Origin of the sequence: Psychromonas aquimarina ATCC BAA-1526 (assembly GCF_000428725.1) — a bacterium.
In the GTDB taxonomy this organism is placed as follows: domain Bacteria; phylum Pseudomonadota; class Gammaproteobacteria; order Enterobacterales; family Psychromonadaceae; genus Psychromonas; species Psychromonas aquimarina.
Window position 1 is genome coordinate 1 of record NZ_AUAM01000038.1, and the last position, 44,353, is coordinate 44,353.

Below are 44,353 nucleotides of genomic sequence, written 5' to 3' on the forward strand. Positions count from 1 at the left end.
ACTTGCATGTGTTAAGCCTGCCGCCAGCGTTCAATCTGAGCCATGATCAAACTCTTCAATTTAAAGTTTAATACGCTTTCTTTTTCGTGAGAAAAAGAGAAGCAAGCTCAATATTACTGACTAAAACTAATCACCGAAGTGATTGGTTATTCTGAATTAATGAATTAATTCGTGTGTCACTAAATATTGATGTTGCCTTACAAGTAAGGTCTTTGATTTTTTTTGAAATCACATCAACAATAAGTGTCCACACAGATTGTTTGATTAAATTGTTAAAGAGCGTGCCTTTCGGCGAGGTGCGTATATTACGTCACCAGCGAACATAGTCAAGGCTTATTATTTAATATTTTGTAAAGATAATTAATCTTTCTAAAATATGAAATTCAATGTTTTCAAACAACGTTTAACGTTTTTAAAAACTAACCTCTTTTGTTCTCAGTCACTTGGCAACTTGCGTTGTACCCCGTGTCTGTGGGGTCGCATTATAGGGATTAGAGGAACATTGGCAAGTGTTTATTTATGTTTTTTTCAATAAATTATCTGAACGAATATTTTTCACACAATCTGCTGTTTTGTTCGGCAATTTCAGCACCATTCACTATTATTAGGTTACATAAATTCATTAATTGTATTTTCCCTTATATAGTAGAAGTACATTTTATGGAGAAGACCAATGAGCAATATACAAATATTAGTAGGCAGTACACTAGGCGGCGCTGAATATGTAGCGGAAGCTATACAGCCTTTGTTAGAAGAAGCTGGTTTTGACAGCGAACTGCATTTTGATCCGGATTTAAATAATTTATCTTTACAAGAAGATCAAATATGGCTGATTTGTGTTTCTACTCATGGTGCCGGTGATTATCCGGAAAATTTCAAACCTTTTGTCGAGCAGCTGCAGCAGGTTAATGCTCCTTTAAATGAAGTTCGTTACGGCATAGTCGGTATTGGAGATTCAAATTACGATACTTATTGTGAAGCTTCTAAGAATATAGATTTTTTATTAGAAGATATGGGAGCAGTCCGTTTAGGAGAACGTTTTGAAATTGATGTTGCAGAATATCCAATCCCGGAAGATCATGTTTTAGAATGGATCCCTATGTGGATTGAAGATCTAAACGATATTATTGAAGATTAATAATATATTTACCCACAGGCTGTTGTGCATAAAGTCTTTATAAGTATTTAATTAGTTTTGTTTAAACTTTGCATAAAGTTGTGGGTAATTCCCCCTGTGTATAACCCGCTAAAATATCCCAAGATTAATCCCGCTTAGATCTATTTTTGATCACACTTTAGGATCCAATCTAAGATCCTGATCTTTAAATTAAAAAACAGTTTTTACACAGAAACTCAATTACTTAATAAGTATAGTAATAAAAGATCTTTAAAGATCTATATATAATACTAATACTATTGATTTGATCTTATGTGTGTCTTCTTAGCTAGGAAAAAGGTAAAATCCTTTTTTAAATTTTTAACTCAAGTTTTGGAAGACGAATGAATTACCACGAACATTTTGATGTAATTGTTATTGGCGGTGGCCATGCAGGTACTGAAGCAGCCGCTTCATCCGCACGTATGGGTATGAGCACTCTGTTATTAACCCACAATATTGAAACATTAGGTCAAATGTCATGTAACCCTGCTATTGGCGGTATCGGTAAAGGACACTTGGTTAAAGAAGTTGATGCTTTAGGCGGTTTGATGGCAAATGCTATCGATAAGGGTGGTATTCAATTCAGAACACTTAACTCAAGTAAAGGACCTGCTGTACGTGCAACCAGAGCACAAGCAGATCGTCTTTTATATAAAACAGCTATCCGAGAAAAACTTGAGAATCAGGAAAATTTAAAAATTTTTCAGCAGGAAGTTGAAGATCTTATTGTTGAAAATGATCAGGTGACTGGTGTTGTCACTAAAATGGGTGTTAAATTTTCAGCTAAAACCGTTGTATTAACTGTAGGTACATTCTTAAACGGTTTAATTCATATCGGTTTAAAAAATTACAGCGGCGGTCGAGCAGGTGATCCAGCTTCAATCGGCCTGGCTGAAAGATTAAAAGATCTTCCTCTGCGTATGGATCGTTTAAAAACCGGTACGCCTGCACGTATTGATGCACGCTCTATTGATTTTTCTGTTTTAGAAACTCAACATGGTGATAATCCTACTCCGGTTTTTTCATTTTTAGGAAACCGTAACGATCATCCTAAACAGATCCCGTGTTTTATTACCCATACTAATGAAAAAACTCACGATATTATTCGTAACAATTTACACCGAAGCCCAATGTATTCTGGTGTAATTGAAGGAATAGGACCGCGTTACTGTCCATCCATTGAAGATAAAATCATGCGTTTTGCTGACAAAAATTCACATCAGATATTTGTTGAACCGGAAGGGTTAACAACACATGAAGTTTATCCTAACGGGATATCTACGAGTTTACCTTTTGATGTTCAGGTTGATTTTATTCGTTCCATGAAGGGGTTTGAAAACGCATTTATTACTCGTCCTGGTTATGCTATTGAATATGACTATTTTGACCCGCGGGACCTTAAATCTACTTTAGAGAGTAAATATATCAACGGGTTGTTTTTTGCCGGCCAGATTAACGGTACAACTGGTTATGAAGAAGCTGCCGCCCAAGGTTTATTAGCCGGCATGAACGCCGGTTTAATGGCGCAGAATAAAGAAGGCTGGTGCCCAAGACGTGACGAAGCATATATTGGTGTACTGGTTGATGATCTTTCAACTCTTGGAACAAAAGAACCATACCGTATGTTTACCAGCAGAGCCGAATACCGTTTACTGCTTCGTGAAGATAATGCCGATGCACGTTTAACTGAAAAAGGCCGTGAACTAGGTCTGGTTGATGATATTCGCTGGAAAGCTTTTAGTGAGAAACAAGAAGCAATTGAAATTGAACTGCAGCGCTTGAAAAGTCAATGGGTTAACCCAACTTCAGTTAATGCTGAGCAGATTAATGCTTTATTGAAAAATCCGATGCAGAGAGAAAGTACGCTTGAAGCTATGATTCGCCGTCCTGAAGTCACTTATGATGGGTTAATGTCTGTAGACGGATTAGGACCGGCAATTGAAAATGTACAGGCGGCTGAGCAGGTTGAAATTAAAATCAAATATCAAGGTTATATTGATCGTCAGTTAGATGAGATCGAAAAACTAAAACGTCATGAAGATACTCTGCTGCCGAACGATCTTGATTATACCGATATTAAAGGTTTATCAAATGAAGTTACTGCCAAACTGAATGACATAAAACCTGAAAATATTGGACAAGCTTCAAGAATATCCGGTATAACTCCAGCAGCTATATCTATACTGTTGATTTATTTGAAGAAAAATGGTTTAAGACGTAAGGTTTTATAAAATGAGTCTGTTACAGCAATTACAAGATATGCTTGAAAAAACTGATCTTGAAGTCTCTGAATTACAACAAAATCAGTTAATACAATTAGTAGAATTATTGAATAAATGGAATAAAGCGTACAATCTCACTTCTGTAAGAGATCCTAAGCAAATGCTTGTCAAACATATAATGGACAGTATAGTTGTATCTCCGTACCTGCAGGGGGAGCGCTTTATTGATGTGGGTACAGGCCCCGGTTTACCTGGGCTGCCTCTGGCAATTTTAAATCCTGATAAGCAGTTTGTCTTACTAGACAGCTTAGGAAAACGCCTGCGCTTTATTCGTCAGGTTCTCCTTGAGCTTGGTTTAAAAAATGTAACTGCGGTACAGAGCCGAGTTGAAGAGTATCAGCCGGAACAGAAGTTTGATGTTGTTCTCAGTCGAGCATTTGCTTCACTTCAAGACATGCTTTTCTGGTGTAAACATCTGCCTAATGAAAACGGTCACTTTTTAGCACTGAAGGGGCAGTTTCCTGAGCAGGAAGTTGCTAATTTAGATAATGATTTTAAATTCATTGAATCTATCTCTTTAAATGTGCCGGATCTTGAAGGTGAACGTTGTTTAGTTAAAGTGAAGCGTATTTAACATTGGTATTAATAACTTAATTTATAAGTAGGTTTTTGTGGGTAAAATAATTGCAATCGCGAACCAGAAAGGCGGAGTTGGTAAAACAACTACCTGTGTTAATTTAGCTGCTTCTATGGCGGCAACAAAGCGCAAAGTACTGGTGATTGATTTAGATCCGCAAGGTAATGCAACTATGGGCAGCGGTGTTGATAAGTATGACGTTGCCCATACCGCTTACGATCTGCTTATTGAAGAACTGCCGTTAGATAAAGTTGTCGAAACTGAAACTTCCGGCGGTTATGAACTAGTGGCAGCTAATAGTGATGTTACGGCTGCTGAAGTTAAATTAATGACGTTTTTCTCACGCGAAACACGCTTACGCAGCGCTCTAATCGATTATAAAGATAAATACGATTATATTTTTATAGACTGCCCGCCTTCATTAAATATGTTAACTGTAAATGCAATGACAGCTTCTGATTCTGTATTAGTACCAATGCAGTGTGAATATTATGCATTGGAAGGTTTAACTGCGCTGATCGATACCATCAGTAAACTTGCTTCTGTGGTGAATTCAGATCTTAAGATCGAAGGTATTTTACGTACTATGTACGATCCGCGTAACCGCCTGTCTACAGATGTCTCTGATCAACTCAAAAAACACTTTGGTGAAAAGGTCTATAGAACTATTATTCCACGTAATATCCGCCTTGCTGAAGCACCTAGCTTCAGTACCCCTGTTATGTATTACGATAAATCATCAACCGGCGCTAAAGCATATTTAGCATTAGCGGGGGAGATCTTACGTCGTGAAGAACAGCTCGAACAAAACAGCCTGGAAACAGTTTAAATAGGAATTCTCATGTTAGGGAAAAAAAGAGGTTTAGGTAAAGGGCTTGATTCTTTACTTAGCAGCAGCACCGACAGCCGTAAAAAACAGGTGTCTCATGATTTTAATGCTGAAAAAACCCAACAATTAGTTGATGATATTAAAGGTGCACTGACGGATCTTGATATTGAGTGTCTACACGGCGGTAAATACCAGCCTCGCCGTGATATGTCTCCGCAGGCGCTTGACGAATTAGCCAATTCTATCCGTGCCCAGGGGATTATTCAGCCGGTGGTAGTTAGAGAAACCGGTCATCAAAAATATGAAATTATTGCCGGTGAAAGACGCTGGCGCGCTGCGAAAATTGTCGGCCTTAAAAATGTCCCCTGTTTAATAAAAAATGTTGAAGATGATGCTGCTATTGCCATTGCGTTAATAGAAAACATTCAGCGGGAAAATTTAAACGCGATGGAGGAAGCCATTGCATTAAAACGGCTTTTAGAAGAGTTTGAGCTAACCCATAGTGAAGTTGCAAAAGCAGTTGGTAAATCACGAACAACGGTCAGTAATCTGCTGCGTTTAAATAACTTAAATGATGACGTAAAAGTCCTGCTGGAGCATGGTGATATTGAGATGGGACATGCCAGAGCACTGCTGGCCTGCGAAGGACCGCTGCAGTCTGAACTGGCAAAGATCGTTGCCGCCAAGTCATTAACGGTTCGTGAAACTGAGCGCCTAGTTAAAAATGCATTAAACCCCAAACCAGTTAAAGAGCCTCCTCAGCCTGGTGCGAAAGAGGTTCAGATTATTAATACGTTACAGGATAAATTCGGGTTAGCGGTAACCTCTAAACCGGGTAAAAAAGGTGCCGGTAAACTGGTTATTGATTATAAATCTCTGGCTGATTTAGATGCATTAATTTCGATTATTGAACAAAACTGAGCGATAAGTTTAAACTCCTGCTCACACCCTGTAAGACTCTGCTTAAAATCAGAGATAAAAATCTCTTATTTAAGGGGAATTTAGAATATTCCCCTGTTCCAAAACAACATATTTTGTTAACGATTTTTTTCTCGATACCTGTGATTATTATTCTATTGCTCTAGCTCACATTTTTTATGACGCTTAATAAATAAACTCCTTTGAATTATTACCCTGGTGTCTGTAAAGACCCTTGCTGTAAAAGAGCTGACAGTTTATTCTGCAGAATAATTGGCGTGATAATCATTAAGCCGTTAATCTGCAAAATAAGCTCTGCTTTTCAGCTGCAGGGAAGCTGCTTAGTAAATATAATGACCTTTCCATTGCCGATGCTGGGTGTAATAAACACCCGGTAAAATTGGAAATTAATTACATGTAGCTTGTGGCTTTGCTAGTGGTAATTAACCTAGATCAATAAAACCCCCTGCTTTTCTTGTGGTTTTATTACGCGAGGTGTAATTTATTTTCATTATTGCTCAATAACAAATTAACCTTTCATAAAAACGTTATTTTGTTAACACTATAACTAACTTATCCGGTCATTGCGTATGCTCTATATTGCATTGATAGGCTTTGTCGGTATACTTTGCGCAATATTTTTAATCTGTGTCATAGAAGTTGTTAATAAAAAACACCTTATTGTGCTGCAGGCTGAAAAATAAAAGGAAATCATAATGGTCGATAAACTAGCAGTTAAAAGTCAGAGAGCCGGGCTGAAGTTAGTGCGCTTTCAATTTTTGCTGGTGCTTCTTCTTGCACTGATTTCAACAGTCATTTTTTCTGCTAAGCCTGGTTATTCAGCTTTAGCTGGAGGAATGACTTATGTGCTCCCTAATGTAATCTTTGTTTTAATGACTTTTGCACATGTAGGTGCTAGTAAATCAAATATGATCGTTAAGGGGTTTTTCGCAGGAGAGGCAATAAAGCTTTGTTTAACTGTGGTTCTCTTTGTTGCATTTCTGTATTTCACAACTTTATCTTTAAGTTCGTTTTATGCCGCATTTGCAATATTAGTGGCCTCACAGTGGTTAGCGCCTTTCTTTTTTCAACAACAACAACGGGATGACAAATGACTGCTGCTGTAACTCCAACCGGTTATATCCAACATCATCTTACCAATGCACAGATGTGTACTGTTGATGGTGGAATAGCATTTAATCATGCTTGTGCTGATGCTGGATTTTGGACATGGCACATTGATTCATTACTGTTTTCTGTTGGCTTAGGTGCGCTTTTCTTAGCTCTTTTTTACAGGGTCGGAAAAAAAGCAACTACAGGTGTTCCTGGAAAATTTCAATGCTTAGTTGAAATGGTTATTGAACTTATTGATAGTTCTGTAAAGGGATCATTCCACGGTCGAAGCAGCGTAGCTGTTGCGCCGTTAGCCCTGACGCTGTTTGTCTGGATTATCCTGATGAATACGATGGACTTAATACCTGTTGATTTTGTACCTGAAGCCGCCAGTCGCATATTAGGTGTGCCTTATCTTAAAATTGTACCAACAACTGATCTGAATATAACTTTCGGCCTGTCTTTAAGTGTATTTGCATTGATTGTTTATTACAGCATTAAGATTAAAGGTTTATCTGGGTTCGTAAAAGAACTTACTATGCAGCCCTTCAATCATTGGATAATGATTCCTTTTAACTTTGTTCTGGAATTTGTTACTTTGATTGCGAAGCCTATTTCGTTAGCGCTTCGTTTGTTTGGTAATATGTACGCAGGTGAGTTGATATTTATCCTGATAGCATTAGTCCCTTGGTGGGCTCAATCCGCACTTTACGTGCCGTGGGCGATATTCCACATTTTGATTGTATTGCTGCAGGCCTTTATTTTCATGATGCTGACTGTTGTTTATCTCAGCATGGCGCATGAAGATCACTAATTTTTTATACTATTTAATTTTTAAATAACTTAACTATCTCGGAGAAAAAAAATGGAAACTGTTATCGGATTTACTACGCTGGCTGTTGCTTTCATGATCGGTGCCGCTGCATTTGGTACGGCAATTGGTTTTGCACTTTTAGGCGGTAAATTTTTAGAAGCTTCTGCTCGTCAACCTGAAATGGCTCCTGCTCTTCAAGTTAAAATGTTCATCGTAGCTGGTCTACTAGATGCTATCTCTATGATCGCGGTTGGTGTTGCACTTTTCTTTGTATTTGCAAACCCGTTTGTAGGCTTACTAGCAGCATAACTAACAGTTCCTAATTAACTATATTATTGAGGATCGGTTATGAATATAAATGCCACTCTAATAGGCCAAGCAATAGCATTTGCTTTGTTTGTTTTGTTCTGCATGAAGTACGTGTGGCCGCCATTGATTGCTGCTATTGAAGAGCGACAAAAGAAAATTTCTGACGGTTTAACGCAAGCTGAACGTGCCGGAAAAGATCTTGAGTTAGCTCAGGCTAAATCAATTGAACGATTAAAAGAAGCAAAATCTCAAGCTGCTGAAATCGTTGAACAAGCAAACAAACGTCGTGCTCAAATCGTTGAAGAAGCGAAAATGGAAGGTGAAACTGAGCGATTGAAGATCGTTGCCCAGGGCGAAGCTGAAGTTGAAAGTGAACGTAGCCGTGCTCGTGAAGAGTTACGTCAACAAGTATCTGCTCTTGCGATTGCCGGTGCCGAGAAAATTATTAAACGTTCTATTGATAAAGAAGCGAACAGCGACATTATTGATAAATTGGTTGCTGAACTATAAGGAACGAGCTTATGTCTGAATTGACTACCGTAGCTCGCCCTTACGCAAGAGCTGCTTTTGAACTTGCTGTTGAAAATAACAATATTAAAGCCTGGTCTGAAATGTTGTCCTTTGCTGCTGAAGTTGTTACTAATCCAACAGTTGAAGTTATATTAAGCAGCACGAAAACAGCGCAAGAGCTAGCCGATTTATTGATTAATATCTGTGATGACAAGCTTGATAAAAGAGGTCAGAACTTAATTAATCTAATGGCTGAAAATGGACGTTTGAGTGTTTTACCTCGCGTAGTTGAACTCTATGCCGACTTAGTTACTGAACATAATCAAGAGATTGACGTTATCGTCGTTTCTGCTTATGCATTAGCTAAAAAGCAAAAAGAAGAGTTAAGCAGATCGTTAGAAAAACGTCTCGCACGAAAAGTAAATCTTAATTGTAGTATTGATAAATCCCTGATTTCCGGAATGGTAATTACTGCGGGTGATTTAGTGATTGATAGCACTGCTAGCGGTCAGCTGAATCGTTTATCTGATACTTTACAATCTTAATGGGAAATTGGCATGCAACTGAATTCCACTGAAATTAGCGACCTTATCAAGCAGCGAATTGAAAAATTCGAAGCGGTAAGTGAAGCGCGTAATGAAGGTACAATCGTTTCTGTAAGCGATGGTATTATTCGCATCAACGGCCTTGCTGAATGTATGCAGGGTGAGATGATCGAATTACCAAACGGCAGCTTTGCTATGGCACTTAACCTTGAGCGTGACTCGGTAGGTGCGGTAGTAATGGGACCTTACCGTGATCTTAAAGAAGGCGAAAAAGTTAAATCAACTGGTCGTATTCTTGAAGTACCTGTAGGTAAAGGTCTTTTAGGTCGTGTTGTAAACACTCTTGGTGAGCCGATTGACGGTAAGGGCCCGATTGATAATGACGGTTACTCTCCAATCGAAGTAATTGCTCCGGGTGTAATCGACCGTAAATCAGTTGATCAGCCTGTTCAAACGGGCTGGAAATCAATCGATTCAATGATTCCAATCGGTCGTGGTCAACGTGAATTAATCATCGGTGACCGTCAGGTAGGTAAAACTGCTATCGCGATTGATGCAATCATTAACCAAAAATCAACAGGTTTATACTCTATCTATGTTGCAATCGGCCAGAAAGCCTCAACTATTGCTAACGTAGTACGTAAACTTGAAGAACACGGTGCATTAGAAAATACAATCGTTGTTGTTGCATCTGCTTCTGAAGCTGCTGCACTGCAGTACCTGGCGCCTTATGCCGGTTGTTCAATGGGTGAATACTTCCGCGACCGCGGTGAAGATGCACTGATTGTATATGATGATCTTTCTAAACAGGCTGTTGCCTACCGTCAGATTTCACTACTGCTTAAACGTCCTCCTGGCCGTGAAGCATACCCTGGTGACGTTTTCTATCTTCATTCTCGTCTTCTTGAACGTGCATCTCGTGTAAGCGAAGTTTACGTTGAACAATTCACTAAGGGTGAAGTGAAAGGTAAAACCGGTTCATTAACGGCATTACCAATCATCGAAACGCAGGCGGGCGATGTATCTGCATTCGTACCTACTAACGTAATCTCTATTACCGATGGTCAGATCTTCTTAACGACTGAACTGTTTAATAGTGGTGTTCGTCCTGCGGTTGATCCGGGTATTTCTGTATCACGAGTTGGTGGTGCGGCACAGTGTAAAGTAATTAAAAAACTGTCTGGTGGTATCCGTACTGCACTAGCTCAGTACCGTGAATTAGCGGCCTTTGCACAGTTTGCATCGGATCTTGATGATGCAACGCGCAAGCAGCTTGATCATGGTAAAAAAGTAACTGAATTAATGAAGCAGAAACAATATGCTCCAATGTCAGTTGTTGAACAGGCGTTATCACTATTCGCTGCAGAGAAAGGATATCTTAACGATGTCGATGTAGAAAAAGTTTTAGACTTTGAAGCATCACTTATCTCTTATGCTAAAAATGAGCATGCTGAGTTCTATGCTCAAATTAATGAAACTGGTGATTACAGCAAAGATATTGAAGGACAGTTCAAGGCTATCTTGGAATCTTTCAAAGCGACGCAAACCTGGTAATTAGTTAACGGCTCAGGTCGTTAATTAAGCATTAATTAGGAGCTAGAAATGGCCGGCGATAAAGAAATTAGAAATAAGATCGCGAGTGTAAAAAACACTCAGAAGATCACTGGCGCCATGGAAATGGTTGCTGCATCAAAGATGCGGCGTGCGCAGCAGCGTATGTCTAGCACTCATGCTTATGCTGAAACTATGCGTAAAGTGATTGGTCATATCGCACTTGGTAAACTTGAATACAAGCACCCTTATGTCGAAGAAAGAGAGATAAAGCGTGTTGGTTATATTGTCATTTCAAGTGATCGTGGTTTATGTGGCGGTTTAAATATTAACTTGTTTAAACCTGTTATTGCAGCAATGCAGGAACACTCGGAAGCGGGTGTTGAAGTTGATTTAGCCGTTATCGGTTCTAAAGCAACCACATTCTTCAATGGCTTAGGCGCTAATGTAGTCGCTCAAACTTCTGGTTTGGGTGATGCACCAACCGTTAATGATTTAATCGGTTCGGTGAAAATTATGCTAGATGCTTATGATGAAGGCAAAATCGATCGCTTATATATAGTGAACAATAAATTCATTAGTACCATGGTACAAGAACCGTCAGTTAACCAGTTGTTACCTCTGCCGAAAGCAGAAGACGACGAAGAGGTGTCTAAACACCTATGGGATTATATTTACGAAGGTGATGCAAAGGTTATCCTTGATGCATTATTAATTCGTTATGTTGAATCTCAGGTTTATCAAGGTGTTGTAGAAAATTTAGCATGTGAGCAGGTGTCTCGAATGGTTGCAATGAAAGCTGCAACTGATAATGCTAATACCTTAATTGACGAGTTACAGCTTGTTGCCAATAAAGCACGTCAAGCGGCGATTACTCAGGAACTTTCTGAGATTTGCGGCGGTGCGGCTGCGGTATAAGCAAATTAACAAATTTATGATTTTAGAGGATCAGAGATGAGTACAGGTAAAATCGTTCAGATTATCGGTGCCGTTGTGGATGTTGAATTCCCACAAGATGCTGTACCGAATATTTACAGTGCGTTGATCGTGACTGAAAAGAATCTAACAATGGAAGTACAGCAGCAGATCGGCGGCGGTGTTGTTCGTTGTATCGCAATGGGTGCTTCTGAAGGTTTGAGTCGCGGCCTAGAAGTTACTGATACCAATCAAGCAATCACAGTACCTGTTGGTACGGCTACATTAGGCCGTATTATGAATGTACTGGGTGAGCCGATTGATGAGTGTGGTGATATCGGTGCTGATGAGCATTACGAAATTCACCGTGCTGCGCCTTCTTATGAAGAGCAGTCGTCTTCTATCGACACGTTAGAAGTTGGTATCAAAGTTATCGACTTAATCTGCCCGTTCGCAAAAGGTGGTAAAATCGGCCTGTTCGGCGGTGCTGGTGTTGGTAAAACAGTAAACATGATGGAGCTTATCAATAACATCGCATTAAAACATTCAGGTCTGTCTGTTTTTGCCGGTGTTGGTGAGCGTACTCGTGAAGGTAACGATTTCTACTTTGAGATGCAGGAAGCCGGCGTTGTTAACGTTGAAAAGCCTGAAGAATCAAAAGTAGCAATGGTTTACGGTCAGATGAACGAGCCGCCAGGAAACCGTTTACGTGTTGCCCTGACTGGTTTAACAATGGCTGAGCGTTTCCGTGATGAAGGTAAAGACGTTTTACTATTTATTGATAACATCTACCGCTACACACTAGCCGGAACTGAAGTATCAGCTCTGCTGGGCCGTATGCCTTCTGCCGTTGGTTACCAGCCGACACTTGCAGAAGAGATGGGGGTTCTTCAGGAACGTATTACATCGACTAAAACAGGTTCTATTACATCTATCCAGGCGGTATATGTACCTGCCGATGATTTAACGGATCCGTCTCCAGCAACAACCTTTGCTCACTTAGACGCAACAGTTGTATTATCTCGTAATATCGCATCGCTAGGTTTATACCCGGCAATCGATCCGCTTGATTCTACTTCTCGTCAGCTTGACCCGCTGGTAGTTGGTCAGGAGCATTATGATGTTGCCCGTGGTGTTCAAGGTATCCTGCAGCGTTATAAAGAGCTGAAAGATATCATTGCAATCCTAGGTATGGATGAGCTTTCTGAAGAAGATAAGCTGGCTGTAGCACGTGCTCGTAAGATTGAGAAATTCTTAACTCAGCCTTACCACGTTGCTGAAGTATTCACTGGCGACCCGGGGATTTACGTACCGCTTAAAGACACATTAGCTGGCTTTAAAGGTCTAATTGCCGGTGATTATGATGATGTACCTGAGCAGGCTTTCCTATACGTAGGTACTGTTGAAGAAGCAGTAGAAAAAGCAAAAGGCTTATAATAACCGGAGGTTACTATGACTAAAGCGATGACCACACATTTAGATGTTGTAAGTGCGGAAAAGTCTCTGTTTTCAGGACGAGTTTCACACCTGTCAGTATCTGGTCAAGAAGGTGAATTAGGCATTATGCCTGGTCACACGCCTTTATTGACGCCGATTAAACCAGGAATGGTTAAATTGGTTAAACAACATGGTGCTGAAGAAGTCATTTACATTTCTGGTGGTTTTCTTGAGGTTCAGCCGGGCGGTGTAACCGTGCTTGCTGATACTGCTATTCGAGGTGAAGACCTGGATCTGGCAAAAGCCGAAGAAGCGAAACGGGCAGCTGAAGAGCAGATTTCAAATCCTGGCCAGGATGTGGATTATGCACTTGTTACTGCTCAGCTTGCACAAGCTGTTGCACAACTGCGTGTTATCAAGTTAATCAGAAAGTGATTATTTAACTTTTTGCAGAAAGGCGGCCTAAGGGCCGCTTTTTTTTTGTCTGTTTATTTATACCAATCTAGATAAATACCTGATCAATCTTGCTGGATAAAATTCACGATAACTTCGTTGTTTTCAATCCCAATAGCCAGCTATTGTTCAATCAAGCGCCTTGCTCTCATTAATTTTTCCTACGCAATTTTAGACCATTTACTTATCCAGATCGGTATTATGCAGTTTTTAATTCCAGCAGCGTATGACCAAGACCTATATCATCGGTGCGTTTAGCTACCGTAAATCCTGCGGCTTCGACAATCTCTAAAAAGTCTTCACTACGGTAAAAACGGCTGTTGCCGTTAGCTAAGCAGGTAAAGTACAGCGAGGTTGCATTAAGGCTTAATGCGGCAGCATCGTAGCGCTGTGCATCCCAGAACAGTTCAAGAATATAGACACGGGCATTACTGTGCATCGCTTTGCGTACCCGCTGCAAAATGCTTAATATCTCCATTGGCGAGAAGCAGTCTAAGAACTGACTCATCCACCAGGCGTCGGCGCCTGTCGGTAATTCCTGAGTTTTATCCAGCATGTTGGCCGGGCAGCCTTTAATACGCTCGGCAAAGCCTTTTTCCCGGGCATTTTTCATCGCCATTTCTATCTGCTGAGGAAGATCAATAATGGTCATCTGCACATCTTTATCGTAATTAACACACTGCAGAGACCACTTGCCGGTATTACCGCCGATATCAAAAATAGACTTAGGTTTATGTTCAAATACTTTTTCTAATAAAACCGGGAATGAGCGGTCAGAATAGAAGTGATCGAAATTAAACCAGCTTTCTTTGGCTTTTTCCGGCAGTCGGGATAAACCTTCATAAATAGTCGGCCAGTCACCCAGCTCTTTAAGACCAGCTGGTGTCCCCTCTTCTATTGCTTCGGTCAGGTGCATCATAGCCGCATAACAGACATCAGCTGTAAAATCTAAATTAGCGCGGGTCATGCCGTCATGTAATAAAAAGTAACCTAATTTAGCGATTACATAATTTGGACTTTTCCAGGTAACAATATGAGCACTTAATGCCATATCTAATAATACCTTAACACCATATTCGGATACGCCGGATTTTTCACTGATCTGTACTGCATTCAGGCCTGCACTTTCTGCCTTGTCTAAAACCGCTAAAATACCTAAATCACGTAACGTCCGCGCGGTATGAAAAATAATCGGAGAAAAGGCCAGTTTCTGCGCTTCGTTTTTTGCTTCAAGAGCAGTAAACGGGTCGTTTGTATAATCTGTCATTGAGTAACCTGTTGAATCCATATGTAAGTTATTTAAATCTATGCTTTATCGGCAGTGCATTAAGAATAAAGAGAAAAACAGCATAAATTACAATGAAGGTGATGATTAATTTTTGCTTTTCTTCTGAGGGCTGTGCGTATCTGTGCTGGCTACCGAATCCTTATTTAAAGGCGCAAGATTAACATCATAAGCATAAAAAGGATATTAACGCCTGCTGTAAGGCGCTGCTGAATATATTTGTCCTATAGAAAATAATAATAAAGGCTTTGTGCTTAAAATAGCTAAACAGCACGAACAGTTTAATGTTAAAATAGCATGCGATTTCGGAGGAACTATAACTCATTGATTGTGTTATTTTTCTATTAATAAAAAATAATATAGTAAAAGCAAATGGATTTTATTAATTTTAATATCATAAACTGGTTTGCCCTCTGCCCCGGTATTGCCCTGCACAATAAATGGCATGAACAGGTTGAAAACCAGCCTTTATGTCTAGGGGTACTTAATGAAACTCCTGTAAATCTGATTCCTGCTATGATGCGCCGCCGTATGAGCTCATTAAGCAAGCTTGCTGTGCAGACTGCCATTCAGTTATCGCAGCACAATCATATCGATTATATTGTTTTCGCCAGTCGTCATGGCGAACTAACCCGCACTGTTAAATTAATCGAAGATATCCTTGCCGGTAATGACGCTTCTCCAATTATGTTTTCGCAGTCAGTGCATAATACGGCCGCCGGATTATTTACCATCTCAACTAAGCAGGCCGTGCCTGTCTGTTCTCTGGCCGGCGGTGAAAACACTCTGCATAGTGCACTTATTGAAGCCGGTTGTTATCTACAGGAACATCCGGATCATAATGTACTAGTGGTTAATTTTGATGAGCCTCTGCCTGAACCTTATCAGGCATTCGAAAAGGCTGAACATCAGGGCTTTGCTCTTGGTTTGTTATTAAGCGGTGGAGGAGAATTCAAAATTAAAGCGGTAAAACAGGAACAGCTTAGTGAAAGTTTTTATCCTCAAGCTTTCAGCTGTATTGATTATCTGTTAAACGAACAGAAAACGGTTTCTATCTGCAGTAAAAAAACTGCCTGGTATTGGGAAAAGAACTGATGAGCCTGAATGAAAAAATTAATAAAATCTGGCGGATTTTTGCAACCGGATTTTGTTTCGGCCTGTTTGGAATAGGCGGCCTGGCTTTAACTTTTATTGTTTTTCCTTTATTAACATTTTCATTAGAAAACAGTAAAAAACGAGAATTAAAAGTACAGAAGATAATTCAGCGTTCTTTTTATCTGTTCTGCGAAACAATGCGTATCAGCGGCGCGATTGATTATAAATTTGTCGGAGCTGAAAAGTTACAAAACGATCAGAATTGTTTAATCGTTGCTAACCATCCTAGTTTAATTGATTATGTATTAATTACTTCCCGTTTAGGGCAGTGTGACTGTCTGGTTAAAGAAGCGATATGGCATAATCCTTTTATGAAAGGAGTTGTGAAATCTGCTGGTTATATTCCTAATAAAGATCCTGAAAATTTACTCGATGACTGCTCTGAGCGGCTTGAAAACGGTAATGTTCTGCTGATCTTTCCAGAGGGAACAAGAACAACGCCGGGTAAAGAATCGTCATTACAGAGAGGGGCTGCACAGATAGCAGTTAAAACAGAAACCGATCTGCGTATCGTGCATATTAAAGTAAGTCCTTCATTTTTAACAAAAGAGAAAAAATGGTATCAAGTACCGGACAGCCGGCCTTTTTTTCATATTGAAGTGAAAGATAAAGTTTCGATAAAACCATTTATTGAAGAAAACCTATCCCCTTCAATAGCCGTTAGAAAATTAAACAAGCATTTATATAATGTGCTTTTAGCACCAGAACATTAAAACTGAGTAGGTATTCATGGAACAGTTACACACAGAAATAAAAAAATTAATCATTGATGCGCTTTATCTTGAAGATATGAGTGTCGATGATATTGAAACAGATGCCCCGCTGTTTGGTGAAGGTTTAGGTTTAGATTCAATTGATGCCCTAGAGCTGGGGTTAGCGATTAAGAAGCAGTACAGTGTTGTTATTGATGCCGACGATACACAGACACGAGAGCATTTTGCATCTGTTGCAAATTTAGCAAAATACATTTCAGCAAATAAGGCTTAATAATATGACTGAATTAAATAAAAATGAAATTTTCAGCCAGGTTCAGGAAGCTTTGGTTGAACTGTTTGAGCTTGATGCCGCGGATATCCAGCTTGAAACTAAACTTTATCAGGATCTTGATTTAGACAGTTTAGATGCTGTTGATTTAGTGGTTCATTTACAAAAACTTACCGGTAAAAAAATTAAACCGGAAGAGTTTAAAATGGTACGTACGGTTGATGATGTAGTTAATTCAGTTGTTGAACTGCTACAGGAAAAATAAATAATGAAATTGCTGACGATATTGTCGGCAATTGTTTTATTAGCTTATCCATTTGCTGTTTATTACGGCTTAAATCAATGGGGAGTTGGAACGGTTGCTGCGGTGCTCGGTGTATTATTTATTCTGCGTATTATCGGCGGGAATAAAACCCGTTTACGTGAATTAAAATATATAGCCTGGGTAAGTGGTGCAATGGGGCTTGTTTTAGCGCTGCTTGCAATAACTTTTAAAGATACCAGCTGGTTCACTTATTACCCTGTTATAGTCAATATGTTAATGCTTACTTTATTTGCCTGCAGTTTATGGCAGAAAGAGAGTATGGTTGAGCGTTTTGCCCGTCTGCAGGAACCTGAACTGCCTGATTATGCGGTGAGTTATACCCGCAGCGTCACTAAAGTCTGGTGCCTGTTTTTTGTTATTAATGGTTCCGTTTCTCTACTGACCAGTTTCCTGTCACTTGATATCTGGACCCTGTATAACGGTTTGATCAGTTACCTGCTGGCCGGTTCCCTGTTCGCTGCTGAATTTCTGGTTCGTATTTATGTTAAAAGAAAAAATGAATGAGTTTTAGCTCTCTAAAAAATGTACTGCTCAGTGACAGAGAAGATCAACAGCTGGTTTCCTTCTCGACAGAAGAAACGGTTTGCTGGGCGCAGTTATTATCGGACATAAAAGCATTAAGTCTTAAGCTTCGAAATTCTGATAAAAAAAACTGGGCGATCTGCTGTGAAAACAGTTATCTCTTCTGCACAGCTTTTTTTGCCGCTGTTTATGCTGATAAGAATATTGTCTTACCCGGTAATCACCAGCCGGCAATGCTGCTGTCTTTAGCGGAGCATTTTGATGCTGTTGTGCATGACGGGCTTGTTGCTGCTGATTTCAGCAAGCAGCAGCTGACACTGCCTTGTACAGACAGACATCCGGGCTGCGCTCTGCCGTTTACTGAATTAGATCTGCAGCAGGTAAATATTACTCTATTTACTTCCGGGTCAAGCGGTCTGCCGAAAGCGGTCAATAAATCATTATTAATGTTAGACAATGAGATCACCCAGCTTGAACTTGTATGGGGAGAGCTGCTTGACGGCTGCAGTATTGTCAGTACGGTCTCTCATCAGCATATATACGGCCTGCTGTTTCGCATTTTATGGCCTTTATGCGCCGGACGGGCCTTCCAGTCTAATGATCTGGTTTACCCCGAGCAGGTGTTAACCGGTGCTGATAATAACTGCTGCCTGATCAGCAGCCCGGCTTTATTAAAGCGTTTACCGCAGGATAAACAAAGCAGTGCTTATCGTGCTGTTTTTTCATCTGGCGGTCCGTTAAATAATGAAGCCGCAGAGCAGTGTAAAGCTTTGTTTGACCAGTATCCCTTTGAGGTATTCGGCAGTACTGAAACCGGTGGGATCGGTTACCGTCAACAGCAGCAGGCTGATACTGCCTGGAATTTTTTCCCGGGAATATCTGCCCGGCTTGTTGAACTGGGATGTTTAAGTCTAAAGTCGCCGTGGATTGATCCGCAAACATGGTATCAGACCAGCGATCAGTGTGAATTATTAGAGAATAATCAGTTTATTTTGAAAGGTCGAGTTGATCGAATTGTTAAAATCGAAGAAAAACGTATTTCATTAGTTGAGGTTGAACAGCGCCTTAATCAGCTGGAATGGATCGATGAAAGTGTTGTACTGGTTATTGATGATATTCACCGTCTGAGTTTAGGGGCTGTTATTAAGCTTAGCGCGCAGGGGGAACATACCATGCAGGCGCTTGGAAAAGGAAAATTCTGGATAAAACTTCGTCAGGCCTTACGTTTATGGATTGAACCCGTCGCTATTCCCAGACACTACCGTATTGCTGCTGAAATACCGGTAAATAAACAGGGAAAACGCCTGCACAGTGAAATATCACAATTATTTGAAAACGAAAAATTCAGTAAAGAAAGTGGAATAAAAAATGTCTCAACGTAAAGCGACCATTATTGATCAGCAGATTATAGAAAACAGGGCTGTTTTAACCCTGCAGATTGATGCAGGTATTACTGATTTTGAAGGTCATTTTCCAGGATACCCATTACTGCCCGGTGTCACACAGATAGACTGGGCTGTTTTTTACGGCAAGAAACTGCTTAACTGCGGCACCCGTTTTGCAGGTATGGAAGTCATTAAATTCCAGGATCCTATTCTGCCGGACAGTATTGTTTTATTAACTCTAACCTGGGATGCAGACAAACAAAAACTGCATTTTGTTTACAGCTCTGAAAACAGCCGGCATTCATCCGGTCGTATCAAATTACTTGTAAACGAGTAAGGGCCGTTATGACTGATTTTAATCCGTGCTTTTTGATCCCCTGCTATAACCACGGCCAGGCATTAACGGCTGTTGTTAAGGCTTTAGCTGCTGATTATGATTATCCGATCATTATTGTTGATGACGGTAGTGATCTTGTTACCAAAGAGGTAATCGGCCGGCTTACTGATATAGCGACTGTAGTTACCCTGATTGAAAATCAGGGGAAAGGCGGTGCTGTTATCGCCGGAATTAAAGCCGCATTTGAGCTGGGATTCAGTCATGCAGTGCAGATAGATGCCGACGGTCAGCATGATCTGACTGCGCTGCCGGTTTTACTAAAAGAATCGCAGGCACATCCGGATGCATTAATATCCGGACGCCCGGTTTATGATGAAAGTGTACCCAAGGGGCGCTTATACGGCCGTTATATTACCCATTTCTGGGTGTGGGTAGAAACCCTGTCATTTTCAGTTAAAGACAGTATGTGCGGGTTTCGTTCCTATCCCCTGACACCGTCCATGGATATTATCCGCCAGGAAAAACTCGGCTTAAGAATGGATTTTGATACCGAAATAATGGTCAGATTATTCTGGAATGATGTTGATGTGCGTTTTATAAAAACGCGGGTGATCTACCCGGAAAACGGTGTATCTCATTTTGATGCTTTCTGGGATAACGTAAAAATAAGCTGGATGCACACCTGCCTGTTTTTCGGCATGTTAAAACGTCTGCCTAAATTATTAACCCGTTCTAAACGAATGACTTTAAAGAATAAGCATTGGTCAAAGCAGGCTGAGCAGGGAACCTATTACGGAATGAAAATTCTGCTGGGCATCTATTCGCTGTTCGGCCGGACAGCATTCAGCATGCTGTTAAAAGTTGTCATGGCTTATTATATGCTGACAGCTAGAGAAACCCGGGCGGCTTCAGCATTGTATTTACAGAATGTGCGCAGCTATGCTCAGCAGACTGGACAGAGTCTGCCTGGAAAGTTAAGTGTTTATCGACATCTGAACTCTTTCGGGCAGACCATGCTGGATAAACTGGCTGCCTGGAAAGGTGATTTCTCAACAGGTAATCTGGCTGTTCATGGTCTTGAACATATTGAACCTTTGACTAAATCCGGGCGGGGCATTGTTATTATCGGTTCACATCTCGGCAATTTAGAGTTGTGTCGTGCGCTGAGTGAACAATATGTTGATTTAAAAATTAATGCTCTGGTTTTTACCGAGCATGCTCCGCGTTTTAACGCGATGATCAAAGTCGTTAATCCTAAATCAGATCTGAATATTATCCAGGTAAATAAACTCGGTCCGGAAACGGCCATTCTGCTTGATGATAAAATTGAACAGGGAGAATGGGTGGTGATTGTTGGTGACCGGACATCATCCAGTGTTGAACAGCGTTCAGTCTGGGCTGATTTTCTAGGTAAACCAGCCCCCTTTCCGCAGGGACCGTTTTTATTAGCATCAATTCTAAAAGCCCCGGTTTATTTACTTTTTGGTCTGCGTAATGAAAATAAAAAAGGGGCATTTTTTGATGTCTACTTTGAACCTTTCAGTGAGCAGATAAAATTACCAAGAGGCAGGCGCGAGCAGGCCCTGCAGGCTGTGGCTGACTTATATGCCCGGCGCCTTGAACATTACACAATGAAAGCACCGCTGCAGTGGTATAACTTTTTCAATTTTTGGCAGTTAAGCAGTAAGGCTGAAGATAAGTAACTTTTATATATAGCGGCAGATGAAAGCACATCTACTTTTACAATCCGCTATAACTTTTTAATTTTTGGCAGTTAAGCAGTAAGGCTGAAGATAAGTAACTTTTAGCTATAGCGACAGATGAAAGCATATCTACTTTTACAATCCGCTATAACTTTTTAATTTTTGGCAGCTAAGTCCAAAATCTGAAGAGAAGTAATATTTTATAAACGAGGCAGATGAAAGCCCTCTGTTTTTACAATCCGGTATAACTTTTTAATTTTGGCAGTTAAGTGGAAAGAAAAATGACAAATAAACAACAAAGCATCAAGTTTGGTGACGGACGTTTAACCATTGAAGATATTGTAAGTATCTCTGACGGCGCCGGCGCAGAAATGAATTCCAGTGCTGAATTTAACACAAAAATCGACCGCGGTGTGGCATTTTTAGAGCGTCTGTTAAAAGAAGATGGTGTTATTTATGGCGTGACAACCGGTTACGGAGACTCCTGTACCGTTGCTATTCCGACAGACTTAGTTTCTGAATTACCGCTACATTTAACCCGTTTTCACGGCTGCGGTCTGGGTGATAACTTAACCGAGAAACAGTCAAAAGCAGTTTTAGCGACTCGTTTATGTTCATTATCACAGGGTGTTTCCGGTGTTACGCATGATCTGCTTAATCAGATTATCACTTTGATTAATAATGATATTTCTCCGCGTATCCCGGAAGAAGGTTCAGTCGGGGCAAGCGGTGATTTAACACCTCTCTCTTACCTGGCAGCTGTATTAATCGGTGAGCGTGAAGTTATCTATAAAGGTCAGATTCGCCCGACAGCAGAGGTTTTTGCTGAGCTGAATATTAAACCTATCGTACTGCAGCCTAAAGAAGGCCTGGCATTAATGAACGGTACCGCGGTTATGACCGCCCTTGCCTGCTTAGCATTTAAACGCGCGGAATATCTGGCAAAAGTTGCAACAAAAGTGACTGCGATGGTTTCAGTTGCGATGCACGGCAATGATTTCCACTTTGATGAAGCACTGTTTGCTGTTAAACCGCATGCCGGACAGCAGCAGATTGCAGCCTGGTTACGCTCGGATCTGCAGGCTGAACGTCCGCCGCGCAATAGTGACCGTCTACAGGATCGTTACTCGCTTCGCTGTGCGCCGCATGTTATTGGTGTTTTACAGGATACCCTGCCGTGGCTGCGTTCAATGATTGAAAATGAATTAAACAGCGCTAATGATAATCCGATTATTGACGGTGATAATGAACGAGTATTACATGGCGGTCATTTCTACGGCGGTCATATTGCAATGGCGATGGATACCTTAAAAGTAGCTGTGGCGAATATTGCAGATCTGTTAGACCGTCAAATGGCGCAGTTAATGGATTATAAATTTAATAACGGCCTGCCGTTTAACTTAACCGGTGCTGAAGGGCCGCGTAAACCAATTAATCACGGTTTTAAAGCCGTACAGATTGGTGTTTCTGCCTGGACGGCTGAAGCATTAAAGCACACTATGCCGGCAAGTGTATTCTCTCGTTCAACTGAGTGCCATAATCAGGATAAAGTCAGCATGGGGACGATTGCTTCACGTGACTGTCTGCGGGTATTACTGCTGACTGAGCAGGTTGCTTCTGCTTCATTACTGGCTGCTACCCAGGCTCTGGTTATTCGTAAGCGTCATAATGAACTTGATGAAAGACATTTCAGCGAAGGTTTAAAAACAATGACTGAAGCGGTATTAAGCGAGTTTACCCCGGTTGATGAAGATCGTCCGTTAGAGACTGACTTACGTCATTTTATGCAGTTAATTCAAACTCAGCACTGGTCGTTATACTAATACAGATCGTTATTTTAACAGTTAGGACTTATCAATGGTCGAAAGCAATATTAACTTAAGCGCTGAAATCACTCTGATTACAGCATTTCAGGATGCGGATCCTATGGGAGTTATCTACCATGGTAACTATTTCCGCTATTTTGAGGAGGCCCGTCGTATTTTGATGCAGAAAATCAATTACAACTATCGGGAAATGGAAGCTTCTGGTTATATCTGGCCGATCATTGACAGCTATGTAAAATATGTAAAAGCGATCCCTTATAACCATGAAATACGAGTGACAGCTGTATTAAGTGAATGGGAAAATCGTCTGCGTGTTGATTATATGATTTTTGATGCGCAAACGGGACAGCGTATGACTAAGGCTTATACAAGGCAGGTTGCCGTTGAAATAGCCAGTAAAGAGATGTGCTTTGCTTCACCTAAGGTATTTATTGACAGACTGGAGCCCTATTTTGTTGATTAAAAATAGTTTTTTTGCAGCTGTGCTGATGATCTTGAGTTTTTCTGCACAGTCTGTAACGCTCGCTGATGTGCAGCAGAAACTGACTGCACACTCTCTGCTGCGCGGTCAGTTTACCCAGACAAAAACTATGCAGATGTTTAATCAGCCGCTTGTTTCAAAGGGGAAATTTCTACTGCACCAGGATCAGGGGTTGCTGTGGAAACAAGTTGATCCATTTTCAGTCTCTTTAGTTCTGGTAAAAGACAAACTTAGTCAGCAGTTTGCAGAACAGGCTCCGGAAGTGATTGCCGCAAAAGATAATCCGATGGTTTTTTATTTTACTCATCTGTTTTTATCGTTATTCAAAGGGGATGTTGATGGTTTAACGGATCAGTTTGAGATGAAGCTCAGTGAAAAAGGAGATAACTGGCTGCTGTTATTAACCCCAAGAGAGGCTCCTTTGAATAAGGTGTTTGCTAATATTTCAATTGAAGGCTCTGATTTTATTGATGTGCTTGTTTTAAGTGAATTAAGCGGTGATATTTCCGAAATAAAGTTTGCACAGCAGCAGACGACTCCTAAGACTCTAAGTGAAGAAGAACAGCGTGCCTTCCAATTCTAAACCCGCTGTTTTCTGGCTGTTTTTTATATTGCTGGCAGCGGTAGGTTTAGTGCGCCAGACAGTTCTGCAGCCGGACTTGCCCATTGAAACAAATATATTAGCCCTGTTACCTGAAAACCAGCAGGATCCCTTTGCTCAACAGGCTTTTGAGCAGGTCAGCAGTAATGTCAGCAATAAGGTGGTATTTTTACTTTCTGGCGAAGATAAACCCCAGCTTGCCGCTGCCGCATCTGCTTTTTCAGGTAAGTTATTAACCACTAACCTGTTCTCTGGTTTATCTGCGCAGTTAAGTGAACAGCAGCAGCAGGCCTGGGCTAAACTGTACTTTCCTTATCGCGGGCAGTTATTAAATGCGCAGCAGAAAGAGTCTCTGCAGCAGGCCCCTGAAGAGCAGGTTACTAAAGTACTGCAGCAGGTTTACAACCCTTTTTCCGGTGTAAGCGGCGGGGAACTTAAAAATGATCCCTTTTTGTTATTCAGAGACTATCTATCTTCACGAAATAACAGCTCAGCAAACTTTACTTTATATCAGGGGTATTTAACCACTGAGTATCAGGGTAAATACCATATTATTATTCGTGCAGATCTGGCCGGTGACCCCTACGACACACAGCTGCAAAACAGACTATCCGCTTTAGATGAACTTGAAACGACGATTAAAACAATGTTTCACGTGGAACTGGAACATACAGGTACGATATTCTATGCCGCCTACGGAACACAGAGTGCCAAAAGTGAAATCAGTACCATAGGTGTCGGCTCGCTGATTGGTGTTGTGCTTTTACTGCTGATTGTTTACCGCAGTGCCTTACCTTTAACGCTGGCATTGTTATCCATAAGCTGCGGTCTGCTGGTGGCATTTGTAGTTACTGCTGCTGTCTTCGGCAAGGTGCATCTGTTTAGTTTAGTGTTTGGTGCAAGTCTGATCGGAGTATCAATTGACTACGCTTTTCATTATCTTACCGAGCGCCTGGTGCAGAAAGATAACTGGCATTCGCAGTCGGCGCTAAAACATATTTTTAATGCCATTACCTTAGGTTTGTTAACCAGTTTAATCGGCTATTTAGGTTTGCTGATTGCGCCTTTCCCGGGTCTGCAGCAGCTGTCTCTATTTTCCGTGGTTGGTCTTTTAGGGGCTTATCTTACGGTTGTCTGCTGGTATCCGCTGTTAGCAAAATCAGCAAGTACAACAGCTGTGCCGAAATTAACTTTTATTAGTTTATGGTTAAAAGCCTGGGAAAACCCTAAATTCCGAACTCTCCTGCCGAGTTTATTACTGCTGTTTTCATTAGCTGGTGCTTTTAATGTGCATTTTGATGATGATATTCGCCAGCTGCAGGCATTACCGGCGGCATTAAAAACGCAGGAAACATATATTAAAACCGTTAGCGGTGTCGGGCAAAGCCAGCAGCTGCTGCTGGTTAAGGCCGCCAGTGATAATGATTTATTAGTTCGTCTGAGTGAAGTCGGGAAACAGTTAACTGTCTGGCAGAAACAAGGTCTGCTTCTTAACTATCAGAGTATCAGCCAGTATGTTCCGCCGCTGCTGAGTCAAAAAGAGAATTTTGAATTAGTTAAGTCTTTATATCAGTCACAAGCACAGAATCTCAGCGAAAAACTGAATTTTTCACAAGCTGTGCATTTTGATCAGCCTTTTAAGCCTTTGTTAGTGGATGACTATTTAGCGTCATCGGTTTCTGAGCCTTTAGGTTTTTTATGGCTGGATAAAATTAACGGTAAAAGCTCTGCGGTGATCCTGGTTAATGATATGAATGACAAGCAGATTTTACAGTCTTATATCAATGAACATGATGATCTCACCTCTCTGGATAAAGCCAATGAGGTTTCTGCTATTTTTGGTACGTATCGCGTTCATATCAGCAAGCTGTTAATCGGAGCATATTTGTTAATCGCTCTTTTAATGTTCTGGCGATATGGCTTAAAGCTTGGTTTTCTGGTGATAAGTCCGCCTGTTATCGCTGCCTGTGTCGGTTTAGCGGTAACCAGTGTGGCTGGTATTCCTGTCACTATTTTTAATTTATTAGCGGTGATTCTTATCTTAGGTATCGGCATCGACTACACCCTGTTTTTTGCAGAGCAAAAGCAGTTGATTGAAGCGAAGAATACTCTGCTGGCAATCACTCTTTCTGCACTCACCACGGTATTATCATTTGGTTTACTGGCGTTAAGCGAAACCCAGGCTATTCATGGTTTTGGTATCACTGTTTTAACGGGGATTATTGTTGCCTGGCTGCTCGCTCCTTTAGCAATGACCAGTCGTAAGGTTAAAAGGTAATAAGATGAAATTAAAATGTTTATATTTCCCTATACTGATAATGATGCTGAGCGCCTGCTCAATGCAGCCGCAGACTCATCCGGTTCAGGTTGAGGTAAATAAAGACGTATTTGTTACTCTGCCGAAACCTGCTGAGTTAGGTGAGAGACTTAATGTCAGTCAACTTATCACCGCGCAGTGGGGTCATGCAGAAGGTAATAAAGAGCAGAAATTACCGGTACAGCTGCAGGTCGATCAGCAAAGTGTCGTTTTAGCTGGCTTTTCTGCCTGGGGGGCGCGCATTATCAGCTTGAGCTATTCAGGTGAAGAGATTCAAACCTATGTGCTTAGCGGCTTAGCTGATACTTTACCAAAGCCGGAACAGGTATTATTTAATGTGATGATTTCAATCTGGCCTGTTGAATCATGGTCTGCCCCGCTTGCACAAATAGGCTGGTCGCTTGTTGAAAGTGATTTTGAACGTTTTTTACTTGATGAAAACGGACAGATTGTTGCATCTGTCTCTTATCAGGCACACCCTTATATTGATGGAATTATAGTGTTTAAACATTTGCAGCTTAATTACACCATCACTATCGAAACCAGCAAATCAGATACTGATAAATAGAGAATTAGATGAATACTAATCCCCCTGCTTTTCCCGTTTATATTCATGCCTGTGCGATGAACTCAGCATTAGGTGAAACACAACAGGAGAGCATAAAGCGTCTGGCCTTAGGTTTTTCACCTGATATGTGCCTGGAGTCCGGCTGGTTAAACGACGGCGGTAAAACCGTTGTCGGTAAGATAGTAAGCCCGTTACCTGAGATTGATGCGGATTTAACAGATAAAAATACCCGTAATAACCGTCTGGCATTATCAGCTCTGCTTCAGATTAAACCTCAGATAGAGCAGGCTGTCAGTTTGTACGGCGCGGATCGTATTGCGGTTATTGTCGGTACCAGTACTTCTGGTATTGCTGATGGTGAAAGTGCACTGGCTGTAAAACAGAAAACCGGTCAGCTGCCAGAAGATTATCACTACCATCAGCAGGAAGTGGGTAATCTGGGAGAGTTTGTCGCTGATTATTTTAAGATCGATGGTCCTGTTTATACGATTTCTACTGCATGTTCATCAAGCGGCCGGGTATTTTTATCGGCCAAGCGCTTATTAAAAGCAGGAATAGTTGATGCAGTCCTTGTCGGCGGCAGTGATTCTTTGTGTAAACTGACGCTGAATGGATTTCACGGTTTAGAAGCTCTCTCCAATGAACTCTGCAGCCCGTTTAGTAAAAACCGTCACGGTATTAATATTGGTGAGGCGGCCGCATTTATGCTGCTGTCCCGAGAAAAAAACTCAAGCGGCTTAGCCTTGCTTGGTGCAGGAGACAGTTCCGATGCTCACCATATTTCAGCACCTCACCCGGAAGGAAAAGGGGCTGCTGAAGCGATGCACAAAGCATTAAATGATGCGCAGCTGAGTACAGAGCAGATCGGTTATATTAATGCGCATGGCACAGCAACTAAGCTAAATGATGCAATGGAAGCAAAAGCCATTTATGCCCTCTTCTCAGACAAGGTGGCTGTGAGCTCAACGAAGCCGTTAACCGGACATGCATTAGGGGCCGCCAGTATTTTAGAAGCCGCACTCTGCTGGTTACTCTTAGATAAAAATCTGGATCTGCCCGTACAAATTAATGATGGAGTTTATGATCCGTCTCTTGCGCCGATACGTTTTGTGCAGGGTAAGGAAAAATTACAAAAGCCTGCTGTTTTAAGTAACTCATTTGCATTCGGCGGCAACAATATAAGTCTGATCTTCGGTTACGCAGATGAATAAGATTATAAGCACTGGTTCTTTTGTAAATGAGATATTTGCATTCGGCTGCTGTTTAAAGCGGACAAAGAATATAAGCCTGATTTTCGGATATGCAGATGAATAAGCGGGCTCTTTTTTAAATTTAAAAGAAATAAATATAAGCATGGTATTTGGATACACAGATGAATAATATCCCCGACGCAGCGTCTTTACTGCCGCATGAAGCCCCGATGATCCTGATCGATAAACTAATCGATGTGACTGAATTAACGGTACATTGCCAGGTTAAGATTGATTCAGACGGACTGTTCTTTGATAAAGAGAGTAATGGTGTGCCGGCATGGGTCGGCATTGAGTTTATGGCGCAAACCATCGCCGTCTGGTCTGGCTATCATGCCTGGAGACAAAATAAACCTTCACCAGTCGGTTTTTTATTAGGCAGCCGCTCTTATACAAGTGAATGTGAAATCTATAAAGAATCGCAGCTGCTTGATATCTATGCGGAACAGGTAATGGAAAGTGAAGGTATGGCGGCTTTTCTGTGCCGCATCGAATGCAAAGGTAAAGAACTTGCCGCCGGGCAGTTAAATGCCTTTGTACCTACGCCGGAAAAATTAGAAGAGATGTTAAAAGGGAAAAATAATGACTAGACAAGTATTAGTGACTGGTGCGAGTAAAGGCATCGGCCGTGCGATTGCATTAAAACTAGCACAGGACGGCTTCACTATTGCCGTGCATTATATGGGCGATAAAAATGGTGCATTACAAACAGTTGAAGAAATTAAAACATTAGGCGGCAGTGCGCGCATTTTACAGTTTGATATTAGCGATCGTGAGCAGTGCCGGACAGTACTGGAAAACGATATTGCTGAAAACGGTGCTTATTACGGTGTAGTTAGTAATGCAGGTGTTAGCAATGATACTGTTTTTCCAGCTATGACCGGTGAAGAGTGGGATGGTGTGGTACATACTAACCTTGATGGTTTTTATAATGTTTTACACCCTTGTGTTATGCCTATGGTACAGCTTCGTAAAGGCGGGCGTATTGTTACCTTAGCATCAGTTTCCGGCTTAGTAGGTAATCGCGGCCAGACAAACTACAGTGCGGCTAAAGCAGGTATTATCGGCGCGACTAAAGCGCTGGCCTTAGAAGTGGCTAAACGCAAAATCACAGTAAACTGTGTGGCACCCGGGCTGGTTGATACCGGTATGGTTAATGAACATGTTAAAGAGCATGCCCTGCCGCTTGTGCCTTTACGCCGTATGGGACAACCTGAAGAGGTTGCCGGTCTGGTAAGTTATTTAATGTCTGATGCCGCGGCTTATGTTACCCGCCAGGTTATCAGTATTAACGGAGGAATGGTTTAATGAGTATTCGTCGAGTTGTTGTTACAGGCATGTCCGGTGTTACTGCATTCGGTAATGACTGGGAAAGTGTAGAAGCTAAATTAAAAGCTTGTGAAAACGCAGTATTATATATGCAGAGTTATGAGCAGTATGACGGTTTAAATACCAAGCTGGCTGCGCCTATTGTTGATTTTGAGCTGCCGAAGCATTACACCCGTAAAAAAATTCGCGGTATGGGCAGGGTTTCAAAATTAGCGACACTTGCTTCTGAAAATGCTCTTATTCAAAGTGGTCTGCTTGGTAATGATATATTAACCAACGGCCAGACAGGTGTTGCTTACGGCTCCTCTACCGGCAGTACCGATGCGGTTGGTGCTTTTGGTGTCATGCTTAATGAAAAAAGCACTAAAGCTATCACAGCGACAACTTATGTACAGATGATGCCGCATACCAGTGCGGTTAATGTCGGCCTGTTTTTTGGCTTAAAAGGGCGTATTATTCCTACCAGCAGTGCGTGTACTTCCGGCAGCCAGGCAATCGGTTATGCTTATGAAGCAATTAAGCATGGCTATCAGACAGTAATGGTTGCTGGTGGTGCGGAGGAGTTATGTCCGACGGAATCTGCAGTATTTGATACCCTGTTTGCTACCAGCCTTAAAAATGATAATCCTAAATCAACACCCAGCCCGTACGACAAAGACCGTGACGGATTAGTTATTGGTGAAGGTGCCGGTACATTGGTATTAGAAGAATATGAACATGCTAAAGCGCGCGGCGCAAAAATATATGCGGAGTTAGTGGGATTTGCCAGTAACTGCGATGCGGCGCATGTAACACAGCCGCAGCAGGAAACCATGCAGATCTGTATGGAGATGGCGCTTAAAAATGCAGATTTAAGCGCGGATAAAATCGGTTATGTTTCTGCGCATGGTACTGCGACAGAGCGTGGTGATATCGCTGAAACTAATGCAACGCAGAATGTGGTCGGCAGTAAAACACCGATCAGCTCATTAAAGAGCTACTTCGGTCATACCTTAGGTGCATGCGGCGCAGTTGAAGCCTGGACTGCTATTGAGATGATGAACAGCGGCTGGTTTAATCCGACTTTAAATCTTAATAATATTGATCCGTTATGCGGTGATCTGGACTACATCACAGGCAGCGGCCGTGAAATCGATTGTGAATATATTATGAGTAATAACTTTGCCTTCGGCGGCATTAATACTTCATTAATATTTAAACGTATCAGAGATTAATTCTGAGCTGTAATCAGGTTGCTATTCTTTAGTAACCTGATTCATTTTTTCCCGCCACTGCGGCAGTTCGTCTGCCCCTTTTTCAGACAGCTGGTAAATACCTCGTTCCACTTTATTAAACCAGCCGTAGTAATTACTGCCTAAAAACTGTGTAGCCTGTGGCTCATCAATTGCCTTTTTTATTTCAGCCCCCTTGGCGTTAGGCTGTTTAGATAAATATTCAGCCACCCGGATGCAGCGCTGCCGGTAAGCTGTTAAACCGGCTTCTCTACGGGTTGAACCGCCCTTTTGTGTATCACCCTGACGGCTGCTGAACTCTTTTAACAAAGCTTTTTGTCTGCGCCGGTTTTTCCGCGGCGTGTAGTCTTTCGGATCGCTGACCACTTCAACATACTGCTGCTCTTTCTGCATATCTACGATAATCAGACCTAAACCTAATCGTGCGATCAGTTTTTTGACCTGTTTAGCCTGTTTTTTATAGATGGTGCACTGTTTGGGAACAGCAATATAGACGGTATCTGCCAGGGTAAACCGTTCAACAGCCTGCAGCAGCAGGGTTATATTGATACTTAATTTAAGTTCGATAATCACCATTGAGTCATCTTTTACTGCGACAATATCACAGTCTTTTATCTCGCCTTTTACTTCATAACCCAGGCTGCTTAAAAAGCCTTTAATCGGTAAATAGAGATCGTTTTCTTTAAGTTTTGTGTTCATCTGCTCTTTCTATGATTGAATATCAGAATCTATCCATTATATTAAAATTAAGGGCGAAGTAATCGCTATTTATTCGCAGACTTATCATATGGATATGCTTATGTTTAAAGGTTTTATTGTAATTTTATTTATCGTCCCGTTAACTGCCTGCATCAGTCTGCCGGATAACAACAGCTCTCCCAGCTATACTCTGGAAAAATCAACGCAGTCAAAATTAGTCAGAGAGGTGGAAAAAGCGCATAAAGGTTTAAATTTAGGGGCGGATCAGGTCTCTGTTTTGTTATTAGATGACGGCATTGATGCGTTTGTCGCCAGGCTTTCACTGATTAAGTCCGCACAGTCGAGTCTTGATCTTCAGTATTATTTATACCATTCAGATTTAAGCGGAGGTCTGCTGACCACTGCATTATGGCAGGCTGCCGAACGCGGAGTACGGGTTCGTTTACTGGTTGATGATATGGATCTTGCCGGTAAAGATCAGAATATCGCCATGTTAAGTGCACACCCTAATTTTGAAGTACGTATTTTTAATCCTTTTATTCGCGGCAAAAACCGTACCGGACAGCTTGTAACGCAGTTTGGCGCTGTTACACGTCGTATGCATAATAAATCCTTCACCGTAGATAATACGCTTTCAATATTAGGGGGACGAAACATCGGGGATGTTTATTTCGGTGCGGATCCGGATGTTGTTTTCGGTGATTTAGATGTTGCCTTTTCAGGCCCGGCTGTACAGCAGGTCTCTGCTTCATTTGATCTGTACTGGAATAATCAGCTTTCTTACCCGATTGAATTACTGAATGATTATCAGGCCACAGAAAGCACCTTGAATGAGGTATCCAGCGAGCTCAAAAAGTTTATTGCAGAAAACAAAACGAATGCCTATATCAAAGCTCTACAGCAGAATAATTTAGTTGAATTATTAAAAAACAACGAAGTAAAACAATATGCTGGAACTGCTGTTGTACTCTATGATGACCCGCTTAAAATTGTTAAAGACAGAAGTAAAAAAGAATATCACCTGGCACCGCAGTTAAGTCCCTATTTTAAGAGCCTTAAAAAAGAACTAGTCATTGTTTCTCCTTATTTTGTTCCGGGAGTTGAAGGAATGTTGTTTTTCGAAGAGCTAATCGCGAAAGGCATTGAAGTCAAAATACTAACCAACTCTTTAAAATCTAATGATGTCAGTGTCGTACATGCCGGATATTCAAAATATCGTAATAAGTTATTAAAAATGGGCGTGAAAATATATGAGATGGATAGTGGAATACTGACCGAGAAGGGCCGTATAAACAGCAAAAACAAAAAAACCTTTAACCTTTCCGGTATCTCCAAGGCAAGTCTGCATGCAAAATATTTTGTCTTAGACCGCCGTCATGCTTTTATCGGCTCACTTAATTTAGACCCTCGTTCGTTTAATGAAAATACCGAAATTGGTGTTGTTATTGACAGCAGAGAATTAGCCGATGATATAGCCGCTAATTTTGACGATAATGTTCATAAAATTGCTTTTGAGTTATCCTTGCAAGATGATCAGTTAGTCTGGATTAAGCTGCGCGGAAACAGGAAAACAAGCTATTACAATGAGCCGTACAGCAGCTGGTGGGACCGTTTTGTTATCGGATTTTTGCGTTTATTACCCGGTGAATCTCAATTATGATGTAAATGCTCACTAGCGGTTTATTTTAACTGTTTAATGATTTGAATGACTTTTTAAACTCATTAATTGTGGTACTTTTTACTTTTCCTATGTTCTGCTGAGTACGGGTTAATAATACGAAACTCCAGCGTCCGTCACTATTCATAAAATCGATATTTAGTTTTTTTATCTGCTGTGCATTTGCAGATGAACTGACCACGTGGTTTGGTAATAATGCCCAGCCGCCCTCTTTTAATAATGATAAAATAATATCCGTATTACTGATAACTGCCTGTTGTGAAGATATCTGCAGCATTTTACCTAAACCGACTTCCATATGATTTTCTGCGACATACTGTAGGTTTTGTTCTAAATCAGGCAGGCTGCAGCTGTTACTTTTTCCTAATTGAGTGTCTTTATGTGCAAAAAATGAAAAAGGTAAATAACCAAGGTTTGTGAAGGCCAGTCCTTTTTCCGGAAGCACGGCGTTAACGCCGCCTAGTACTAATGCTATATCGGCCCGCTGCTGAGCTAAAGCTTTAATTGATTCCCCTTTTCCTCTATGTATCCAGTTTAATCGGGTATTAGGAAACTGCTCCTGAACACTGTTCTGTACTTCTATGATCACTGAAATGGGCAGTGAAATATCATGATAAATAGTTAAACTTTTCTCCAGACCGCCAGCTAAGCTGTCACCACTATTCTGCAGCAGCTGTGCTTGATACAAAATATGTTTTGCCTGGGTTAACAGGCTTTCTCCCTCAAAGGTGATTTTTGGAAACTTGCCGCTGCGGTCAAATAATGTAATACCTAAATCGATCTCCAGGTTGCCGACCTGCTGATGCAGAGTGGAGCGGTCTTTATGGAGAGATTTAGCCGCTTTACTGAATGATCCCGTTTCGGCAACGGCAATAAATGCAGATAATTGTTCAAAACTAAAACGAAGCATAAAAGACCTTTCTGTTGGGGATTTTCAAACATAACCGAGATTACCTGATGTTTGTATTGATTACTATATGAGCATACAAACATAATCGAGGTGAATATCATGGCTTTATTTTTTAAAAAATCCGTAGTTAATGCTGCCCTTGCCGGTGCGCTGACGCTGTCTGCACTGTCTGCTGCTCAGGCTTGTTCCCGTGTTTTCTGGGAAACTCAAGATCATGGCGTATTTGTCGCCCGCACTATGGACTGGATGGTGGAAACGCATCCTACCATTGATATACGTACTAAGGGGATAAGCTACCGGGGAGCTGAATCAGGTGACAAAGTAGTGACCTGGACCTCTAAATATGCGTCAATTATGACCACCTTTTACGGTAAAGCAGGTATTGATGGTTTTAATGAGAAAGGCTTAGCAGTTAACGCCTTGTATCTGGGGGAAGAAAGTCCCGGTCAATATGATAAGAGTAAATTTCAGTTAGAAAATTCACGTATTGTTCCGTATTTATTAGATAATTTCAGCACGGTAAAAGAGGCGGTCGCTGCTATTAAAAATATTCAGTTACAGCAGTTTGGTCCTGAAGGTGAAAAATTAAAAGGGCACTATTCTCTTCAGGATAAAAGTGGTGACTCTGCTGTATTAGAGTTTGTGGATGGAAAATGGTTTGTTTATCACGGCGCAGAATATGACGTATTAACTAATAGCCCGGTATACAAAAAACATTTAGAAAACTGGCAGAAAGCAAAACCCCAAAATAATGAAGTGGTGGATGCTGAATTTCCTCTCGAGGGTAATGTTGCGCCGGATCAGCGCTTTATCTGGAATAAATATATGCTTGAGCAGCTGCAGGAACCAGGTAGTTATAATAACGGTCTGGCAAAAATTGACAGTGTGGCTTACAAAGTACCTTTAGATGCAGCTAATAGAATAGTTAATGGAAAAATGACTGGTTATGCTACTCAGTACACTTTGGTATATAACCTCGAGGCGTTAGAGTTAAATATACGTTATCAGTATGGAGATGTTTATACGCAGTTTAAAGTAGACTTTAATAAACTAAACGACGGTCGAAACTATACATTAAAAGCGGATCAACAGAGTAACAGCGGCGATATGACCAGCAGCTTTAAACAGGGAAATGGAGTGATGGCGCAGTACCGCACTGCTGAATAAGCATAGCCGGTTTGGGGATTTATTTACTCAATAATGCCGTTTGCTATAAATAAACGGCATTTGCTTTCTTTATATGAACTAATTTTATGAGTTTTAGATTTAGCTGACGAAATCTGAGCGGCAGCATTTTTACTGGTAAATATTTATCTGTTTGTAATTTATTCAATGATCTTTTCTACTCCCGGCCTGCTCTTCACTTCAATAGTGACCTGTGTTATTGATTGCCATTGGTATAATTGACTTCTAATGGTTATAATACCCCCCATTTTTTATAAGCAACTCGAAGCGGAAATCATGCAAAAATTCGATACAAAAACATTCCAAGGGCTAATTCTTGCACTGCAAGATTTCTGGGCTCGTCAAGGTTGTGCCATTGTTCAGCCGCTAGATATGGAAGTGGGCGCTGGTACATTCCACCCGCAGACATTCCTGCGTTCAATTGGTCCTGAGCCGATGAGCAGTGCATATGTACAGCCGTGCCGCCGTCCTACTGACGGTCGTTATGGTGAAAACCCGAACCGTCTGCAGCATTATTACCAGTTCCAGGTGGTGCTTAAGCCGTCTCCGAAAAATATTCAGGAGCTTTACCTTAAATCGCTTGAAGAGATCGGGGTTGATACTTCAGTTCATGACATACGTTTTGTAGAAGATAACTGGGAGTCCCCAACGCTGGGCGCATGGGGATTAGGCTGGGAAATCTGGTTAAACGGTATGGAAGTTTCACAATTTACCTATTTCCAGCAGGTTGGCGGTTTAGAGTGTTCTCCGGTAACCGGTGAAATAACTTACGGTCTTGAGCGTCTTGCAATGTATGTACAGGGCGTTGACAGTATTTATGATCTTGTCTGGACAGACGGCCCTATGGGACGTGTTACTTACGGTGATATTTTCCATCAGAATGAAGTTGAGCAGTCTGCTTATAACTTTGAACATGCAGATGTTGATGCATTATTCGGTCAGTTTGAGCAGTGTGAAAAAGACAGCCAGAAACTGATTGAAGCCGGTTTAGCACTTCCTGCATACGAACAGGTGATGAAAGCGTCTCATGTATTTAACCTGTTAGATGCACGCCATGCTATCTCTGTTACAGAGCGTCAGCGTTATATTCTGCGCGTTCGTACTTTATCTAAAGCAGTGGCAGAAGCTTATTATGCTAAGCGTGAAGCGCTTGGTTTCCCACTTTGCAAAAAAACTAGTTAAATAGAGGCAAGTTTCATGTCACAAGAAAATTTACTGATTGAACTGGGAACTGAAGAGTTACCACCGAAATCATTACGTAAACTTGCTGAGTCTTTTGCAAGTAACGTTGAAGCAGAATTAAATAAAGCGGAATTAGCATTTGATAATGTACGCTGGTTAGCGTCTCCACGCCGTTTAGCTTTAATTATTTCCAACCTGTCGAGTGCACAGACAGATAAAGTTGTTGAAAAACGCGGTCCTGCAGTGAATGTTGCATTTGATGCTGAAGGTCAGGCAACTAAAGCCGCACAAGGCTGGGCACGTTCCAACGGTATCACTGTTGAACAGGCTGAGCGTCTGGTTACTGATAAAGGCGAGTGGTTATTATTTAAGTCGGAAGTTAAAGGTCAGTCTGTTGCACAACTGATCCCCGGCATTGCCGCTGGTGCACTGGCTAAACTGCCGATTCCTAAACCAATGCGCTGGGGCTCTGCTGCGACACAGTTCATTCGCCCTGTTCATACTGTCACTATGTTATTTGGTGAACAGCTGATTCAAGGTGAATTATTAGGTGTTGAATCAGATCGTGTTATCCGTGGTCATCGCTTCCTGGGTGAAGCGGAGCTGGTACTAAATCATGCAGATCAGTATGAAACATTATTAGACGACAGCGGAAAAGTTATTGCTGATTATGAGCGCCGTAAAGCGATTATTCGTGATCAGGTTGAAGCACTTGCCGCTCACGAAAACGGTGTTGCTGCTATTGATGACGATCTGCTTGAAGAAGTAACTTCACTGGTTGAATGGCCTGTTACACTGATTGGCTCTTTTGAAGATAAATTCCTTGCGGTACCTTCTGAAGCGCTTATGTACACCATGAAAGACAACCAGAAGTATTTCCCGGTATTAGATAAAGCAGGAAACTTACTGCCGCGTTTTATCTTTGTTTCTAATATTGTCAGCCGTGATCCTGCCCAAGTGATCAGCGGTAATGAAAAAGTTATCCGTCCTCGTCTAGCGGACGCTGAGTTCTTTTTCGAAACAGATAAAAAGAAAACGCTGGCAAGCCGTTTAGAGTCTTTATCAAGCGTATTATTCCAGAAGCAGCTTGGCACGCTTAAAGAGAAATCTGAGCGTATTTCAAATGTTGCTGAAGATATTGCACTGCAGATTAAAGCTGATACTAAACACGCGCAACGTGCAGGTTTATTATCTAAAACTGATTTAATGACTGAAATGGTAATGGAATTCCCAGACGTTCAAGGCGTGATGGGTATGTATTACGCGAAACATGACGGTGAAGATCATGAAGTTGCTGTTGCATTAAACGAGCAGTATTTACCGCGTTTTGCTGGTGACAAACTGCCGACCTCATTGGTGGCGTGTGCTGTTTCTTTAGCTGACAAACTGGATACGCTGGTGGGTATCTTCGGTATCGGTCAGGCGCCTAAAGGTGATAAAGACCCGTTTGCCCTTCGTCGTGCGGCGATTGGTTTACTGCGTATTGTTACAGATAAAAATCTGGATTTAGATATTGTTGAATTAGCTGAAATTGTTAAAGCACAGTACGGTAGTAAATTAACCAACGACAATGTTGTTAATGATGTTGTTGATTTTCTGTTTGCCCGTTTCCGTGCAACTTACCAGGCAAATGGTTTTTCAGTTGAACTGATTCAGTCTGTATTGGATCGCCGTCCTACTAAACCTGTTGACTTTGAAAAACGTATTCAAGCTGTTGCTAAGTTCCAGGAACTGCCTGAAGCAGCGCCGATTGCAGCCGCCAACAAACGTATTAGTAATATCTTAGCGAAAGTTAAAGGTGATATTAATACAGATGTAGATGCTTCTCTGTTTGAAGAAGACGCTGAAAAGGCATTAGCTGAAATTTTAGGCTCTCTAGAAAGCAAGCTAAGCCCTTTATTTGCAGCCGGAGACTACGAGGCAGCCTTGTTCGAACTTGCCTCTCTACAAGCGCCTGTGGACGTATTCTTCGATAACGTAATGGTTATGGCTGAAAATGACGCAGTAAAACAGAACCGTTTAGCAATATTAAACCGCTTACGTAATCTGTTCCTGCAGGTTGCCGATGTATCCGTTTTATAATATGAACACTTAATTTACGGGTTACTGTAAATTTACATTGTTTTTAAAAGCTCAGTTTTTACTGAGCTTTTTTGTATGCGCTGAAATTTTATATTTTTTCGCTTTGCCTGCTATGGTATATACCCATGATACCTCAAGGTGCTTTATCAGGACTCAGCTCGGAGACCAGAATAAGGCACAGTATGAGGGTAATGGTGATCCCTTATTGAATGCTGTAACGCGATACTGGTTTTCGATCTGAGCCCCCGAAGGGCAAGCCAAATTGCACTCATCTACGTCGTTATAAAGTCTCAATGTAGAGCAACTATACTTCAATTTTATGCCTAGCATCTAAGTACAATTTGACTTGCTGATTTTGCATCTTGAAGTAACATGGGTATAACAAACTATAATTTTTACCTGTTTCATGTGAAACATACTTCTAAAGAACAGCAATATAGGAAAATAAATGCCTTACTCAATCTTCGGAAATAAATTTACCCAGCATTCAGGAATTACTGAACTAATGGATGACCTCAATGAGGGAGTTCAAGGCGGGGATGATATTTTAATGCTGGGCGGTGGTAATCCGGCATCAATACCGGAGATTCAAACTCGACTGGCGGAGTTAATGCAGGAGTTGTTAACCCAGGGAAAGCTCGTTAATACACTGGCCAACTATGACGGCCCGCAGGGCAAAAACACTTTTATCAATGCACTTGCCGAGTTGTTTAATGATCTCTACGGCTGGGATTTAAGCTCGGAAAATATCATGCTTACTAACGGCAGTCAGAATGCCTTCTTTTATCTGTTTAATTTATTAGGCGGAAATTTCAGTGCTGATAAAAAGAAAAAAATTCTATTCCCATTAGCTCCTGAGTATATCGGTTATGCTGATGCCAGTGTTTCTGAAGATGCATTTGTTGCTGTTCGTCCAAAAATAACTGAATTAGAAAACGGCTTGTTTAAGTATCATGTTGACTTTGATGCGTTAGAAATTAATAAAGATGTCGGGGCTATCTGTGTTTCTCGTCCAACTAATCCGACTGGTAATGTATTAACCGATGAAGAGATAAACCACCTGGATCAGCTAGCACGGGAAAATAATATTCCACTGATTATTGATAATGCTTACGGCACCCCTTTCCCGAATATTATTTTTGCACAGGCAACACCATTCTGGAATGCGAATACCATCTTATGCTTAAGTTTATCTAAATTTGGTTTACCAGGAGCACGCTGCGGTATCGTTATTGCTAATCCGACTATTGTTAAAGCTATGTCTAATTTATCCGGGATTATGGCACTGTCCCCTGGTGGAATAGGACCGGAAATCGCGCTGCCTTTAGTTAAAACAAAAGAGATTATTAAGCTTAGTGATGAGGTGATCAAACCCTATTATCAAAGTAAAGCTGAGAAGGCAGTGGCACTTCTACAGTCAAAAATCAGGACAAATAATTTTAAAATCCATAAAGCTGAAGGTGCTTTGTTTTTATGGTTATGGTTTAAAGACCTACCGATTTCTTCAAATGAATTGTATAAAAACCTTAAAGCAAAAGGTCTGCTGATTGTATCTGGACATTATTTTTTCCCGGGTTTAGATCAGGAATGGAAACATACCCAGGAGTGTATTCGTTTGAACTATGCACAGGAAGATGATGTAGTTGAGCGCGGTATTAGCATTTTGGCTGATACGATTAATGAGTTATACCAATAAGAAAAATGGAATCTGTTCCACGTGAAACAAATAATTTGTAAACGTGGAACAGCAATTTATTGATTGAATTTCCTAAAATTTTATCAGCGGATTTGATTAAAGCGTTTGCTTAAAATAGATGAGTATTTCCAGATATGATCGAAGACATCCATCAGATCCGGGTTGCCGTCCGATGACAGACAAACGGCATGAAATCTATTTTTATTAGCTTTTAAAACCCGTATTTCATTAGCCAGACTGCTGGGCAGTTTCTGTGCGATAAAGTCTGAAATTATCAGGGTGTCGGCATTCTTGTACTGCTGCCCTTTCATTAGTTCAATTGACTTGGTTATAACCGGTTTTAAATCAGTTCCTCCGCGAAAACTTGAAGATAAAAAGGTCAGCACAGTCGCAAGACTGGTTGTTTTAGTTATTGGAAAAGTAATGACCTCATTAGAAAACATCATAAGAAAACACTGGCGCTTCTGTTCAAAAGCTATCTGAAATAATGCGTAGCAGATAGATTTTGCCGTCAGCTCAGGAGAGCCTTTCATGGATGTGGAGCTGTCCACACAGATAATAAACGGACCGCCGTTTTCTTCATTATCATCTGCAGTATCTCTGAACTGAGTTACTTTTTTATACTGATCAACGGCACCCTGGTACTGATAAGATAATAAATGTCGTTCGATATAACGCTTATAAAAAATAATTTCCAGTTCTGGAAAGGTTAAATTAACCGCTTCGGTCTGAAGCATTCGTGATATTTCATTGCTGTAACTGACTCCCTGCATATCATCTGGAATATCGTCCTGATAACTGTTATCTAAAACCCATGTCTCGTAGCTGTTAGGAGTTTCTTTATTTTCGACATGGGCAATAGCCATTCTTCCTAACTGCGCAGCAATAGCTTTTAACTCGGGGCTTTTAGTCAGATGCCTGCTAAAGCGCTGCAGCAGGCTGATATCTATATGGGTGAGCCTGCCTTTAGACAGATCCCAAAGACGCTCTCCATTGCTTAACAGTTCGTCGTCAACAACTGCAGTTAAATTCTCTAAATTTTCATTTCTCAGCTGCAGTTCTTTTAATAACTCTTTTCTTTTTTCTTCTATTAATTCTGTCTGGTGCTGGTGAACAGCCTGTTCGATAGACTGCTGCCACTGATCAATAAAAACAGCAAAAAAGACTGTATCCGGCATGGTCTGATTCTGCTGAAGCAGAGAAATTCCCGACGGGTAGAAGTTAGAATCAGCTTGTATTTTTTCTAGAATTGAAGGGGCTTTGCTGCGTAATTTTGCCGGAGATAAAAGGCGGGACATCTCACATAGCGTTATTTCATTATTTAAAGGAGCAGGCATTGGAGCTTCAGCTAATAATGAAATCAGGCCGCTTTTCCAATTCTCAATATATTTATCCTGCACCTCATCCGTATCACGACTTTGAGTGGTAATTTCCAGCAGAGCCTGATCAATTAATGAAGTGTATATAGAAGACACTTAGGCACTTTGTCCGAAAAGTTTAGCGGTGGCAGACAAGCGTACCATGAATGCATCTTTGCGCTCTTTAATGTTATTTAACTCTAAAGTTAATGCTCCTAAACTTTTAGCCACATCTTCAATAAAATCTTTTGCAACAAAAATATTTTTGTTCATTGTGCTGAATTCCACCTGGTTTTTTAAAATACTGCTTTCTATTTTCTGTATCTCTTGATCCAGGGCCTGTAGGGGTAATAACCAGTTTTCATTAATATCTAATACAGCTTCGCTGCTTAATACCGCAACCGGAATTGCCTGATTAGAAAAGTTCTGCACATGCAGGTGGCGGTTTTCATCAACAGTAAAATTTAACCAGGTGCCTTTAATACGATCGTTAACATAACCTTTTACTACACATGAACCGGTTTTAATCTGCTTTTGGAAATCATCTAAGCCCAGGTATAACCATTGCGCTTTTTCCTGTGAGCCCTCTTCTAAAATGTCATATTCGCCGATTAAAGCAATCTTACACATATTAGGCAGGCCGTTATGAACTTGAGTGCTAACCTGCTGATCATTTAATTTATAACGTATTTTAGTGAGTCTCATATCGGAAGCTAAGCGGGTTGCAAAACGATCTGCAAATTCATTATCCAGCAATAGTATTTTTTCGTTCAGCTCTACTATTGTACTTTTTACTTCATCCTGGTCACAAAAGCGCTGTTTTGCAAAATCATGAATAACTTCTAGAATGGCATCTCTTGAAGCGAGGTCATGCCAGATACAGTCTTTTAATATAAACAGATCTGTTTCTAAAACTTCACTGCGTCCGTTAAAGTAAGCACAGGCCTGCAGCAGTTTCATGGACTTTTTCCAGCGTCGGTCCGATACATAAATCGGCTCTTTAATTTTACTGCCGCTGCTGTTTCGTTGTTCTAAAAAAAGCTTTAATTCATAAATAAGCTCAAAACAATGCTCGCTTAAATTTACTTCTGCGATCTCTTTCTGCCATAGTTCAAATTCATCATTGCTTACTTTTTTTACATTTCCTGCACTTCTGCTGAGCGGTTTCTGCACCATCATAGCTTTAAAGTTTCTTTTATCCTGAATAGGCTGTAAATATAAACGAAGCAGCATGCGGTCATATAATGCCTCTAAACCAGCATCGGCTCCAGGAAGCTCATTTGAAGCGGAAACAATCACCCGCATCGGTACATTTTCGTGCTCTACGCCGTTATGGAAAGTTCTTTCATTAATAACAGTAAGCAGAGTATTTAGAATCGCCGGTCCGGCTTTCCAGATTTCATCTAGAAAGACTACTTTTGCTTTCGGTAGATACCCTTCGGTTAAGCGGATATATTTACCTTCATCTTTTAAGGCTTTAATCGATAAAGGACCAAATATTTCTTCTGGTGTGGAGAACCTGGTCATTAAATATTCGAAATAACTTTCATCTTCAAATATTTTAATCATACGCTTGGCTATTAAGCTTTTGGCTATTCCAGGAGGGCCTAATAAAAAAACGCTTTCACCGCTAAGTGCTGCTAATAAACATAATCTAATCGCGTCTCTGCGCTCATAAATACCATAAGAGAGCTGATCAATTAATGCCTCAATACGATCCGCAATGGTGTTCTGTAAAACCGTCATTTAACTTTCCTGGAAATATAAAAATATCTGAGTGCCACATTACATGAGATACAGCCGCTATGAAAATTTATCTGTGATTTGAACTATATGCATATGATACATATCAACTAGACTGGGGGTTTTAAGTATTGTGTGGGAGCAATCCAGGAGAGTTTTTAAAGTGTAAAGACTGGTCCTTCAGTCGTTGTATACACTACAAAAAGTTAACAGGTAACAGCCTTTGCTGGAAGCGGTCGCAATAAACTGAAAACTTGTGAAAACATAACAATGGTAAAGGTGATAAACAGGTTGAAATGATCAACTTGCGGGTGATTCAGCACAACAGCAAACAGCAGGATCATTAAAGTAAACTTACAAAAATATCCAAACAGCATGAGAGAGTTAGTTAACAGCTGCTTTCCTTTTCCCATAAATAGAAAAGATAATTTAGTGAATATAAACTGCGGAACCAGAAAAATAAGCCCGCCTAACAGTGCCGATCGTGCCGAACGGTGATCAGATGTAAATTCCGTCATCAGCACCATGAACACAACGAGCAGCAGTTGCCCAAGAAGCAGCTTTAAAGCATGACTTCTTATTGCTAGTTCATAGAGAGAGTGCGCCATTATATTATTAACCTTATATGTTGTATTAAATGAAATTTACAGCGTGTGTGGACCGCTGTTTCGCGCGATAATTATACATATATTTGCGTTTTTTGTATAAATAACAAGCAGGGAAATGTGCTGTATTTCGTGTTTTTTACCTTAAAAGAGATATAAAAAAGCCAGCATAATTAGCTCAATGCCGTTCGGTTAAGCAATTTTAGGCTTATATCTTAACGGGTACCTTGATGGTATATAAAGCACTGAACGTGGAAACGTTCGGTGTTTTCTTTTTTTAGGCAAGATAAAATGCTTAACATCTTCGCGCATAAGCTGTAATTTTTTCGGAATTGTGCCGTTACCTGAGAGTGCATATCCGCGGATCTGCATATCTATAATGCAAATAGCTGATGTAAAGCTAACTCGGGTAGGCTCGACCTTTGCTTCTTGGGCTATATGTACCATTTCAAGTCGGATCAAGTTATACCCAAGTAATACTCCCCATAACTCCTGCCTTACCC

The 44,353-nt window shown here is 40.9% G+C and carries 42 protein-coding genes, 1 rRNA gene and 1 pseudogene; 36 read left to right on the top strand and 8 right to left on the bottom strand.

Going from position 1 to position 44,353, the window contains the following annotated elements:
* Window positions 1-62, bottom strand: a 16S ribosomal RNA gene (locus tag G337_RS0114080); the annotation flags it as partial.
* A 611-nt stretch (window positions 63-673) separates the two neighbouring features.
* Here G337_RS0114080 and mioC point away from each other — a divergent pair.
* The 14 genes from mioC (at window position 674) to G337_RS0114155 (ending at window position 13,394) form a co-directional block, all read left to right on the top strand.
* A complete protein-coding gene (gene mioC, locus G337_RS0114085; RefSeq protein ID WP_028864465.1) occupies window positions 674-1,138 on the top strand; it encodes an FMN-binding protein MioC in 465 nt (154 codons plus the stop codon).
* A gap of 362 nt (window positions 1,139-1,500) precedes the next feature.
* The gene (gene mnmG, locus G337_RS0114090; protein WP_028864466.1) at window positions 1,501-3,390 is read left to right on the top strand and encodes a tRNA uridine-5-carboxymethylaminomethyl(34) synthesis enzyme MnmG; all 1,890 of its coding nucleotides are present in this window, start codon (window positions 1,501-1,503) and stop codon (window positions 3,388-3,390) included.
* A 1-nt stretch (window position 3,391) separates the two neighbouring features.
* Window positions 3,392-4,015 (top strand): 16S rRNA (guanine(527)-N(7))-methyltransferase RsmG, encoded by a 624-nt coding sequence (rsmG, locus tag G337_RS0114095; protein WP_157619322.1) that lies wholly within the window; start codon window positions 3,392-3,394, stop codon window positions 4,013-4,015.
* A gap of 37 nt (window positions 4,016-4,052) precedes the next feature.
* Window positions 4,053-4,847 carry a ParA family protein gene (locus tag G337_RS0114100; protein ID WP_028864468.1) on the top strand — a complete coding sequence of 265 codons (795 nt, stop codon included), beginning with the start codon at window positions 4,053-4,055 and terminating at the stop codon, window positions 4,845-4,847.
* Window positions 4,848-4,859: 12 nt separating this feature from the next.
* Window positions 4,860-5,768, top strand: coding sequence for a ParB/RepB/Spo0J family partition protein (locus G337_RS0114105; RefSeq protein WP_028864469.1), 909 nt, complete (start codon window positions 4,860-4,862; stop codon window positions 5,766-5,768).
* Between the two features lie 713 nt (window positions 5,769-6,481).
* Window positions 6,482-6,880: an ATP synthase subunit I gene (locus G337_RS0114115; protein WP_028864470.1), complete on the top strand. Its 399-nt coding sequence runs from the start codon at window positions 6,482-6,484 to the stop codon at window positions 6,878-6,880.
* Window positions 6,877-7,692 carry a F0F1 ATP synthase subunit A gene (gene atpB / locus G337_RS0114120; RefSeq protein WP_028864471.1) on the top strand — a complete coding sequence of 272 codons (816 nt, stop codon included), beginning with the start codon at window positions 6,877-6,879 and terminating at the stop codon, window positions 7,690-7,692. The genes G337_RS0114115 and atpB overlap by 4 nt, the downstream gene beginning before the upstream one ends.
* 51 nt (window positions 7,693-7,743) lie before the next feature.
* On the top strand, window positions 7,744-8,001 hold the full coding sequence (gene atpE / locus G337_RS0114125) for a F0F1 ATP synthase subunit C (RefSeq protein ID WP_019616210.1): 258 nt from the start codon (window positions 7,744-7,746) through the stop codon (window positions 7,999-8,001).
* Between the two features lie 39 nt (window positions 8,002-8,040).
* On the top strand, window positions 8,041-8,511 hold the full coding sequence (atpF, locus tag G337_RS0114130; RefSeq protein ID WP_028864472.1) for a F0F1 ATP synthase subunit B: 471 nt from the start codon (window positions 8,041-8,043) through the stop codon (window positions 8,509-8,511).
* Between the two features lie 11 nt (window positions 8,512-8,522).
* Entirely contained in the window at window positions 8,523-9,056 is a 534-nt protein-coding gene (atpH, locus tag G337_RS0114135; protein ID WP_028864473.1) for a F0F1 ATP synthase subunit delta, read from the top strand.
* A gap of 12 nt (window positions 9,057-9,068) precedes the next feature.
* Complete coding sequence (gene atpA, locus G337_RS0114140) at window positions 9,069-10,610, top strand: F0F1 ATP synthase subunit alpha (RefSeq protein ID WP_028864474.1); 1,542 nt, start codon at window positions 9,069-9,071, stop codon at window positions 10,608-10,610.
* 48 nt (window positions 10,611-10,658) lie between these two features.
* Window positions 10,659-11,525 (top strand): F0F1 ATP synthase subunit gamma, encoded by an 867-nt coding sequence (gene atpG, locus G337_RS0114145; protein WP_028864475.1) that lies wholly within the window; start codon window positions 10,659-10,661, stop codon window positions 11,523-11,525.
* Between the two features lie 36 nt (window positions 11,526-11,561).
* Window positions 11,562-12,959: a F0F1 ATP synthase subunit beta gene (atpD, locus tag G337_RS0114150; RefSeq protein WP_028864476.1), complete on the top strand. Its 1,398-nt coding sequence runs from the start codon at window positions 11,562-11,564 to the stop codon at window positions 12,957-12,959.
* A gap of 15 nt (window positions 12,960-12,974) precedes the next feature.
* Window positions 12,975-13,394: a F0F1 ATP synthase subunit epsilon gene (locus tag G337_RS0114155; protein WP_028864477.1), complete on the top strand. Its 420-nt coding sequence runs from the start codon at window positions 12,975-12,977 to the stop codon at window positions 13,392-13,394.
* A gap of 217 nt (window positions 13,395-13,611) precedes the next feature.
* Here G337_RS0114155 and G337_RS0114160 read toward each other — a convergent pair whose 3' ends face one another.
* Window positions 13,612-14,679, bottom strand: coding sequence for a methyltransferase (locus tag G337_RS0114160; RefSeq protein ID WP_028864478.1), 1,068 nt, complete (start codon window positions 14,677-14,679; stop codon window positions 13,612-13,614).
* Window positions 14,680-15,069: 390 nt separating this feature from the next.
* Here G337_RS0114160 and G337_RS0114165 point away from each other — a divergent pair, with 390 nt between their 5' ends.
* The 17 genes from G337_RS0114165 (at window position 15,070) to G337_RS0114250 (ending at window position 30,694) form a co-directional block, all read left to right on the top strand.
* Window positions 15,070-15,792, top strand: coding sequence for a beta-ketoacyl synthase chain length factor (locus G337_RS0114165; protein WP_028864479.1), 723 nt, complete (start codon window positions 15,070-15,072; stop codon window positions 15,790-15,792).
* Complete coding sequence (locus G337_RS0114170) at window positions 15,792-16,565, top strand: lysophospholipid acyltransferase family protein (RefSeq protein ID WP_028864480.1); 774 nt, start codon at window positions 15,792-15,794, stop codon at window positions 16,563-16,565. The genes G337_RS0114165 and G337_RS0114170 overlap by 1 nt, the downstream gene beginning before the upstream one ends.
* A 16-nt stretch (window positions 16,566-16,581) precedes the next feature.
* Window positions 16,582-16,839, top strand: coding sequence for a phosphopantetheine-binding protein (locus G337_RS0114175; protein ID WP_028864481.1), 258 nt, complete (start codon window positions 16,582-16,584; stop codon window positions 16,837-16,839).
* A 4-nt stretch (window positions 16,840-16,843) separates the two neighbouring features.
* On the top strand, window positions 16,844-17,101 hold the full coding sequence (locus G337_RS0114180) for an acyl carrier protein (RefSeq protein WP_028864482.1): 258 nt from the start codon (window positions 16,844-16,846) through the stop codon (window positions 17,099-17,101).
* Between the two features lie 3 nt (window positions 17,102-17,104).
* Entirely contained in the window at window positions 17,105-17,665 is a 561-nt protein-coding gene (locus G337_RS0114185) for a COG4648 family protein (RefSeq protein ID WP_028864483.1), read from the top strand.
* The gene (locus G337_RS0114190) at window positions 17,662-19,065 is read left to right on the top strand and encodes an AMP-binding protein (protein ID WP_028864484.1); all 1,404 of its coding nucleotides are present in this window, start codon (window positions 17,662-17,664) and stop codon (window positions 19,063-19,065) included. The genes G337_RS0114185 and G337_RS0114190 overlap by 4 nt, the downstream gene beginning before the upstream one ends.
* Entirely contained in the window at window positions 19,052-19,405 is a 354-nt protein-coding gene (locus G337_RS0114195; RefSeq protein ID WP_028864485.1) for an ApeI family dehydratase, read from the top strand. Before G337_RS0114190 ends, G337_RS0114195 begins: the two co-directional genes overlap by 14 nt.
* Before the next feature lie 8 nt (window positions 19,406-19,413).
* Entirely contained in the window at window positions 19,414-21,108 is a 1,695-nt protein-coding gene (locus tag G337_RS0114200) for a glycosyltransferase family 2 protein (protein WP_028864486.1), read from the top strand.
* A gap of 281 nt (window positions 21,109-21,389) precedes the next feature.
* On the top strand, window positions 21,390-22,931 hold the full coding sequence (locus tag G337_RS0114205) for an HAL/PAL/TAL family ammonia-lyase (RefSeq protein WP_028864487.1): 1,542 nt from the start codon (window positions 21,390-21,392) through the stop codon (window positions 22,929-22,931).
* Window positions 22,932-22,965: 34 nt separating this feature from the next.
* Complete coding sequence (locus tag G337_RS0114210; RefSeq protein WP_028864488.1) at window positions 22,966-23,397, top strand: acyl-CoA thioesterase; 432 nt, start codon at window positions 22,966-22,968, stop codon at window positions 23,395-23,397.
* On the top strand, window positions 23,387-23,998 hold the full coding sequence (locus tag G337_RS0114215) for an outer membrane lipoprotein carrier protein LolA (RefSeq protein ID WP_028864489.1): 612 nt from the start codon (window positions 23,387-23,389) through the stop codon (window positions 23,996-23,998). The genes G337_RS0114210 and G337_RS0114215 overlap by 11 nt, the downstream gene beginning before the upstream one ends.
* Window positions 23,982-26,294, top strand: a complete 2,313-nt coding sequence (locus tag G337_RS0114220) for an MMPL family transporter (RefSeq protein WP_028864490.1) — start codon at window positions 23,982-23,984, stop codon at window positions 26,292-26,294. Before G337_RS0114215 ends, G337_RS0114220 begins: the two co-directional genes overlap by 17 nt.
* A gap of 4 nt (window positions 26,295-26,298) precedes the next feature.
* Complete coding sequence (locus tag G337_RS0114225) at window positions 26,299-26,901, top strand: DUF3261 domain-containing protein (RefSeq protein WP_028864491.1); 603 nt, start codon at window positions 26,299-26,301, stop codon at window positions 26,899-26,901.
* 8 nt (window positions 26,902-26,909) lie between these two features.
* Complete coding sequence (locus tag G337_RS0114230; RefSeq protein ID WP_028864492.1) at window positions 26,910-28,112, top strand: beta-ketoacyl-[acyl-carrier-protein] synthase family protein; 1,203 nt, start codon at window positions 26,910-26,912, stop codon at window positions 28,110-28,112.
* 161 nt (window positions 28,113-28,273) lie between these two features.
* Window positions 28,274-28,741, top strand: coding sequence for a hotdog family protein (locus G337_RS0114240; protein ID WP_028864493.1), 468 nt, complete (start codon window positions 28,274-28,276; stop codon window positions 28,739-28,741).
* The gene (locus G337_RS0114245) at window positions 28,734-29,459 is read left to right on the top strand and encodes a 3-ketoacyl-ACP reductase FabG2 (RefSeq protein WP_028864494.1); all 726 of its coding nucleotides are present in this window, start codon (window positions 28,734-28,736) and stop codon (window positions 29,457-29,459) included. The genes G337_RS0114240 and G337_RS0114245 overlap by 8 nt, the downstream gene beginning before the upstream one ends.
* On the top strand, window positions 29,459-30,694 hold the full coding sequence (locus G337_RS0114250; RefSeq protein WP_028864495.1) for a beta-ketoacyl-ACP synthase: 1,236 nt from the start codon (window positions 29,459-29,461) through the stop codon (window positions 30,692-30,694). Before G337_RS0114245 ends, G337_RS0114250 begins: the two co-directional genes overlap by 1 nt.
* 21 nt (window positions 30,695-30,715) lie before the next feature.
* Here the strand turns inward: G337_RS0114250 and G337_RS0114255 are convergent, their stop codons facing one another.
* Window positions 30,716-31,411: a DUF2161 domain-containing phosphodiesterase gene (locus G337_RS0114255; RefSeq protein WP_028864496.1), complete on the bottom strand. Its 696-nt coding sequence runs from the start codon at window positions 31,409-31,411 to the stop codon at window positions 30,716-30,718.
* Window positions 31,412-31,511: 100 nt separating this feature from the next.
* Between G337_RS0114255 and G337_RS0114260 the strand changes: the two genes are divergently transcribed.
* Entirely contained in the window at window positions 31,512-33,071 is a 1,560-nt protein-coding gene (locus G337_RS0114260) for a phospholipase D family protein (RefSeq protein WP_051303267.1), read from the top strand.
* Window positions 33,072-33,096: 25 nt separating this feature from the next.
* Here the strand turns inward: G337_RS0114260 and G337_RS0114265 are convergent, their stop codons facing one another.
* Window positions 33,097-33,999 carry a LysR family transcriptional regulator gene (locus G337_RS0114265; protein WP_028864498.1) on the bottom strand — a complete coding sequence of 301 codons (903 nt, stop codon included), beginning with the start codon at window positions 33,997-33,999 and terminating at the stop codon, window positions 33,097-33,099.
* A 99-nt stretch (window positions 34,000-34,098) separates the two neighbouring features.
* Here G337_RS0114265 and G337_RS0114270 point away from each other — a divergent pair, with 99 nt between their 5' ends.
* The 4 genes from G337_RS0114270 to G337_RS0114285 all read left to right on the top strand — a co-directional run bounded on the left by G337_RS0114270 (window position 34,099) and on the right by G337_RS0114285 (window position 40,144).
* Entirely contained in the window at window positions 34,099-35,166 is a 1,068-nt protein-coding gene (locus tag G337_RS0114270; protein WP_037027555.1) for a linear amide C-N hydrolase, read from the top strand.
* A 294-nt stretch (window positions 35,167-35,460) separates the two neighbouring features.
* Window positions 35,461-36,366, top strand: coding sequence for a glycine--tRNA ligase subunit alpha (glyQ, locus tag G337_RS0114275; protein WP_028864500.1), 906 nt, complete (start codon window positions 35,461-35,463; stop codon window positions 36,364-36,366).
* A 15-nt stretch (window positions 36,367-36,381) separates the two neighbouring features.
* A complete protein-coding gene (glyS, locus tag G337_RS0114280; RefSeq protein ID WP_028864501.1) occupies window positions 36,382-38,448 on the top strand; it encodes a glycine--tRNA ligase subunit beta in 2,067 nt (688 codons plus the stop codon).
* Between the two features lie 448 nt (window positions 38,449-38,896).
* Complete coding sequence (locus G337_RS0114285) at window positions 38,897-40,144, top strand: valine--pyruvate transaminase (protein ID WP_028864502.1); 1,248 nt, start codon at window positions 38,897-38,899, stop codon at window positions 40,142-40,144.
* 83 nt (window positions 40,145-40,227) lie between these two features.
* Here G337_RS0114285 and G337_RS0114290 read toward each other — a convergent pair whose 3' ends face one another.
* The 4 genes and pseudogenes from G337_RS0114290 to G337_RS26305 form a co-directional block, all read right to left on the bottom strand.
* Window positions 40,228-41,619, bottom strand: a complete 1,392-nt coding sequence (locus G337_RS0114290) for a vWA domain-containing protein (RefSeq protein WP_028864503.1) — start codon at window positions 41,617-41,619, stop codon at window positions 40,228-40,230.
* Window positions 41,620-43,248, bottom strand: a complete 1,629-nt coding sequence (locus tag G337_RS0114295) for an AAA family ATPase (protein ID WP_028864504.1) — start codon at window positions 43,246-43,248, stop codon at window positions 41,620-41,622.
* 203 nt (window positions 43,249-43,451) lie between these two features.
* On the bottom strand, window positions 43,452-43,853 hold the full coding sequence (locus tag G337_RS0114300; RefSeq protein ID WP_028864505.1) for an ATP synthase subunit I: 402 nt from the start codon (window positions 43,851-43,853) through the stop codon (window positions 43,452-43,454).
* 189 nt (window positions 43,854-44,042) lie between these two features.
* Window positions 44,043-44,353: pseudogene (locus G337_RS26305) on the bottom strand (IS4 family transposase); the annotation flags it as partial.

What these genes read in the sequence shown, in the direction of transcription:
- mioC (WP_028864465.1), top strand. Translation starts at nt 674, where the DNA reads ATGAGCAATATACAAATATTAGTAGGCAGTACACTAGGCGGCGCTGAA.
- mnmG (WP_028864466.1), top strand. Translation starts at nt 1,501, where the DNA reads ATGAATTACCACGAACATTTTGATGTAATTGTTATTGGCGGTGGCCAT.
- rsmG (WP_157619322.1), top strand. Translation starts at nt 3,392, where the DNA reads ATGAGTCTGTTACAGCAATTACAAGATATGCTTGAAAAAACTGATCTT.
- G337_RS0114105 (WP_028864469.1), top strand. Translation starts at nt 4,860, where the DNA reads ATGTTAGGGAAAAAAAGAGGTTTAGGTAAAGGGCTTGATTCTTTACTT.
- G337_RS0114115 (WP_028864470.1), top strand. Translation starts at nt 6,482, where the DNA reads ATGGTCGATAAACTAGCAGTTAAAAGTCAGAGAGCCGGGCTGAAGTTA.
- atpB (WP_028864471.1), top strand. Translation starts at nt 6,877, where the DNA reads ATGACTGCTGCTGTAACTCCAACCGGTTATATCCAACATCATCTTACC.
- atpE (WP_019616210.1), top strand. Translation starts at nt 7,744, where the DNA reads ATGGAAACTGTTATCGGATTTACTACGCTGGCTGTTGCTTTCATGATC.
- atpF (WP_028864472.1), top strand. Translation starts at nt 8,041, where the DNA reads ATGAATATAAATGCCACTCTAATAGGCCAAGCAATAGCATTTGCTTTG.
- atpH (WP_028864473.1), top strand. Translation starts at nt 8,523, where the DNA reads ATGTCTGAATTGACTACCGTAGCTCGCCCTTACGCAAGAGCTGCTTTT.
- atpA (WP_028864474.1), top strand. Translation starts at nt 9,069, where the DNA reads ATGCAACTGAATTCCACTGAAATTAGCGACCTTATCAAGCAGCGAATT.
- atpG (WP_028864475.1), top strand. Translation starts at nt 10,659, where the DNA reads ATGGCCGGCGATAAAGAAATTAGAAATAAGATCGCGAGTGTAAAAAAC.
- atpD (WP_028864476.1), top strand. Translation starts at nt 11,562, where the DNA reads ATGAGTACAGGTAAAATCGTTCAGATTATCGGTGCCGTTGTGGATGTT.
- G337_RS0114155 (WP_028864477.1), top strand. Translation starts at nt 12,975, where the DNA reads ATGACTAAAGCGATGACCACACATTTAGATGTTGTAAGTGCGGAAAAG.
- G337_RS0114160 (WP_028864478.1), bottom strand. Translation starts at nt 14,679, where the DNA reads ATGACAGATTATACAAACGACCCGTTTACTGCTCTTGAAGCAAAAAAC.
- G337_RS0114165 (WP_028864479.1), top strand. Translation starts at nt 15,070, where the DNA reads ATGGATTTTATTAATTTTAATATCATAAACTGGTTTGCCCTCTGCCCC.
- G337_RS0114170 (WP_028864480.1), top strand. Translation starts at nt 15,792, where the DNA reads ATGAGCCTGAATGAAAAAATTAATAAAATCTGGCGGATTTTTGCAACC.
- G337_RS0114175 (WP_028864481.1), top strand. Translation starts at nt 16,582, where the DNA reads ATGGAACAGTTACACACAGAAATAAAAAAATTAATCATTGATGCGCTT.
- G337_RS0114180 (WP_028864482.1), top strand. Translation starts at nt 16,844, where the DNA reads ATGACTGAATTAAATAAAAATGAAATTTTCAGCCAGGTTCAGGAAGCT.
- G337_RS0114185 (WP_028864483.1), top strand. Translation starts at nt 17,105, where the DNA reads ATGAAATTGCTGACGATATTGTCGGCAATTGTTTTATTAGCTTATCCA.
- G337_RS0114190 (WP_028864484.1), top strand. Translation starts at nt 17,662, where the DNA reads ATGAGTTTTAGCTCTCTAAAAAATGTACTGCTCAGTGACAGAGAAGAT.
- G337_RS0114195 (WP_028864485.1), top strand. Translation starts at nt 19,052, where the DNA reads ATGTCTCAACGTAAAGCGACCATTATTGATCAGCAGATTATAGAAAAC.
- G337_RS0114200 (WP_028864486.1), top strand. Translation starts at nt 19,414, where the DNA reads ATGACTGATTTTAATCCGTGCTTTTTGATCCCCTGCTATAACCACGGC.
- G337_RS0114205 (WP_028864487.1), top strand. Translation starts at nt 21,390, where the DNA reads ATGACAAATAAACAACAAAGCATCAAGTTTGGTGACGGACGTTTAACC.
- G337_RS0114210 (WP_028864488.1), top strand. Translation starts at nt 22,966, where the DNA reads ATGGTCGAAAGCAATATTAACTTAAGCGCTGAAATCACTCTGATTACA.
- G337_RS0114225 (WP_028864491.1), top strand. Translation starts at nt 26,299, where the DNA reads ATGAAATTAAAATGTTTATATTTCCCTATACTGATAATGATGCTGAGC.
- G337_RS0114230 (WP_028864492.1), top strand. Translation starts at nt 26,910, where the DNA reads ATGAATACTAATCCCCCTGCTTTTCCCGTTTATATTCATGCCTGTGCG.
- G337_RS0114240 (WP_028864493.1), top strand. Translation starts at nt 28,274, where the DNA reads ATGAATAATATCCCCGACGCAGCGTCTTTACTGCCGCATGAAGCCCCG.
- G337_RS0114245 (WP_028864494.1), top strand. Translation starts at nt 28,734, where the DNA reads ATGACTAGACAAGTATTAGTGACTGGTGCGAGTAAAGGCATCGGCCGT.
- G337_RS0114250 (WP_028864495.1), top strand. Translation starts at nt 29,459, where the DNA reads ATGAGTATTCGTCGAGTTGTTGTTACAGGCATGTCCGGTGTTACTGCA.
- G337_RS0114255 (WP_028864496.1), bottom strand. Translation starts at nt 31,411, where the DNA reads ATGAACACAAAACTTAAAGAAAACGATCTCTATTTACCGATTAAAGGC.
- G337_RS0114260 (WP_051303267.1), top strand. Translation starts at nt 31,512, where the DNA reads ATGTTTAAAGGTTTTATTGTAATTTTATTTATCGTCCCGTTAACTGCC.
- G337_RS0114265 (WP_028864498.1), bottom strand. Translation starts at nt 33,999, where the DNA reads ATGCTTCGTTTTAGTTTTGAACAATTATCTGCATTTATTGCCGTTGCC.
- G337_RS0114270 (WP_037027555.1), top strand. Translation starts at nt 34,099, where the DNA reads ATGGCTTTATTTTTTAAAAAATCCGTAGTTAATGCTGCCCTTGCCGGT.
- glyQ (WP_028864500.1), top strand. Translation starts at nt 35,461, where the DNA reads ATGCAAAAATTCGATACAAAAACATTCCAAGGGCTAATTCTTGCACTG.
- glyS (WP_028864501.1), top strand. Translation starts at nt 36,382, where the DNA reads ATGTCACAAGAAAATTTACTGATTGAACTGGGAACTGAAGAGTTACCA.
- G337_RS0114285 (WP_028864502.1), top strand. Translation starts at nt 38,897, where the DNA reads ATGCCTTACTCAATCTTCGGAAATAAATTTACCCAGCATTCAGGAATT.
- G337_RS0114295 (WP_028864504.1), bottom strand. Translation starts at nt 43,248, where the DNA reads ATGACGGTTTTACAGAACACCATTGCGGATCGTATTGAGGCATTAATT.
- G337_RS0114300 (WP_028864505.1), bottom strand. Translation starts at nt 43,853, where the DNA reads ATGGCGCACTCTCTCTATGAACTAGCAATAAGAAGTCATGCTTTAAAG.